Origin of the sequence: Billgrantia endophytica (genome assembly GCF_002879615.1) — a bacterium.
Taxonomy (GTDB): Bacteria; Pseudomonadota; Gammaproteobacteria; order Pseudomonadales; family Halomonadaceae; genus Halomonas; species Halomonas endophytica.
Genome location: NZ_PNRF01000032.1, coordinates 1 through 55,930 on the forward strand (window position 1 = coordinate 1; position 55,930 = coordinate 55,930).

Annotated in this window: 56 protein-coding genes and 1 tRNA gene (1 of these 57 cut by a window edge); 27 read left to right on the top strand and 30 right to left on the bottom strand. The window is 62.2% G+C overall.

The window, feature by feature from the left end; translation table 11 throughout:
- Both C1H69_RS15445 and C1H69_RS15450 read left to right on the top strand, forming a co-directional pair.
- Positions 1–705 (top strand): electron transfer flavoprotein subunit beta/FixA family protein (locus C1H69_RS15445; RefSeq protein ID WP_102654280.1); only part of this gene is annotated, 705 nt, incomplete at its 5' end.
- 14 nt (positions 706–719) lie between these two features.
- Entirely contained in the window at positions 720–1,658 is a 939-nt protein-coding gene (locus C1H69_RS15450; RefSeq protein WP_102654281.1) for an electron transfer flavoprotein subunit alpha/FixB family protein, read from the top strand.
- 4 nt (positions 1,659–1,662) lie between these two features.
- Here C1H69_RS15450 and C1H69_RS15455 read toward each other — a convergent pair whose 3' ends face one another.
- From C1H69_RS15455 to C1H69_RS23865, 7 genes are all read right to left on the bottom strand, one after another.
- Positions 1,663–2,532 carry a sulfurtransferase gene (locus tag C1H69_RS15455; RefSeq protein ID WP_240609967.1) on the bottom strand — a complete coding sequence of 290 codons (870 nt, stop codon included), beginning with the start codon at positions 2,530–2,532 and terminating at the stop codon, positions 1,663–1,665.
- Between the two features lie 2 nt (positions 2,533–2,534).
- Positions 2,535–3,056 carry a gamma carbonic anhydrase family protein gene (locus C1H69_RS15460; RefSeq protein WP_102654282.1) on the bottom strand — a complete coding sequence of 174 codons (522 nt, stop codon included), beginning with the start codon at positions 3,054–3,056 and terminating at the stop codon, positions 2,535–2,537.
- 54 nt (positions 3,057–3,110) lie between these two features.
- The gene (locus tag C1H69_RS15465) at positions 3,111–5,288 is read right to left on the bottom strand and encodes a TRAP transporter permease (protein WP_479688540.1); all 2,178 of its coding nucleotides are present in this window, start codon (positions 5,286–5,288) and stop codon (positions 3,111–3,113) included.
- An 83-nt stretch (positions 5,289–5,371) separates the two neighbouring features.
- Positions 5,372–6,346 (bottom strand): TAXI family TRAP transporter solute-binding subunit, encoded by a 975-nt coding sequence (locus tag C1H69_RS15470; protein ID WP_102654284.1) that lies wholly within the window; start codon positions 6,344–6,346, stop codon positions 5,372–5,374.
- A gap of 796 nt (positions 6,347–7,142) precedes the next feature.
- The gene (locus tag C1H69_RS15475) at positions 7,143–7,421 is read right to left on the bottom strand and encodes a hypothetical protein (RefSeq protein ID WP_133154990.1); all 279 of its coding nucleotides are present in this window, start codon (positions 7,419–7,421) and stop codon (positions 7,143–7,145) included.
- 44 nt (positions 7,422–7,465) lie between these two features.
- Positions 7,466–8,635: a zinc-dependent alcohol dehydrogenase gene (locus tag C1H69_RS15480; RefSeq protein ID WP_102654286.1), complete on the bottom strand. Its 1,170-nt coding sequence runs from the start codon at positions 8,633–8,635 to the stop codon at positions 7,466–7,468.
- Between the two features lie 514 nt (positions 8,636–9,149).
- The gene (locus tag C1H69_RS23865) at positions 9,150–9,425 is read right to left on the bottom strand and encodes a hypothetical protein (protein WP_205738506.1); all 276 of its coding nucleotides are present in this window, start codon (positions 9,423–9,425) and stop codon (positions 9,150–9,152) included.
- A gap of 494 nt (positions 9,426–9,919) precedes the next feature.
- Here C1H69_RS23865 and C1H69_RS15490 point away from each other — a divergent pair, with 494 nt between their 5' ends.
- On the top strand, positions 9,920–11,074 hold the full coding sequence (locus C1H69_RS15490) for a DUF4236 domain-containing protein (RefSeq protein ID WP_102654287.1): 1,155 nt from the start codon (positions 9,920–9,922) through the stop codon (positions 11,072–11,074).
- Positions 11,075–11,928: 854 nt separating this feature from the next.
- Complete coding sequence (locus C1H69_RS15495; protein ID WP_165789506.1) at positions 11,929–12,957, top strand: zinc-binding metallopeptidase family protein; 1,029 nt, start codon at positions 11,929–11,931, stop codon at positions 12,955–12,957.
- On the opposite strand, the gene C1H69_RS15500 is transcribed toward C1H69_RS15495, so the two are convergent.
- From C1H69_RS15500 to C1H69_RS15520, 5 genes are all read right to left on the bottom strand, one after another.
- A complete protein-coding gene (locus C1H69_RS15500) occupies positions 12,948–13,769 on the bottom strand; it encodes a FadR/GntR family transcriptional regulator (protein ID WP_102654289.1) in 822 nt (273 codons plus the stop codon). The two genes, C1H69_RS15495 and C1H69_RS15500, sit on opposite strands and share 10 nt — an antisense overlap.
- Positions 13,766–14,791, bottom strand: a complete 1,026-nt coding sequence (locus C1H69_RS15505) for an ABC transporter ATP-binding protein (RefSeq protein WP_102654290.1) — start codon at positions 14,789–14,791, stop codon at positions 13,766–13,768. Before C1H69_RS15505 ends, C1H69_RS15500 begins: the two co-directional genes overlap by 4 nt.
- On the bottom strand, positions 14,788–16,686 hold the full coding sequence (locus C1H69_RS15510; protein ID WP_102654291.1) for a dipeptide/oligopeptide/nickel ABC transporter permease/ATP-binding protein: 1,899 nt from the start codon (positions 16,684–16,686) through the stop codon (positions 14,788–14,790). Before C1H69_RS15510 ends, C1H69_RS15505 begins: the two co-directional genes overlap by 4 nt.
- Positions 16,683–17,630, bottom strand: coding sequence for an ABC transporter permease (locus tag C1H69_RS15515; protein ID WP_102654292.1), 948 nt, complete (start codon positions 17,628–17,630; stop codon positions 16,683–16,685). Before C1H69_RS15515 ends, C1H69_RS15510 begins: the two co-directional genes overlap by 4 nt.
- A 63-nt stretch (positions 17,631–17,693) precedes the next feature.
- Positions 17,694–19,268, bottom strand: a complete 1,575-nt coding sequence (locus C1H69_RS15520) for an ABC transporter substrate-binding protein (RefSeq protein ID WP_102654293.1) — start codon at positions 19,266–19,268, stop codon at positions 17,694–17,696.
- Between the two features lie 170 nt (positions 19,269–19,438).
- Here C1H69_RS15520 and C1H69_RS15525 point away from each other — a divergent pair, with 170 nt between their 5' ends.
- The 3 genes from C1H69_RS15525 to C1H69_RS15535 all read left to right on the top strand — a co-directional run bounded on the left by C1H69_RS15525 (position 19,439) and on the right by C1H69_RS15535 (position 22,681).
- The gene (locus tag C1H69_RS15525; RefSeq protein WP_165789507.1) at positions 19,439–20,107 is read left to right on the top strand and encodes a DUF1028 domain-containing protein; all 669 of its coding nucleotides are present in this window, start codon (positions 19,439–19,441) and stop codon (positions 20,105–20,107) included.
- Positions 20,108–20,148: 41 nt separating this feature from the next.
- Complete coding sequence (locus tag C1H69_RS15530; RefSeq protein WP_205738507.1) at positions 20,149–21,396, top strand: M20 family metallo-hydrolase; 1,248 nt, start codon at positions 20,149–20,151, stop codon at positions 21,394–21,396.
- A gap of 199 nt (positions 21,397–21,595) precedes the next feature.
- Positions 21,596–22,681 carry a methyl-accepting chemotaxis protein gene (locus C1H69_RS15535; protein WP_102654295.1) on the top strand — a complete coding sequence of 362 codons (1,086 nt, stop codon included), beginning with the start codon at positions 21,596–21,598 and terminating at the stop codon, positions 22,679–22,681.
- Between the two features lie 911 nt (positions 22,682–23,592).
- On the opposite strand, the gene C1H69_RS15540 is transcribed toward C1H69_RS15535, so the two are convergent.
- The 4 genes from C1H69_RS15540 to C1H69_RS15560 form a co-directional block, all read right to left on the bottom strand.
- Positions 23,593–23,937 carry a hypothetical protein gene (locus tag C1H69_RS15540; protein WP_102654296.1) on the bottom strand — a complete coding sequence of 115 codons (345 nt, stop codon included), beginning with the start codon at positions 23,935–23,937 and terminating at the stop codon, positions 23,593–23,595.
- A gap of 245 nt (positions 23,938–24,182) precedes the next feature.
- On the bottom strand, positions 24,183–24,611 hold the full coding sequence (locus C1H69_RS24440; RefSeq protein ID WP_102654297.1) for an N-acetylmuramoyl-L-alanine amidase: 429 nt from the start codon (positions 24,609–24,611) through the stop codon (positions 24,183–24,185).
- 513 nt (positions 24,612–25,124) lie between these two features.
- Entirely contained in the window at positions 25,125–25,289 is a 165-nt protein-coding gene (locus C1H69_RS23635) for a hypothetical protein (protein ID WP_165789509.1), read from the bottom strand.
- 440 nt (positions 25,290–25,729) lie between these two features.
- Positions 25,730–25,972, bottom strand: a complete 243-nt coding sequence (locus tag C1H69_RS15560; RefSeq protein WP_102654300.1) for a hypothetical protein — start codon at positions 25,970–25,972, stop codon at positions 25,730–25,732.
- Positions 25,973–26,336: 364 nt separating this feature from the next.
- Between C1H69_RS15560 and C1H69_RS15565 the strand changes: the two genes are divergently transcribed.
- Complete coding sequence (locus C1H69_RS15565; RefSeq protein ID WP_102654301.1) at positions 26,337–26,648, top strand: hypothetical protein; 312 nt, start codon at positions 26,337–26,339, stop codon at positions 26,646–26,648.
- 38 nt (positions 26,649–26,686) lie between these two features.
- On the opposite strand, the gene C1H69_RS15570 is transcribed toward C1H69_RS15565, so the two are convergent.
- On the bottom strand, positions 26,687–26,911 hold the full coding sequence (locus C1H69_RS15570) for a putative hemolysin (protein ID WP_102654302.1): 225 nt from the start codon (positions 26,909–26,911) through the stop codon (positions 26,687–26,689).
- A 669-nt stretch (positions 26,912–27,580) separates the two neighbouring features.
- Positions 27,581–27,657: transfer RNA gene (locus C1H69_RS15575), tRNA-Arg, on the bottom strand.
- Positions 27,658–27,790: 133 nt separating this feature from the next.
- On the opposite strand from C1H69_RS15575, the gene C1H69_RS15580 reads away from it, so the two are divergent.
- The 3 genes from C1H69_RS15580 (at position 27,791) to C1H69_RS15590 (ending at position 31,198) form a co-directional block, all read left to right on the top strand.
- Positions 27,791–29,290 (top strand): amidase, encoded by a 1,500-nt coding sequence (locus tag C1H69_RS15580; protein ID WP_102654303.1) that lies wholly within the window; start codon positions 27,791–27,793, stop codon positions 29,288–29,290.
- A gap of 96 nt (positions 29,291–29,386) precedes the next feature.
- Positions 29,387–30,181, top strand: a complete 795-nt coding sequence (locus C1H69_RS15585) for a methyltransferase domain-containing protein (RefSeq protein ID WP_102654304.1) — start codon at positions 29,387–29,389, stop codon at positions 30,179–30,181.
- Between the two features lie 15 nt (positions 30,182–30,196).
- A complete protein-coding gene (locus C1H69_RS15590; protein ID WP_102654305.1) occupies positions 30,197–31,198 on the top strand; it encodes a methyltransferase in 1,002 nt (333 codons plus the stop codon).
- On the opposite strand, the gene greB is transcribed toward C1H69_RS15590, so the two are convergent.
- The gene (gene greB / locus C1H69_RS15595; protein ID WP_102654471.1) at positions 31,168–31,716 is read right to left on the bottom strand and encodes a transcription elongation factor GreB; all 549 of its coding nucleotides are present in this window, start codon (positions 31,714–31,716) and stop codon (positions 31,168–31,170) included. The two genes, C1H69_RS15590 and greB, sit on opposite strands and share 31 nt — an antisense overlap.
- 174 nt (positions 31,717–31,890) lie before the next feature.
- On the opposite strand from greB, the gene C1H69_RS15600 reads away from it, so the two are divergent.
- The 7 genes from C1H69_RS15600 (at position 31,891) to C1H69_RS15630 (ending at position 38,579) form a co-directional block, all read left to right on the top strand.
- A complete protein-coding gene (locus C1H69_RS15600) occupies positions 31,891–32,526 on the top strand; it encodes a tetratricopeptide repeat protein (RefSeq protein WP_102654306.1) in 636 nt (211 codons plus the stop codon).
- 117 nt (positions 32,527–32,643) lie between these two features.
- Positions 32,644–33,288 carry an NUDIX domain-containing protein gene (locus C1H69_RS15605; protein ID WP_102654307.1) on the top strand — a complete coding sequence of 215 codons (645 nt, stop codon included), beginning with the start codon at positions 32,644–32,646 and terminating at the stop codon, positions 33,286–33,288.
- A gap of 1 nt (position 33,289) precedes the next feature.
- Positions 33,290–33,736, top strand: coding sequence for a DUF1249 domain-containing protein (locus C1H69_RS15610; protein WP_102654308.1), 447 nt, complete (start codon positions 33,290–33,292; stop codon positions 33,734–33,736).
- A complete protein-coding gene (locus tag C1H69_RS15615; protein ID WP_102654309.1) occupies positions 33,736–34,470 on the top strand; it encodes a metallophosphoesterase in 735 nt (244 codons plus the stop codon). The genes C1H69_RS15610 and C1H69_RS15615 overlap by 1 nt, the downstream gene beginning before the upstream one ends.
- A 124-nt stretch (positions 34,471–34,594) precedes the next feature.
- Positions 34,595–35,569, top strand: coding sequence for a sulfate adenylyltransferase subunit CysD (cysD, locus tag C1H69_RS15620; RefSeq protein ID WP_102654310.1), 975 nt, complete (start codon positions 34,595–34,597; stop codon positions 35,567–35,569).
- A 12-nt stretch (positions 35,570–35,581) separates the two neighbouring features.
- Positions 35,582–37,030, top strand: a complete 1,449-nt coding sequence (gene cysN, locus C1H69_RS15625) for a sulfate adenylyltransferase subunit CysN (protein WP_102654311.1) — start codon at positions 35,582–35,584, stop codon at positions 37,028–37,030.
- Positions 37,031–37,514: 484 nt separating this feature from the next.
- The gene (locus tag C1H69_RS15630; protein ID WP_102654472.1) at positions 37,515–38,579 is read left to right on the top strand and encodes an App1 family protein; all 1,065 of its coding nucleotides are present in this window, start codon (positions 37,515–37,517) and stop codon (positions 38,577–38,579) included.
- A gap of 54 nt (positions 38,580–38,633) precedes the next feature.
- Here the strand turns inward: C1H69_RS15630 and grxD are convergent, their stop codons facing one another.
- From grxD to modA, 9 genes are all read right to left on the bottom strand, one after another.
- Positions 38,634–38,960 carry a Grx4 family monothiol glutaredoxin gene (gene grxD / locus C1H69_RS15635; RefSeq protein WP_102654312.1) on the bottom strand — a complete coding sequence of 109 codons (327 nt, stop codon included), beginning with the start codon at positions 38,958–38,960 and terminating at the stop codon, positions 38,634–38,636.
- A 16-nt stretch (positions 38,961–38,976) separates the two neighbouring features.
- The gene (locus C1H69_RS15640; protein ID WP_102654313.1) at positions 38,977–39,348 is read right to left on the bottom strand and encodes a thiosulfate sulfurtransferase GlpE; all 372 of its coding nucleotides are present in this window, start codon (positions 39,346–39,348) and stop codon (positions 38,977–38,979) included.
- Positions 39,345–39,926, bottom strand: a complete 582-nt coding sequence (locus tag C1H69_RS15645; protein ID WP_102654314.1) for a nitrogen fixation protein NifQ — start codon at positions 39,924–39,926, stop codon at positions 39,345–39,347. Before C1H69_RS15645 ends, C1H69_RS15640 begins: the two co-directional genes overlap by 4 nt.
- Entirely contained in the window at positions 39,923–40,366 is a 444-nt protein-coding gene (locus C1H69_RS15650) for an ArsC/Spx/MgsR family protein (protein ID WP_102654315.1), read from the bottom strand. The genes C1H69_RS15645 and C1H69_RS15650 overlap by 4 nt, the downstream gene beginning before the upstream one ends.
- 11 nt (positions 40,367–40,377) lie before the next feature.
- Complete coding sequence (locus tag C1H69_RS15655) at positions 40,378–40,656, bottom strand: 4Fe-4S binding protein (RefSeq protein ID WP_102654316.1); 279 nt, start codon at positions 40,654–40,656, stop codon at positions 40,378–40,380.
- Between the two features lie 57 nt (positions 40,657–40,713).
- Positions 40,714–42,231 carry a nitrogenase cofactor biosynthesis protein NifB gene (nifB, locus tag C1H69_RS15660; RefSeq protein ID WP_102654317.1) on the bottom strand — a complete coding sequence of 506 codons (1,518 nt, stop codon included), beginning with the start codon at positions 42,229–42,231 and terminating at the stop codon, positions 40,714–40,716.
- 255 nt (positions 42,232–42,486) lie between these two features.
- Positions 42,487–43,554, bottom strand: coding sequence for a molybdenum ABC transporter ATP-binding protein (gene modC / locus C1H69_RS15665; protein WP_102654318.1), 1,068 nt, complete (start codon positions 43,552–43,554; stop codon positions 42,487–42,489).
- Between the two features lie 12 nt (positions 43,555–43,566).
- Complete coding sequence (gene modB / locus C1H69_RS15670; protein ID WP_102654319.1) at positions 43,567–44,256, bottom strand: molybdate ABC transporter permease subunit; 690 nt, start codon at positions 44,254–44,256, stop codon at positions 43,567–43,569.
- A gap of 82 nt (positions 44,257–44,338) precedes the next feature.
- Entirely contained in the window at positions 44,339–45,091 is a 753-nt protein-coding gene (modA, locus tag C1H69_RS15675) for a molybdate ABC transporter substrate-binding protein (RefSeq protein WP_102654320.1), read from the bottom strand.
- A 389-nt stretch (positions 45,092–45,480) separates the two neighbouring features.
- Between modA and C1H69_RS15680 the strand changes: the two genes are divergently transcribed.
- Positions 45,481–46,302, top strand: coding sequence for a TOBE domain-containing protein (locus C1H69_RS15680; RefSeq protein WP_102654321.1), 822 nt, complete (start codon positions 45,481–45,483; stop codon positions 46,300–46,302).
- A 30-nt stretch (positions 46,303–46,332) separates the two neighbouring features.
- On the opposite strand, the gene nifA is transcribed toward C1H69_RS15680, so the two are convergent.
- Together nifA and nifL are read right to left on the bottom strand one after the other, a co-directional pair.
- Positions 46,333–47,898 carry a nif-specific transcriptional activator NifA gene (nifA, locus tag C1H69_RS15685; protein WP_102654322.1) on the bottom strand — a complete coding sequence of 522 codons (1,566 nt, stop codon included), beginning with the start codon at positions 47,896–47,898 and terminating at the stop codon, positions 46,333–46,335.
- Positions 47,899–47,918: 20 nt separating this feature from the next.
- Positions 47,919–49,478 carry a nitrogen fixation negative regulator NifL gene (nifL, locus tag C1H69_RS15690; RefSeq protein WP_102654323.1) on the bottom strand — a complete coding sequence of 520 codons (1,560 nt, stop codon included), beginning with the start codon at positions 49,476–49,478 and terminating at the stop codon, positions 47,919–47,921.
- A 424-nt stretch (positions 49,479–49,902) separates the two neighbouring features.
- On the opposite strand from nifL, the gene rsxA reads away from it, so the two are divergent.
- The 8 genes in view from rsxA to C1H69_RS15730 are tightly spaced (at most 54 nt apart) and all read left to right on the top strand, a layout consistent with a single transcriptional unit that may run on beyond the window.
- Entirely contained in the window at positions 49,903–50,475 is a 573-nt protein-coding gene (gene rsxA, locus C1H69_RS15695) for an electron transport complex subunit RsxA (protein WP_102654324.1), read from the top strand.
- Positions 50,476–50,497: 22 nt separating this feature from the next.
- Positions 50,498–51,022, top strand: a complete 525-nt coding sequence (locus tag C1H69_RS15700) for an RnfABCDGE type electron transport complex subunit B (protein ID WP_102654325.1) — start codon at positions 50,498–50,500, stop codon at positions 51,020–51,022.
- 24 nt (positions 51,023–51,046) lie between these two features.
- Complete coding sequence (gene rsxC, locus C1H69_RS15705) at positions 51,047–52,531, top strand: electron transport complex subunit RsxC (RefSeq protein ID WP_102654326.1); 1,485 nt, start codon at positions 51,047–51,049, stop codon at positions 52,529–52,531.
- Positions 52,528–53,616 carry an RnfABCDGE type electron transport complex subunit D gene (locus tag C1H69_RS15710; protein ID WP_205738509.1) on the top strand — a complete coding sequence of 363 codons (1,089 nt, stop codon included), beginning with the start codon at positions 52,528–52,530 and terminating at the stop codon, positions 53,614–53,616. Before rsxC ends, C1H69_RS15710 begins: the two co-directional genes overlap by 4 nt.
- Positions 53,613–54,314 carry an electron transport complex subunit RsxG gene (gene rsxG / locus C1H69_RS15715; RefSeq protein WP_102654327.1) on the top strand — a complete coding sequence of 234 codons (702 nt, stop codon included), beginning with the start codon at positions 53,613–53,615 and terminating at the stop codon, positions 54,312–54,314. The genes C1H69_RS15710 and rsxG overlap by 4 nt, the downstream gene beginning before the upstream one ends.
- Positions 54,311–55,006: an electron transport complex subunit E gene (locus C1H69_RS15720; RefSeq protein WP_102654328.1), complete on the top strand. Its 696-nt coding sequence runs from the start codon at positions 54,311–54,313 to the stop codon at positions 55,004–55,006. Before rsxG ends, C1H69_RS15720 begins: the two co-directional genes overlap by 4 nt.
- Positions 55,007–55,038: 32 nt before the next feature.
- A complete protein-coding gene (locus C1H69_RS15725; RefSeq protein WP_102654329.1) occupies positions 55,039–55,305 on the top strand; it encodes an RnfH family protein in 267 nt (88 codons plus the stop codon).
- Between the two features lie 54 nt (positions 55,306–55,359).
- Positions 55,360–55,930, top strand: partial view of a dinitrogenase iron-molybdenum cofactor biosynthesis protein gene (locus C1H69_RS15730; RefSeq protein WP_102654474.1) — the 5' portion only. Its footprint extends 143 nt past the window's final position; 571 of the gene's 714 nt are visible here — the first part of the coding sequence; the start codon lies at positions 55,360–55,362; its stop codon lies beyond the right edge, outside the window.

The following is a 55,930-nucleotide window of genomic DNA, read 5'->3' on the forward strand; positions in this document are numbered from 1 at the left end:
TCCGACGTCGACCTCACCAACGTCAAGATGGCCATGAACCCCTTCTGCGAGATCGCCGTGGAAGAGGCCGTGCGTCTGAAGGAGCGCGGGGTGGCCACCGAAGTGGTCGCCGTGACCATCGGCCCCAAGGCCGCCCAGGAGCAACTGCGCACCGCGCTGGCGCTGGGCGCCGACCGTGCCGTGCATATCGATACGTCAGCCGAGACCGATGAGCGCGTCGAGTCGCTGGCGGTGGCCAAGCTGCTGGCCAAGGTGGTCGAGGAAGAACAGCCCGGCCTGGTGATCCTGGGCAAGCAGGCCATCGACACCGACAACAACCAGACCGGGCAGATGCTCGCCGCGCTGGCGGGCCTGTCCCAGGGCACCTTCGCCTCCGAGGTGAAACTCAGCGGTGACGAGGGTGACAAAACGCTGCAGGTGACCCGCGAGATCGACGGCGGCCTGCAGACCGTCGAGCTGACGCTGCCGGCCATCGTCACCACCGACCTGCGCCTCAACGAGCCGCGCTACGCCAAGCTGCCCGACATCATGAAAGCCAAGAAGAAGCCGTTGGTCGTCACGACCCCGGCGGAACTCGGCGTCGAGGTGGCGAGCAAGGTCACGCTGCTCAAGGTCGAGTCGCCGGCCGAGCGCCAGGGCGGCATCAAGGTGGGCTCCGTGGACGAGCTCGTGGACAAACTCAAGAACGAAGCCAAAGTGCTTTGAAGGGAGCGGATCGCATGAGCATCTTGATTCTGGCCGACCATCACGACGGCCAACTCGCCGGCGCCACCGCCCACGTGGTCGCGGCAGCCCGACAGATCGGTGGAGAGATCGACATCCTCGTGGCCGGCGAGAACGTCGGCGCCGTGGCCGAGGCCGCCGCGAAACTCGATGGCGTGACCAGGGTGCGCGTCGCCGACCACGCCGCCTACGCCCACCAGCTCGCCGAGCCCATGGGCGCACTGATCGCCGAACTCGCCGGCGACTACGGCCACGTACTGGCGGCCGCCTCCACCACTGGCAAGAATATCCTGCCGCGGGTGGCCGCGCTCAAGGACGTGTCGCAGATCTCCGAGATCGTCGCCGTGATCGACGCCGACACCTTCAAGCGCCCGATCTACGCCGGCAACGCCATCGCCACGGTCAAGAGCGCCGACACCCTCAAGGTCATCACCGTGCGCAGCACCGGCTTCGATGCCTGCCCTGATAGAGGGAGCGAGGGCGGCAGTGCCGCCATCGAAAGCGTGGACACGGTGGTCGACAACGGCCAGTCCACCTTCATCAAGCAGGAACTGGCCGCCAGCGACCGGCCCGAGCTGGGCGGTGCCCGGGTGGTGATCTCCGGCGGGCGCGGCATGGGCAACGGCGACAACTTCAAGCTGCTCGACGGCATCGCCGACAAGCTGGGGGCGGCGATCGGCGCCTCGCGCGCGGCGGTGGACGCGGGCTTCGTGCCCAACGACATGCAGGTGGGGCAGACCGGCAAGATCGTCGCGCCGGAGCTCTATATCGCCGTGGGCATCTCGGGAGCGATCCAGCACCTGGCGGGGATGAAGGACTCCAAGGTGATCGTGGCGATCAACAAGGACGAGGAAGCGCCGATCTTCCAGGTGGCGGATTATGGTCTCGCTGCTGATCTCTTCGAGGCGCTGCCGGAATTCGAGCAGAAGCTGTGAGCGCCTAGCCGACAGAGACGGGCCGCGTCGGGTCCTGGATCCAGTGGCTCCACGAACCGATATACAAGCGGGGCAGCGCCAGCCCCGCTACCCGATAGGCCAGGATAGTGTGACAGGCGGCCACGCCACCGCCGCAGTAGGCTACCACCTGCTTCTCTGCGGATATCAGTTCGGCTCTTAGCTGGTCTGGCGCCTTGAAGACTCCCTCGCGGGTCAGGTTCAGACGGCAGGGCCGGCAAACGGCACCGGGAATATGTCCCGCTCTGTCATCGAGCGGCTCATGGGCGCCGCTATAGCGCTCCCGGGAGCGACCATCCGTGAGCCGCAGGTGGGGGTTGGCGAGAATCTCCTCGGCACTAATCAGGTGGCCGTTGCGAAAATCGGGTGTCCAATCCGATGCTTCGAACGGCGTCGTTGATGCCGCACCTGATGCCAGTGCCCGACCACAGGCTATCCAGTGCGTAAGCCCACCGTCCAGCACCCGGACATCTGGATGTCCAGCCCAGCAGTGCAGCAGCCACCATGCCCTGGCGGCGGCCCGGGTACCGCCCGCATCATCCACGACCACCAGCGTCGCGCCTGGATGAATACCGAGTTGATGCAGCCGGCGTACGAACTCCCGCCGATTCGGCAGCGGAAAGCGCCCTGCGGCTCCGGGGGCACCGGCCATGTCGCGATGCAGGTCGAAGTGCACGCTACCGGGGATATGCGACGCCATCCAGGCTGCGATACCAGCGCCTGGGTCCGTCAGGCTGGCACGACAGTCCAGAATCGTCAGCGTCGCACCCTGAGCGATCTCTTGGCGCAGCGCCTCGGCGCTGATGAGCGGGCGGGGCAGGGACACTCGCATCATCTTCTTTTCACGTTCTGCCATTCTCAGCAGGCCCGCAGACCGGACAGACATCGCTTGGCCAATTCGATATAGCGCTGAGTCGCCTCGCGCTGTTTCATGATTTCCCCATCGCTGAGGATCTTGACCACGCGCGCGGGCGCGCCCAGCAGCAGCGAGGCGGGCTCACAGACGAATCCCGCCTTGACCAAGGCGCAGGAGCCGATGATGGACCGCTCGGCGATCATGCTGTCGTCCATCACCACGGCGTTCATGCCCACTAGAACTTCCTCACCGACCACACAGCCATGGATCACCGCACCATGACCGATGTGTCCTCGGCGTCGTATCACGGTGCTCGAACCCACGGTTCCGTGCACCACGCAGTTGTCCTGAAGATTGGACTCGGGCTCCATCACGATACGACCGAAGTCCCCTCGCAGGCAGGCTCCCGGGCCGACATAGCAGCCGTCCCCCACGCTCACATCGCCGATCAGCACCGCCATCGGATGCACGAAGGCGGAAGGTGAGATCGTCGGCTTGACGCCTTCGAACAGGTAGACAGCCACAGGCACCTCCTTGGACCCCGGGTTCCCAGAACCCGGGACGGTAATGAACGTCTGTCAACCAGAGTGCGCCGGCGCGCGGCTCTGCTGCACCTTGAACTGATAGCCAGCGAGGAGTACGGCAAGCACGATACCTATCAGGTCGGTGGCCACGCCGCCCGCCATCATGGCCAGCCCCGCCGTCAGCGCGATCCCTCTAGCCGCCAGGCCAAGAGCGCCGAACATCCAGGCCTGCACGGCAGTTGATACCAGGAAGACACCGATGGATGCAGTGATCAGCACCCGAGCGATCTCCATCCACTCCCCCTGCATGAGAATGGCAGGGCTATAGAAAAACATGAAAGGCACCACGAAGGCCGCCAAACCGAACTTGAATGATGTCAACGAGGTTTTCAGCGGGTCGGTATTGGCAATGGCTGCCGCGGCATAGGACGCCAGCGCCACGGGAGGTGTGATGGCGGAAATGACGGCGTAATAGAAGACAAAGAAATGTGCGATCAGCGGTGGAATCCCGATCTGCTGCAATCCGGGCACAATGACTGATGCGGCTACCGCGTAGGCCGCCGTGGTCGGCATGCCCATGCCCAGCAGAATGCTGATCATCATGGCAAACAGCAGTGCCAGAAACTGGCTGCTATCGGCGATTTCCAGAAGCAACGATGCAAAGCGGGCACCCACACCGGTCAGGGCGATGACCCCGACTACGATCCCCGCACAGGCACATACCGCGACCAGCGGCACGACCATTCTGGCCGATAGTGCCAAGGCCCCCAGGATCGCTTTCGGCCCCATCCAGTGCGGCGTCAGCCATGACACCACCGCGGCAGACACCAGCGCCAGCGTACCGGCACGAATCACCGAGTAGCCCATGAAAAGCGTGGCGATCAGGATGATGATGGGGAAGAACAGGTAGGCCTGCTTCAGCAGGGGACGCAGCTCGGGCAGTTCGGCGCCTCTCAGCCCACGCATGCCCTTGCGCTGGGCTTCCAGGTCCACCATGAAGTAGATGGAGAGGAAATATATCGTCGCAGGGATGATCGCCGCCGCGGCAATCTCGGTATAAGGGATGCCGGTGATCTCGGCCATGATGAAGGCACCCGCCCCCATGATGGGTGGCGCGATCTGCCCTCCCGTGGACGCAGCGGCCTCGATGGAGCCCGCGCTGCGGGCAGGGTAGCCGACTCGACGCATCAGCGGGATGGTCAGGCTTCCAGTGGCCACGACATTGCCTGCCGACGTGCCATTGATCATGCCCATCAGGCCCGAGGCGAATACCGCCACCTTGGCCGGTCCCCCTCGCGAGCGGCCTGCCACGGAAAAAGCGAAGTTGACGAAGTATTCGCCGACACGGGATTTCTGAAGGAAGGCGGCGAAGGTGATGAACAACACGATGTAAGTGGATGATACGGCAATCGTGGTTCCCAGCACGCCGTTGTCGGTATATAGATAGGTGAAGAACCGGCTGGCGCTGTAGCCGCGGTGTTCGAAGATGCCCGGCAGCCAGGGACCAAGGAAAGCATATAGAATGAAGACGCCAGTGATGACCACCAGCGCCATGCCCGCCACACGTCGCGTCATCTCCAGAATCAGGGCGATCCCGACTGCCGACATGTAGAAATCCACCCCGCCTGCCAACGAGGTGCCTGCCATCAGCCGCCAGCGTGTCAGGGAGAGAATGATGTAGGCACCAACAGCCAGAGACAGAATACCCAGTGACACATCGGGCAGATTGAGCCTGTTTCTGTCGCTCCTGAAAAGATAACTGGCTGCCAAGGCAACGAGAAGAGCCACGAAGGCAAACAGGCTCAGTTGGTTCTGAACCAGACTCTCATGATCGGTCAACCATCCATGATGGCGCTGCAGCCATAGCGTGGCGACCATGGCCATCACATACAGGGAAAGCAGCAGTGCCGTATAGCCCATTACCTTCGCCATGCTACTCTGATGGTTCGTCTCATCGAATCGGCTGGACGCGCCCAGCAAAAGGAAACCGACGAGAAGTCCGGCAGCGACGTGAATGATCCGGTAGGTCCATGTCTCGACAGGTTGAATGTTCAGGGCATAGAGATGGAAGCCGATGTAGGTGACACAGACGATAAAAATGACTAACGCCGGCACACCGCTCAGAATGCGCTCGTTACCGGCAGGATTTATCTCGTCCACACTGGCGGCATCAATGGAACCGGATGCGCCATTTTCATGTTCAGGTAATGCGGCCTTGTTTTCTTTGCTCATCATGGCACCCCATGTGGCGACTAATGACGCGATGGAAATTGCTTGCTGCCATGTGAAAGCAGCAAGCAACAACCAGGGCTTGATTAACCTCTCAGGTCTTCCGGGATGTCATAGCCGTTCTCTTCAAACCACTTGACGGCACCGGGGTGGAAGGGAATGAAGGTATTGTGGGAGTAGTTCTCGGGAAGCGTTTCCACCGCTGCACCATGAATCTGGAGCATCTGCTCATTGTTGTTCATGATGGTGTCAATGATTTCATAAACCAGTGATTCCGGCGCGTCCTTGTGGGTAATGGCGAAGTTCCACAGCGAAACCGTCGGGATATCCCCTTCCACGGAGTTGTAGGTGCCGTCGGGCACCATGGACGCCGACAGCTCGGGGAGCTCTTCCAGGATCGTCTCGATCTCCTCCTCACTGTAACTGAAGATGTTCACGTCGGCCTGCGCTTCAAGCTGACTGAAAGAAGCGATCGGCATCCCGGCACCGAAGGCAAAGGCATCGATCAGGTTGTCCTGAAGCTGACCGGCTTGGTCCGAGGCACCACCCTGAAGCGTGGTGACATTGTATCCCAAGGTCTCGAAGAGTTTTGGATGGTAGGCATCATTGGTACCTCCAGCCGGGCCCACGCCGACGCGCTTGCCGTCCAGGTCCGCCACCGAGTCGATACCGGATCTCTTGAGCGACACGATGTGTAGCGCGGTCTGATACATTGGGAACATGGCTCGAACGTCGTCATGCTCGACACCGGGAAGCAATTCGCTGTTGCCATGAATGGCATCGAAAGCCGGCCCCATGGTCACCATGCCGAAGTCATGCTCACCAGTCTGCACCATGGTGATGTTCTGAACGGGGCCGCCGGTGATTTCGGCTGCAATGCGCGTGCCCAGCTTCTGGTTGACCAGGTTGGCCCAGCCTGAGCCATAGATATAATAAGTACCTCCTTGGCTGGCAGTACCCATGGTCATGCTGTTAGGCCAGTCGGAACGATCGTCGGCCATACTGCTCATGGAGATCATGGTCAGTGCCATGGCACTGGAAGCAAGCGTGATCTTCTTCATACTCAACCCTTCCTGTCTTGTTTTCGTTTGACTTGTATGAGCCTATTATTCTTGTGGCCCAATCTTCTCTCGGGTTCTTGAACCGGTATCGGGCAGCTTGCAACAGCGCCACCGAGTGGTGAAGTCGGATTTCTGAACCCCCCCTTTCGGCTACGCTTAATAGACTTTGGTCGAAATTCACCACCAACTGTCAGCGGTACGACGGCGCTTCCTATTGCTCCGGCGGTGTGGTCAGTGGCGGATTCCATACGGAAATACACAAGGATGCACCGACACGCTTGCTGGATCAGATTCGGCAGACATTACCGCCGAGCGAGATATTGCCTTTTACCCGGATCGTGGTGAGGTCAGGTCATGGAAAATGATGGATATAGGTGGCGCTTAGGCAGTGTCGCTCAGTTCGGGCGACAGGGCATCGGAGAGGCTGGAGAAGTCGTAGGGTGCCACCTTGGCGATGGCATCAATGATGTCGCTGACGTGCATGGATCTTCCCTGTCAGTGCATCTGACACGGGAAGATCTCATCAGCTTTTTCGCTCCACGTTGAGCAAAATGGAGAGAATGACAATCAGGCTTTCCTTGAGCAGAGATATGAGGATTACGGAAAAGTCTGAATAAACCAGACCCAAGATAAGTGCTGCAATACCTTCAAAAAAGCCAAAAGCAAATGCGGTGCCAACGAAGGCAACCAAGCTGAACAAGGCGCCGATGAACCATGATGAAAAGATAAGGCCGTCCCACGCTGCCCGGAACCAGTCAAAGACAGGAAACTCCGACCTGCTGGAAATATTCCTTGCTCATTTTTCGTCTTCGTAGCGCGGAATGGGAAGTGCATCACGCATGTCCGTCGGTGTTTCGAAGTCGCTCGCCGCGCCGCGCATGGCCACTGCCGGTTGCGAAAAACCGCTGCGACCACTGTAATCCGGCGTGGGCCCTGGCAAGCGCTTGCGGAGTCTGCCCTGCGCCTGGGCGTAATAGATACCTACGAAAGCGGCCCCCAGCACGATTCCCACCGCAAGCAAGACATTAGCCCACTTCGGGTTGCTTTCCTTGAGCGCCGGCGTGGGACGGCTCATTTTCGAGGACCTGTTTGCGTGGCCCATAATCCCCCCTGCTGCCTTCATGGTTTGAGAATGACCTTGACGCAACCATCCTGCTTGTTGCGAAATGTCTTGTACATTTCAGGGCCCTGATCGAGACCCATGCTATGGGTAATCACGAATGATGGATCGATCTGGCCTCCTTCAATGCGACGCAACAAGTCGTCTGTCCAACGCTTAACGTGTGTTTGACCGCTACGCACCGTCAGGCCCTTGTTCATCAACGCGCCGATGGGAATCTTGTCGGCCAACCCGGCATATACACCGGGAATCGACAGCACGCCCCCAGGACGGCAAACGTAGATCATCTCGCGGAGCACGTGCGCCCGATCGGTCTCGAGCATCATTGCCTGTTTGACCCGGTCATACATGGAGTCGAGCGAGCGGGTTGCATGCGCTTCCATACCGACCGCATCGATGCACTTTTCCGGCCCTTTGCCGTCGGTAAGATCGTTCAGCCTTTCGAGAACGCTCTCATTGTCGAAATCGATGGTAATCGCGCCGCCGGCCCGAGCCATGGAAAGACGCTCCGGCACGTTATCGATCATGATGATCTGCTGCGCCCCAAGCAGCACGGCACTGCGCACGCAGAACTGGCCGACCGGCCCCGCTCCCCAGATCACCACCGTATCGGTCGGCTGAATGTCGCATTGCACGACACCCTGCCAACCGGTCGGGAAAATATCGCCGAGAAACAGCACTTGCTCGTCGGTCAGGTTGTCCGGCACCTTGACGTGCGTCGAATCGGCAAACGGCACGCGCGCGTATTCGGCCTGGCCGCCCGCGTAGCCGCCGGTTAAATGCGAGTAGCCAAAAAGCCCCGCGCCGGAGTGACCGAAAGCCTTGTCAGCGAGTGACTTATTGCGGTTGGATCGCTCGCAAGCCGAGAAATTGCCGCGCCGGCACTGATCGCATTCACCACAGGTAATCGTGAACGGCACGACGATACGATCACCGACTTTCAGCGACTTGTTTTCAGCACCGACCTCAACCACTTCGCCCATGAATTCATGACCGAGGATGTCGCCGGCTTCCATGGTGGGAATGACATGATCGTAAAGGTGTAGATCGGAGCCGCAGATCGCGCAGCTACTGACCTTGACGATTGCATCGCGTGGATGCTCGATGGTGGGATCGGGAACCGTGTCGTAGCGAACATCCGTCTTGCCGTGCCAACAGAGCGCTTTCATACCTACCTCCCTGTAACCGATTCGATTCGATGCCAGGCAGACAAGTCATCCCTCTCCGCTTCTCATCTCGATGCTATAAACCGACAGGTTCATGACATCGAGGATGAAGCAGGTACCGTCCCTGGCCCGCGTGCGCACCGCTTTTCCAGCTGGAGCGGCAACGTTGCTTCTATCACCATAGCTCAGGGGCACTGCGCCGTCAGGCCGGCTGAGCAGCAAGCAAAAATTCGTTACGTTGTAGCCGCAGGCAAGCAGTGCCCGGCACTGACGACTCTCGACGGACTGGCCGATGAAAGCGCTGCGATTGGTTCTGATGGGGCAGTATGGAGGTCCGTCTCGGGAGGAGAACCCAAGCGAGAAGCTGGGCGATAAGGTAAGAATTTGTGCAGGCGACTGTCGGAGACGACCCTGGCTGCCGCGATTGCATCGGTGTCCGCCAATACGGGACATCAGGCGATGAAAAGCCGCCCATCAGCAGTACCTGGTGGGCGGCAATCATGATCAGGAAGGGGTATTAGAAGCCGTCGTCATCGCCTTCCTCTTCCCACTCTTCCTCTTCATTTTCCTCTTCTTCATCCCACTCTTCTTCCTCTTCCTCTTCCCATTCCTCTTCCTCGTTCTCGTACTCAATGTCTACACCGCTGCCGGTATAGTCATCAGAGAACTGCTCCTGCACGGGATCTGTCGTCTCTTCCTCCTCTTCGAAATCGCCGAAGGCCAGCGGGCTGGCGATCAGGCCGAAAGAGATACCGAGAATACCGAGTTTTTTGAGAAATTCCTTGGACATCATGCTTGCACCTCATTGAATTGAAAGGGCTTGCGATCATTCCTGGGTAGAGGCCATAGGCCCCGCTCTCTACATCTGTTATGAGCCACGAAGAGATTGGGAGGCTCGTAACGGATGTCCTAGTTGGCCATCAACATAGTGCATAGCCCAGGCCAATTATTAAAAAATACATTATAATTATGTAGTTACGAAAATAATGCTGTCTAGGCATCCCTCATCCAAGTTACGTTAGTCGCTTGTCGGGTGGGGACATGTGGCACATGTGTCGTGGAGACACGCTTTTCTCGTTGGCCACCCAAGCGATGGCCTTTCGTGATTCAACAGGTTGCAGCCAGCGGTAGCGCAACTTGGAAAAGCATCCGCTCAGGGTCCTCGCAAAACTGTATCAGGTGCTGCGGGTCACGTTTGGGCTTGTAGACAAGCAGCTCGAGGTGCTACTCAACACCTCGACTTCGGCCCTGGAGCGCCAACGGCGTGAACGCAAAATGGAGGAAGGAATGGTTTTTCGATTTCAACGCCGCATTACCCTTGCGCCTGGGCTGCGGCTGAACTTGAGCAAGCGCGGCCTTGGCCTGTCGGTGGGGCCGCGCGGGGCCAGCATCAGTGTTGGTCCCCGGGGAGTCCACGGGCATGTCGGTCTTCCTGGCACTCGTACTGGGCCCGACCTGGAGTCCTTGCTTGCCCAAGGCGCTACTCTGGAGATTCAACTGGAGGTGGGAGAGAGAGGGCAGATCAGCTACCTGCACGGCGACGGCTCCCCGATGAGCGATAACGAGGTTCGTATACTGCGCCGTCATGCGACAGATTCTCTGCGGAAGCAATTGGAAGCCTACGCCCAGCGGCTCAACGAAGATTTGGAGCGGCTTGGCAAACTGCATGAACAAACGCCTCACCCCGAGGCCACTGGCTACGTGACAAAAGACTTCCGGGAAGCCCCACCTTCCCAACCGGCACAGGTTCCTCTTGGCTGGTGGCATCGGCTCTGGCCACCGGCCCAGCAGCGTGTCACGCAGGAGAACCAGCGTCGCCAAACTGCATTCGAAGATGACTATCGTCAATGGGAGTGGCGCAAGGCTGAGCATGATGCCGCCGAGTTTGCTCGCCATCAGCGCGAGAGCGAAGGGGTTTGGCATGATCCGGATGCCATGGAGCACACCTTGCGCGAGCGGTTAGAGGAGGTCGACTGGCCGAGAGAGACCGCCATCGATTTCGACCTTGGTCAGGACGAGCGTTCTATTGCCGTGGATATCGACCTACCCGATGAGGAGGAGATGCCCACTCATACCTGGACAATGCCAGCCAAGCAGCTTCGTCTGACGCCGCGCAAGCTCAGCGCCACTCGACGGCGCAAGCTGTACCGTGATCACGTGCATGGAGTCGCCTTCCGCGTGCTGGGAGTCGTCTTCGCCCGTTTACCCGCTATCCAGGAGGCCCGTGTCTCCGGCTACCGCCAGGTCACCGACCCTGCCACGGGAGGCGAGCGCGATCAATATCTCTATAGTGTCAAGGTTTCCCGTACTCAGTGGGAGAAGATCCACTTCGCCAGGCTGGAACACCTCGACCCGGTGGCTGCCATGGAGGCCTTCACGCTACGCCGCGACATGACCAAGACAGGTATCTTCCACGACATCGAGCCGTTCAAGCTGGTCTGATGGTAAAAGAAAGCGCAGGAGCGAGCCCACCCATGGTGACAACAGCTTGAGCTCCTGCGAGGAATAACTACAGGCATTTCCAGTTTCGGCACCTAGCCGGCCTTCCATTCGTCTGACGAGAAATCATATCTCGTGCCTGAATTATCCCGGATAACCCCTTTACCGCCCTCTTTACTATAGTGCAGCACCGATCCTTCCATCACTCTTCTCCTTGTTGTTTATTGGCTATGAGTAGTTTGACTTCATTGCTTTATCTGTTTTAAAAAAATGCTTTGCATACTTTCTGATGAAAATCATTGTAGTTTTTATCCATGGCTAAATGGAGTGAGATTTTTCCACCGCCATGAGTTTGCGCCTAATGACCCAATGGGTATGAGATGAAGCTCAAGGAGACAGCAATAACCATATCAATTCTAGTAACTCTACCGAGCTGTTGCTATAGTGAATGATGTGACCAACCCACGCAGCGGCTTCCTGTTCCGTCATGGCGGTAATAGCTGGAAACTTGGCTTCTGAAATCTTCCAATCACCTAAGATACCATTGGCTATCCTCTGGAAAAGCAGGAAAAGTGGCCAGGAGGAAAATTAAATTACGTATACGGTCTCCATATAGTGCTGGTTAATGTTGAAAACCATGCTGTTTCGGCATGATCGGGGCTCCTGTGCCTCGGGCTCTGGAATCGAGTTTAACTCACTGAGCCGTATATGGAGTCGGGTTGGCACACCGGGGGAGCCGCAAGATGCCCAAGGGGGTCATCGTACATAGCGACCCAGTATTGCTCGACCCTGTACCAGTCGCTGCTGACCCCATATGTTAAGGACTGTAGGGTCGTATCATCAGCCCGAGGATGTTTATGTCGTCAATTGATACCGATGCCCTGGTCGCCGACCTGCTCGCTATGCTGGCGATTCCCTCTCCCTCCCTCCATGCTCAGCCGATGGTGGAGTGGTTGGCCCCCAGGCTGGAAGCGGCTGGCCTGGAGGTGACCACGACAGCGCGTGGTGACCTCCATGCGCAGCGTAAGGGAGATGCTCCGCGACGTGCCATCACCGCGCACCTCGATACCCTGGGCGCCATGGTGGTGCGCCGGCGCGAGGATGGTCGCCTGGCGATACGCCCCATCGGCCACTGGAACGCCCGCTTCGCAGCAGGTGCCCGGGTGAGGGTCCACGATCATGACGGCGGGGTAGCTACGAGCGGCACCCTGCTGCCCGAGAAGGCTTCGGGACACGTGTTCAACGAGGCGGTGGACGCGCAACCCAGCGACTGGGATCACATTGCCCTGCGCCTCGACGTGGTGGATACCTCCTCTTATGCCCTGATAGAGCTAGGAATTGGCGTTGGCAGCCTGGTCAGCGTGGAAAGCCAGCCGGAGGTAACCGAGACCGGCTTTATCAACTCGCGCCATCTGGACAACAAGGCGGCCATCGCCTGCGTGCTCGCGGCGCTGCGGGCTGGCGCCGAGGTCACCGGCACCCGACTGGTTTTCTCCTGTGCCGAAGAACTGGGCGTGGGCATGAGCGCGCCGCTGCTGGCTGGAATAGAAGAGGTGCTCAACCTTGATATCGCCGCCCAGGGCGAAGGCCAGCAGGTGTGTTCCGACGGGGTGACCATCGCGTTTATGGATAGCCAGGGGCCCCTGCATCCGGTGGCGAGCCGTCGGCTGGTGACGCTCTGCCAACAGCACGCGATTCCCTTCACCCGCGACTGTTTCCCGTTCTACTACTGCGACGGGGACTCAGCCAGCAAGGCGGGCATGGACCTGCGCAATGCCCTGGCATGCTTCGGTGCGGATGCCTCTCATGGCTGGGAGCGGGTGCACTGCGACTCCCTGGTGGCTCTGACGCAGTTGGTGATGGCCTGGCTTGACGATCAGGAGTGATCGCGGCTTGTCAGATGCTCGTTAAGCGCCAGGTAGTCACGACTCGGACCCTGGCCGTCGGTGGCCCCGGCCCTGAAGAAGGTCCGCTCAAGCATGGCTTCTCTCTCCTCCATCAGTGCCTGGGCGGCGCGCATGTGCTCGGCCATGATGGTGCTCGCCTCTTCGGTTCGCTGGTGACGCAGTGCCTCGATCAACCGCCGCTGGTAGTCGTGGCCGCGGCGGCGCAGTTCGGGATAGGGTCGTGAGTAGATGCGCTGGCAGATGGTCATGCTCATCAGCAGGCGGATCGGGAAGCGACACATCAGGGCGAGCAGGGGGTTGGGACAGTGGTCCACCAGCAGAAGATGAAACTCCAGCTCCTTGATTCGCTGCTCTCGTTCCTCTTCCAGAGACGTCGGCGGATGGTCATAGTAGGCCATCACCGCCTCCAGCTCGGCCATGTCGTCTGCCGTCAGCCTGCCGGCCAGGCTCGCCACCAGGGCGGGCTCGAGCTGTTTCCTGACTTCGTAGATGTCGTGGATGGTCGGCGGTCGGAAAAAGAAGTAGTTGCCGAGCAGCTCCATGGCACGATCATCGCTGACCTCCGATAAAAAGGCGCCGCCGCCGGGGCCGGTGCGCGTATGGATCAGACCCTGGAACTCCAGGCCGCGCATCGCCTCGCGGATCGTGCCCTTGGCGGCATCCAGGGCCTTGATCAGGTGCTCCTCTCGGGGTAGACGATCGCCTGGGCGCAGCCTCTGGGTAGCCACGTACTCCTTGATGGCCTCTCCAATCGCTTCGGGGCGCTTGCGGCGCGGGGTGGATGACGTCATTCGCTGGTTGTCTCGTTGACTTCTTGGGTGTCCAGGCGTCGCCAGGGCCCTTCGACGGGGTAGCGACAGGCGACTCGATGGTCACCGCTTTGTCCCAGCGTGTCCAGCAGTGGAACTGCTTGGCGGCAATGCGGTGCGGCCCGCGGACAGCGGGGAGCGAAGGCGCAGCCCGGTGGCGGGGCAAGCGGGTCGGGCAGCTCGGCCTCGCCGGATTCGGCACGGATCGGCGGCCCGCCGGGAACCGGGGCGCTGTCCAGCAACAGCCGAGTATAAGGGTGCGCCGGCGAGTGGAACAGACGACGGCACGGTGCCTGCTCGATGATGCGCCCGAAGTACATCACCGCGATTCGGTCGCTGATGGTTTCCACCACCGAGAGATCGTGACTGATGAATAGGTAGGTGAGGTCGAACTCGCCCTTCAGTCGGCGCAGCAGCTTGAGCACCTGGGCCTGAATGGAAACGTCCAGCGCTGAGACCGGCTCGTCGAGCACCAGCAGCTTTGGTTCGGCGGCCAGCGCTCTGGCGATACCGATGCGTTGAGCCTGGCCGCCGGAGAATTCATGGGGGTAGCGGAAAATGAATTCGGGACGCAGATTGACCACTTCCATCAGCTCGCCGAGGCGGTGTTCCAGGGCTTTTCCCTCCAGACCCCGCAGATGCCGTAGCGGGGCCGCTAGGATGTCGCGGATCCGCTTGCGTGGGTTGAGTGAGCTCAGCGGATCCTGAAACACGTACTGCAGGCGCCGGGAGAGGGCATGACGATCCTTTTGCCGCAGCGCCTGGAGGTCTTCCCCGGCGAATCGGATTTGGCCGGTTGTCGGGGTGTCGAGCCCGACCAGCAGTCGAGCCAGGCTAGACTTGCCACAGCCGGATTCGCCGACGATGCCCAAGGTTTCGCCCTGGGCCACGTCCAGGTCGATGCCCTGAACGGCATGCACCCCGGGGATGTCGGGGCCGAACCAGCGTCGACCACCGCCGAAGGTCCGGGTAAGGCCGCGGATATCAAGGAGAGGCTCGCTCATTGCATGGCTCCCTGGCAGGTTTCAAGGCCCAGCGGCTTGATGCAGCGCACCTGGCGGTCGCCATCCGTGGCGCTCAGCGCGATCTCACCGCGGCGGCAGGCATCCTCCGCCAGGTCACAGCGATCAGCAAAGGCGCAGCCTTCCGGCAAGGCGTCGGCGGCGGGTGGCAGACCGGGAATCGCCGCCGGATCGTGGCCGGGCTCCCCCAGGCGGGGCACGCAGTCGATCAGCCGTCGGGTATAGGGGTGGCGGGGATTGTCGAGGATGTCGGCGGTCGGGCCGATCTCGACGATGCGGCCGGCGTACATCACGGCTACGCGGTCGCAGACCTGGGAGACCACACCGAAGTCATGGGTGATGAACAACACCGCGGTGCCCTTGGACTCGCGCAGGCTCTGAATCAGCGCCAGGATCTGCGCCTGGACGGTGACGTCCAGCGCCGTGGTGGGTTCGTCGGCGACGATCAGCTGCGGGTCATTGGCCAGCGCCATGGCGATGCCGACGCGTTGGCGCATGCCGCCGGAGAGCTCATGGGGGTACTGATCGGCGCGCCGCTCGGCGTTGGGGATGCGTACCTGGCCCAGCAGCGAGACAGCGAGTTCCCGAGCCGCCTGCCGTGACATCGGTTGGTGCTGTCGGATTGCCTCGATCAACTGCTCGCCGATCCGTAACAGAGGGTGCAGGGTGGAGAGCGGGTCCTGGAAGACATAGGCCACGTCTCGTCCCCGGATCCGGCGGATTGCGTGATGCGGCAAGTCGAGCAAGTCCCGCCCCTCAAGGGCGATGCGCCTGCCGGTGATCACGCCCGGTGGTGATGCGACAAGACCCAGCAGTGAGAGGGCGGTGACTGACTTGCCGGAGCCCGATTCACCGACCAAGCCCAGGCATTCGTTAGGACTGATGGTGAAGCTGACGCCGTTGACGGCGCGGTACGTGCGACGGCCCACTTCGAAGTGGGTGTGCAGATCCTCCACGTCCAGCAGGGCTTGAGCGCTGGAGCCGTTCTGGGGCGGCAACCGGCGGCGGCGAATACGCGTGAAGGGGGCTGGGCGCGACAGGGCCCCCGACCTGAGGCGCGGGTCCAGGGCGTCGCGAATGCCATCTCCCAGCAGGTTGATGCTCATCACCAGCAGGAATATCACGAGGCCGGGCAGGATGGCCACATGGGGGGCATTGAGCATCATCCTGCGCCCCTCGCCGAGCATCGAGCCCAAGTCGGCCTGGGGCGGCTGGGCCCCGAGGCCCAGGAAGCTGAGGCCGGCAGTCTCGAGGATCATCCAGCCCACGGTGGTGGACATGGTGATGACGATTACCGGCAGTACATTGGGCAGGATCTCGCTGGTGAGGATTCGCAGGTGTCCCTTGCCGGAGAGGCGAGCGGCATCGATGAACTCGCGATGGGCGATGCTGACGGTGACGCCGCGGATATTACGGGCGAAGAAAGGGATATTGACGATGGCGATGGCGTAGAGCGCGTTCATCAATCCCGGGCCGAGTACCGCAACGATGGCCAGGGCAAGCAGGATATAGGGGAAAGCCATCAGCATGTCGATGCCACGCATCAGGGTATTGTCGGTACGGCCACCGAAATAGCCGGCCACGATGCCGATCAGCGAGCCGAAGAAGGCCGCCACCAGTGAAGCGGCAATGCCCACCGCCAGGCTGATGCGTGTTCCCCACAGCAGGCGCGAGAGGATGTCGCGCCCCAGGGCGTCAGTGCCCAGCAGGTGGCCTTCCGTAAAAGGTGGCTGCAGTCGATTCGCTGGACTGGTTGAATCTGGGTCGACCAGCGGTAGCCAGGGGGCGATCAGACACAGCAGCACGAGCAGCACGAGCAACACTCCGCCGAAAGCGGCCAGGCGGTTGCGGGCGATCAACCGGATGAAGTCCGTCATGCCTGGATCCTCGGGTCGAGCCAGTGCTGGAGCAGGTCGGCCAGCAGGTTGAACAGCACATAGGCAGCGGCCACTACCAGCACGCCGCCCTGGACCAGCAGCAGGTCCCGAGTGGAGATGGCATTGACCAGCATGCGGCCGATGCCGGGCCACTGGAATACCGTCTCGATGTAGACAGCACCGCCGATGACGAAGCCCGCTTGCACGCCAATTACCGGGATCAGGTTGACCAGGGCCACCTTGAAGGCGTGGCGAAGCACCACGCGGTTCTCGCCCAGCCCCTTGGCGCGGGCGGTGCGGATATAGTCCTGGCGCAGGACCTCCAGCATGTTGGAACGGGTCAGCCTGGCGATGACACCGGCGGCTACCACGGCCAGGGCGATGGCCGGCAGCGCCAGGTGATGCAGTATGTCGAGCACTCCGCCGCCACCGTAGGCCGCCGTCATGCCACTGGCCGGAAACCAGCGCAGGCCCACCGAAAAGAACATGATCATCAGCATGCCGAGCCAGAAGGCCGGCACCGAAATACCCACCAGAACCAGCAGGGTGATGATCCGGTCTCCCCAGCCGTACTGGCGAACGGCCGAAACGATACCGGCAGCGACACCGACGACCGTGCAGAGCACCAGCGATGTGCCGGCGAGGATCAGGGTGGCGCTGAAGCGCTCGAGTACCTCATCGAGCACAGGTCGATTGAGCGCGTAGGAGCGGCCCAGGTCGCCCTGCAGGATATTACCCAGCCACACCAGGTACTGTTGCGGCAGTGGCAGGTCCAGGCCGAGGTCGGCGCGCAGTCGCTCGAGATTCTCGGGCGTCGCGTAGGAACCCAGAATGGCCTGGGCCGGATCGCCCGGGATCAGCGACATGATCGAGAAGACGATCACGGAGAGCCCGAGCAGCACCGGCAGAGTCAGCAGCAGGCGGCGCAATGCGTAGCGGATCATGATGGCGGTGTCCGAATCGGGTATGTAGGCGGCACGGCCAGGACCGTGCCGCCAGCGGTCGGGTTACTGCTTTTCGACGTCGTGCAGCAGCAGGAAGAAGGACGGCTGCAGCCGGAAGTTCTCGACGTTGGCGCCAGCCACCGCGTTCTGCTTCCAGTTGGCGATAAAGGCCCAGGGTGCATCTTCGTGGACAATGGCCTGCATCTCGCGATAGAGGGCGGCGCGCTGCTCCTGGTCCACGCTGCGGCGGGCCTGCTCGAGCAGTTCATCGACCTCGGGGTTGCTGTAATAGCCGGAATTGAAGCCGCCGCTTTCCGGCATGGCATCGCTACGCAAGGCCAGGAAGGGGAGGGTGTCGGGGTCGTTGGTCATCCAGGCCATCTGTGCCATGTCGGCCTTGCCTTCCAGGCCTGGATTGACGCGGTCCAGAAAGGTATTCCACTCGTAGGTCTCGATCCTGACCTCGAGCCCCACCTCGGCCAGGTCGGCTTGAATGGCGGTTCCCATGGGGACGGGGTCGAGCATGCCCGAACCGCCCTCGGTGACGTAGAAGGTCAGCTCGGCGCCTTCGTGGCCGGCCTCTGCGATCAGTTCACGAGCCTTGTCCGGATCATAAGGGTACGGGTCGAGTTCCTCATTGTAGGCCCACTCGAAGGCCGGAGGGATGGGGCCCGCGGCGACAGCGGCGGTGCCTTGAAGAACGTCCTCGACGAGCGACTGCTTGTCGATGGCGAAGTTGATGGCCTGACGCATGGCCTGATCCTGGAAAGGTCCCTCACGGGTATTGAGGATCAGGAACCAGAGGTGTGGTCCGGCCTGCTCATAGACCTCGAATGCCTCGTCCGACGCCATGGCGGCGACGTTGTCAGGCGGCACTTCCACCATCAGGTCGATGCCGCCGGAGAGCATTTCGGCGACCCTGGTGTTGGCATCGGTGATGGGTCGGAAGACGACCGCCTCGAGCGAAGGCGCGCCGTCCCAGTATTCCTCATTGCGCGTTACCACCACCCGGCTGTTGCTCTGCCACTCCTCGAACTGGAAGGGGCCGGTGCCCGAGGGGTTACGCGCGACCTCTTCCCCGTGCTCCTCTATCGCCGCCGGAGAGACGATGAGGCCAGTCGGGTAGGCCAGGTTGGAGAGGAAAGGCGCATAGGGCTCTTCCAACTGAAAGGTGACTTCATGCTCGCTCGTGGCCTCAACCGACTCGATGGCGTCGAAGAAGAAAGCCAGCGGGAAGGGACCGGTATCGTGGTAGGGGTGTTCCTCGTCGAGCATGCGCTCGAAGTTGAACACCACGGCTTCGGCGTTGAATTCGCTGCCGTCATGGAAGGTGACGTCGTCGCGCAGGGTGAAGGTGTAGACGGTGCCGTCGTCGCTGATCGTCCACTCGCTGGCCAGGGAGGGTTCGACCTCCAGAGTGCCATCGGCGTAACGCACCAGGCCGTCGTAGAGGTTCATCATGATGCGAAAATCATTGACCGCGGTGACCTGCGCCGGGTCGAGCGCCTTGGGCTCGGCGATCTGCCCCACGATCAGCACATTGGGGGGCGTCTGGGCCACTGCGCTTCCGGCGGCGAGCGCGGTTGTGGCCAGGGCGGGAAGCAGCCAGCGGCGTGCCCCTGAATGTTTGGGTGTCATGTCTTGCCTCTCCGAATGAGTGTTTTGTTGGTCACTGGCGAGTTGCCATCGGTGAGCGAGAGCGGCTACGCTGAATCTAGTTTGTATTTATCATGATAAATTATTCCCCATAATGTATGGCACAGGGACGCCTGCCATGCAAGCCAGCCTGGGGATGCACGGAGAGTCCCATGACCTTCAGCGTGATAGCCCTGGATCCTTACGATGGCTGCCTGGGGGTGGCTTGCGCTACCGGAAGCCCCGGGGTAGGTGGTTTCGTGCCCCACTTGCTGCCCGGCGTGGGGGCCGCCATTACCCAGGGGTACAGCACCCATGTGCTGGCCGCCGAACAGGGGCTGGCGCACCTGGCCGAGAGGGAGCCGGTGACCACGGTGGTGGCGGCTTTGCACCAGGCCGACCGGGGCGCTGCCTGGCGGCAGCTGGCACTGATGGATATCCAAGGGCGCGTTGCCGGCTGGACTGGTGAGCGCAACGTGCCGTTCATGGATATGCATCTCGCTGCGGGGCTGGTAGTGGCCGGCAACATGCTGGCCAGCGAGCGGGTGGTGCCCGCCATGGTCGCCGCCTTCCAGAAAGCCAGGTCCCGGGGCGACCCTCTGGCCGAGGCGCTGCTGGCCACGCTGGCTGCCGGCCGGGCCGAAGGGGGTGACCAGCGAGGTACCGTCTCGGCCGCCTTGAAAGTCAGGTCCCCCGGCGGTGTGCCCTATGACCTGCGCATCGATGACGATGCGGACGCCGTGCTGGCGCTGTCGCGTCTTCACCAGCGCATTCGCGAGGACCGGGATTTTCAGGCCTTTCTCGGACGCTTACCGGATGCCACCGACCCCCATCGTCATTAGCGCTGACACGTTCAGGTTCGATTACCTAGAGGAGAATTGCCATGACCCTTTCCCGTTCTGTCGATGACCTGGGGCAACGCCTGATGGAACGGCTCGATGAGGCGGCAGCCTATTCATTGCCGGGACCGGGCGTTACGCGGCTATATGCTAGTGAGGAGCACCGTCGTTTGCTTCCTCTCCTGTCGTCTTGGATGCGTTGCGCCGGGCTCGAACCGGAGCTGGATGCCGTGGGCAATCTGGTGGGGCGCTGTCCCCGGGCACTGGCCGGAGAACCTGCGCTTATCCTTGGTTCTCATCAAGACTCGGTAATCGAGGGAGGCAAATATGACGGCATGCTGGGCGTTGCCATGCCCTTGCTGGCGCTCGAGGCACTGCGCGAAGAGGGGCGCGAACCCAACTGCGCGGTGGAGGTCGTGGCCTTTGGTGACGAGGAGGGCGTGCGCTTCCCTTTCACCCTGGTGGGCAGCCGGGCACTCGCCGGCACGCTGGATCCGAAGGTGCTGGGAGGTGAAGACGAGGAGGGCGTGACGCTTCGCGAGGCACTGGCGCGTCTCGGGGCCGATACTTCACGACTGGCAGAGGTTACTCGCGATCCCGAGCGAGTGCTGGGCTATGTCGAGGTGCATATTGAGCAGGGCCCGGTGCTCGAGAATGAGGGATTGGCGCTGGGAGTGGTGACGGCATTGACGGGCATCGAGCGGCACCGCGTGAGGGTATCCGGCAAGGCGGATCATGCCGGCACGACACCCATGGAAGATCGCCGTGATGCGCTGGTGGGAGCCTCGGCGATGGTGTTGGAAGCCGACAGCCTGCTTCGCCGCCTGGGCAGCCTGGTCGGTGTGATCGGGCAGCTTTCCGTGAGGCCCGGTGCCGTTAACGTCATACCGTCCGAGGTCGAGTTCACCCTGGAGCTGCGTTCACCGGAACCTGAGAAGCGACTGGCCGGTCGTCGCGAGATCCTTGCTGCCCTGGCCGACATCGCCAAGGAGCGGGGGCTGGAAATGACCACCGGCCTGAATTACGAGGCTGAGGGAGTCGCTTGCGCTGAGTGGTTGATCCAGGCCCTGGAGCAGGCATGCAGGCAAGAGGGGCAGCCGACCCGCCGCCTGTTCAGCGGGGCCGGGCATGACGGCCTGGCAATGCATGACCTGACCGATATTGGCATGCTGTTTCTCCGCTGCAGGGATGGGCTGAGCCATCATCCTGACGAAGCCATCACGGCAGACGATGCTGAGGCAGGAACGCGTGTGATCATGCGTCTGCTTGACAATATGGCCGGAACTCCATGACAAGGTTGCGGGTACACCAACACACGAAAGTCACGAGTGACTGAGGGGGCCGCGTTCAGCGCTCGCTGGCGCCCAGGCATCAGCGAACCGTATCCCACCTGGGCGTAAGGAGATCACCCTGACATTCAACTATTGAGGAGATGTGCCGATAAGAAAATATGCCGAAAAAGGCATGTCGAAACCAGTGGTGAATCTTCCTATGAATATCACCGATTCCTCGTCCGCCCGAGACGATGTCGAGCGGGGCTCCGCCGTCGAGCAGCACATCGCCGACATCTCCTCCTTGTCCGATGCCATGCTCCGCGGTGTTGACGCCGCGCTTGAGCAGATCACCGAGGTCAACCGGGCAACCCATCTGCTGTCGGTCAACGCTCGCATCGAAGCGGCGCTGGCCAACGAAGCCGGAGTAGGGTTCGCCGTGGTGGCCACGGAGATGAAACGGTTGTCCTCCGAAGTCGAAAGCATCACGCAGCAGTTGCGCACGCAGGCTCAACGAACCGGCTCGCAGATGCGCGACGCCGTGAGTGGGTACGTGACGCAGGTGCGCGATGCCCGATTGTGCGAACTGGCATTGGTCAACATCGACTTGATCGATCGCAATCTGTACGAGCGCAGTTGCGACGTGCGCTGGTGGGCGACCGATGCGGCCGCCGTCGCCTGTACGCTCGATCCCAGTTCGAGCGCCTGCGCCCATGCCTCGAAGCGGCTGGGGCAGATCCTGGACTCCTACACGGTGTACATGGATCTGGTGCTGGTCGACTGCGAAGGCCGTGTGCTGGCCAACGGTCGGCCGGCGCAATTCACGAGCGAGGGCATGGATGTATCCGACTCCCCCTGGTTCCAGCAAGCCATGGCCACGCACGATGGCAGCGAATTCGGTTTTTTCACCGTGCACGAGTCGGAACTGGTCTGCGGCAAGCGTGTGCTGGCCTATTCATGTGCCGTGCGTGAAGGTGGCAAGATCCTCGGCGTACTGGGAATCCTCTTCGATTGGGACGCCCTGGCGCTGACCATCGTGCGTTGCACGCCCCTGACGGCCGCCGAGTGGACGCGCACACGCGTGTGTATCGTCGACGATCAGGGCCTTGTGCTGGCGGACTCGCAATCCGACGGAAACAGCCGTCTGGAGGTCGGCGGCTGGAAATCGCTGTTCGAACAGCCGCGAGGCTCCCTGGTCACGAAGATGGGCGGGCGGGACGTATGCGTGGCCCATGCGGCATCGCCGGGCTATGAGACCTACCGCACGGGCTGGCATTCGCTGATCCTGCAGTCCATCGATGGCTGACCTCGCCCACGCCGAGGCACTTTACCGCCTCGCTTGCGGGACCCAGTGGTTCGGACTTGAGTATCAAGCCTGAACGACCGGAGCTACGAATCGATGACAGTTGCCCAGCTGAAAGCGCTTGTTTTGCAAGAGGTGAAGCGCCTCTCGCCGCGATAGCCGCAACGGCCTGGAGGCACCATCCTCCAGGCTTTTTCCCTTTCACTCAATTATTTCCTGCCCCATGCGGATCACGCTGGTATTGGATGGCTCGACCCCTATATAGGAGGGTGCGGGGTTTGGTGGAAATATAAAATTATCAGCGGCTTACGTACGTGGCCCCGTGATAAGTCGACTGGGAACGACCGGAAGAGTAGCGCTGCCGTCTGGCATGCGCCACGATTCGGTCACGTGAGTATCACGCGCTATGCTGGCATAGCAGGTGGTATTCGGAGGCTTCACCAAAACAAAAAAGCCCGCCCCTTGCGGGCCGGGCTGATCATTGCTTCCATGTCTCGCTCTCCACGAACGTCCTGTTCGTGCATCCCTGGCTCATCGAGCCGCCCGGGCCCGGCAGGCTTCCTTGCGTTACCCATACACAGTGACAGCTATCGCACGAGGTTGACCTAACCTGGGTTATGAACTCGTGTAAGTGATTGCCGGCACGCCACGTAGGCAATCTCCTACAAAACCAGCCGCGATATGGCTGCATCGCCTGGCCGCCCCGGCAGGTTACAGTCGCGGCAGGAGAAGATTGCCAAGGACGGCACACATCGCGTGAAAGGGGCCGGCCGCTCGGCTGGACCCTTGTCCCGTTACCCGGCACCACATCTCTGCTCACGGCGCCACCGCATCATCATTCTCATACACTCGCGCATCGTAGTTGACCGCCTCGACGCTGACGCTCACCATTCCCTGGGGCTGTATCGAGCGTATCAGCACCGGATAGCTCCAACGTTCAACCGTTCCGAATAGCAGGTGCGGCGGCTCGTGGTATCGGTTACCTCCGGTATCTCGCTCATCAGCGCAATGACGTAGTGGTCGTTGTCCCCAGGCTGCGCTGGCCACGGCCCCGAGGTCGTGCCATCCGGGCGGCGCCAGGCGATGACAAAGCCCTGCCCAGGCCGGGCCAGCTCGTCCCACTGCAGCGGCTCCGACACCATCAAATGCACATTATTGCCGTCGACATTCACGTCATCGATCAGCATCGACTGGGCATAGCCCGGCACGTCGTCAGCCACCGCGCAGTAGCTGAGGTAGCGAGAGTTGAGCGCGTCCATCTCTGTCGACCACTGATACTGCCAGCGCACATAGCGAACCGCCGTCGCTCTCGCATGCCCAGCCGCCAGGCCCGGGTGCGGTTGGTCACCCCCTCGATGCGCATCTGTTCGTTGTGGAATCCCTGATCGCCAGGCAGCCGACACTCGACGGTCTCCCACGTCCAGGTCTGTGAGTCGAAATACTCGACATCAACACCGTCGATATCGTCATCGGTATAGCCGACGGATCTCGCCACGTGCCGTACTCATGCCGCGATGGAGCGCGTCGGCTGCAGCGTATCGTCAGCGGGGGAAGCCGCGTCAGTGTGAAACCCGATGGCGATATCGCATTTGGCAGCCACGTTCACCGCATCCCTCAGAGGCAGGTTTTCTCCCGGGTCACCATCCAGTAGGTGGCGGATACCCAATGCTGCCAACTCGCCGCTGAGCAGATCGCGGAATTCGAGCACGATATCTGACTCTCGGCGGCCATTGGCCACAATGCCAGGATCCGTGTCGCTATGCCCGGCAGAACAGTGCGCGCCTGAGGCGGCGCAGCAGGAATGGTCGCCACCTCGGTAATCCAGCGAATCATGATGACCCCAGAAAGAAGAAAGCCCGTCTGGAGGCGGGCAAAGCGTCGAGAGAACACGGGGGAAACAAAACAGCAGGGCCGCTTGACCAATATGCGGCAGCGATCCATACCTAAACGAGACCCATGACGAGGAGCTTCAAATGCTACGTTTACTCGTGCTAGCAGCCGGCGCCTACTGGTTGCGGAAACCTGAAAACCGTGAGCTTGCCACCCGGAAAGTGAAAGAGGGTTGGGATAACGTGGTACACGGCAGCGACAGGCGTCAGCGTGACGTTAGCAAGCGCAACTCACCAGGGCACACGTACGACGAGAAGGATCTGTAGCGATCAGCCGACACTTGCGGAGGTCACAATGCGGAAATGGATTTTGCTGGCCATCTTCAATTGGCTGCGGAAGCCGGCGAACCGCCAGAAAGTGAAGCGCGCGGTCAACCGGGCAATGAAAGGTGGGCAAGACAGGCGACCGCCAGACCCTCCACCAGGTCGTCGACCCGGGTCATAGTCGAGTTGCAAGCAAAAGGCCCAGCCGATGAGGGCAGGGCCAGGAAGTCAGTGCTGATGAGAGTGCAGCTCGGCACAGCTTGGCAATGAGCTATCTACAGACCTTCAATTAGTCAAGCCGCATTTTTCAGGTCATTCCGCATGGCCCGATTCACCTTCCTGGCGACCTTGGCCACCGGTGTCATGGCCTCGTCCTCGAGCTCGGAAATGATTCTGCCTAGCCGGGCCCATACTTGCTCCCATCCGTCGCGCTGCCAGTTGTAGCTGACGATCTTCACGCCCAGCCAGTCGTTTGCCCGTCGGTTTCCCGCTGAGATGAAGCGGGTTGCTGAGTGGGAGCGGATCGTGAGCCAGGCAGCCAAGAGAGACTGTGCGATGTTCTGGGCGGCTCGCGGGGAAACGGATGTCAGTTTAGAGCGCCACGGCATCCATACCGTCGTCGAGTGGAGCCGCACAAGTCGCGGTGGTCGGCAGTACGACCTGATCGCTGCAACCGGAGCGCAGGACGAAACGCCGATGTGCTCGTCGATATACGGATTATGTGAATAACCCGCCGCCTCAAGTACGGCACAGCACCGAGCCCGACGTCGGACGAGGCGCCTCAATCACTACTGACAGGGACGGTTTGAGCAAGAGGTGATGAAGTATCTTCCTGAGAAATGAAAAGCCGCCCATCAGAAACTGTCTGATGGGCGGCGGTCCAGACTAGGAAGGAGAGTTAGAAGTCTTCTTCTTCAGGCTCCTCTGCTTCACTCTCTTCTTCCCATTCTGCCTCTTCTTCATCTGCACCGTGGACATCTTGGTCGTCAAAAGTATCCTCTTGGCTAGGCTCAAAAGTCTCCTCTTGACCGGGTGCTGTAGTTGCTTCTTCTTCGGCTTCACCGAAGGCCAGCGGGCTGGCGATCAGGCCGAAAGAGATACCGAGAATACCGAGTTTTTTGAGAAATTCCTTGGGCATCATGTTTTCATCTCCTTGAAATATTGGGGATTTATTTCACTCCCCAGCAGAGGCTTTATGGCCTCATCTTCACCTCCATGCTGAGCCAGAGAGACTCAACACAGCTTGTGATCTGATAGTTTGTTTGAGTTCAAAACTTATACATGGTTCAGATATTCTCCACGTAATATATAGCTGTTTCTTTTCAATGCGCTATAAATATTCATGCTTCCGTTCTGATCTGTATTCCCGATAATTCAGTGAAGGTATATGATGAATGTATAAAAGAAATACACCTTTCTCAACCACCAGAATTTGGATGCTCCCCTAATTGAACCAATCAACCCGCCGCCCCCATTGAGGCGGTTTTTTCGTTCCTGGAGAGATCATGACCACCACCGCCCCGGCCCGAGAGGCCGACCACATCCAAGACCAGCTCTGCGCCCGGATCGATGATCTGGAGCGAGAGAAGCAAGCGTTGCTGGACAAAAACGACCGGATGCGCCTGGAGGCACAGAGCCACGCCCAGGAAACCCGGACTCATCGCGCCACAGTCCACGATATCTACCAGATCGTCACCGGAGCAACCGGTGAGCCGGGCAACTGGAATGGAGCCGAGCCAGTGCGGAAAGCCTTCGGCCAGCTGCTCAAGGACAACGCCGAGATCCGGCGGCAACTGGCAATGATGAAGTGCGCCTAGAGCATAGTGGTGTTGGAGCCGCTCTGTCAGGCTGACCCTCAATCCTCAGGCTGCGCTGACCTGAACAGCTCCCACTCGTCGATCATGCGGCCATCGGGCAGCCGGCAGTAGCCGGTCACACCGCCATCTACCTGCCGCATTTCTGAATCACCACCGATGCTCTCGCAGTACTCCGATGCCGGGTTTGCCGTCCCTACGCTCGGGCTGTCCTGCGTAGCGCACGCGGCGAGAGGCAGCACGGCAACAATCATCAACTTTTTCATCACGTCCACGTCCTGGCTGTGTTTGCTCGTTTGAGTATGCGCGGGAAGAGGGCTTGGCGCGAATACAGATAGCCGCCGAGGGCGGTTTTTTATTGCCTGGAGGATGCATGAACAAGGCGCTTTACACCTACGCCGAAGCTGCCCACCTCTTGTCGTTCCGATGCAAAAGGACAATCGAGCGCCTGGTGGAGAGCGGTGAGCTTAATGTCGTCTATCCGCGCCCCAGGAGCCCGCGCATCTCGGCGGCAGAGATCGATCGCTATGTGCAGTCATTGAGCGGCCCCTATACTGGTGCGGTCACGGGGTCGCATACGTCCATCCGGGAGAAAGGCGTATGCAAAACATTCGATGAGGTGGTGCTGGCCTACCTGACTCAGCATAAGACCAGGACTCCCATGGCCAAGCGCAAATCGATGGCTCGGCCGCTTTATCGGGCGTTCGCTGGGCGGGACATGGCTGGCATCACTGACGTCGATGTACGGCAGTATGTGATGGATCGGCTGGAGTCGGTCAAGGAAGCGACGGTCAATAAGGAGATTGGACTGTTCGCCGCGGCGTGCAACGGGTGCCGTGAGCATAAAGGATGGAATATCCCGAACCCGGTTGCCGGGAAGAGTTGCTTTCGTACCGCTGGGGATAAGCCAGGAAAGTTCGAAAAATTCACTAGGGTGGCGCCCCCACCAGGATTCGAACCTGGGGCCTTCCCCTTAGGAGGGGGACGCTCTATCCAGCTGAGCTATGGGGGCGCAACGGCTGCGCATTATAAGGGCTTGGGGCGGCAAGATAAACCACCCTGGCGTGTGCTTGCCTGACCGACATCACCCGAGAGCGGTGGGCATGGTGCAATATCCGGGCAATCACGACATACGAGGAGTCCACATGGAAGTCGATGAGTACCGGCGCTACGACGCTCTAGGGCTGGCGGAACTGATCCGTACCGGTGAGGTAAGCCGTGAGGACGTTCTGGGGGCTGCCTGCAGCGCCATCGAGGCTGACAACCCGCGGCTGGCGGCCGTGGTGCGCACCCGCTTCGAGCGGGCACGTGCCGAGGCCCTTCGGCTCGTGCCCGATTCTCCCTTCGCCGGGGTGCCGACCCTGACCAAGGACCTGCTGATGGCAATCGGCGACGAGCCCCTGGCCTTCGGCAGTGCGTCCCTGGCCAACTGGACGGCGCCGGTGGACTCGACCCTGGTGACGCGCCTGCGCGAGGCGGGATTGACGATCCTGGGCCAGACCGCCACGCCTGAGCTGGGGCTGATGGGTATCACCGAGCCGCGTGCCTTTCCTCATCCGGTCAACCCCTGGAATCCCGTGCATTCGCCCGGTGGCTCCAGCGGTGGCGCGGCGGCCGCCGTGGCGGGAGGTCTGGTGCCGCTGGCCATGGCGGGGGATGGCGGTGGGTCGATCCGCATTCCCGCCAGCTACTGCGGGCTGTTCGGCCTCAAGCCTTCACGGGGCAGGGTGCCGCTGGGGCCGATGCATGCCGAGGTGTGGCAGGGGGCGGTGGTGGAGCATGCCGTGACCCGCAGTGTGCGCGACAGCGCGGCGCTGCTCGACGCCACCAACGGCATGGACGAAGGCAGCCCCTGGCCTCTGCTCCGCGAGCAGGGTTTCCTGGCCGCCCTGGAACGACCTCCCGAGCCGCTGCGGATAGCCGTGTCGCTGGGGGACTCGCTGGGAGCCCCACTCGGCACCCGTCTCGACCCCGACGTGCGCAAGGCCGTGGAGCAGGCCGCCAGCCAGTTGGAGTCGCTGGGTCATCAGGTCGAGTGGGCCGAGCCTCCGGTCGATGGCGAACGCCTGGCCGACAGCTACCTCACCCTCTACCTGGGCCATCTTACCGCCGACCTCGCCTGGATCTGCCAGCAGACCGGGGTGCCGGTCTCCCGGCTCGATATCGAGCCTTCCACCCGGGCGATCGCCCGTCTCGGGAGCAGCCTGCCGGTATGCGATTACGAACTGGCCAAGCGCTACTGGAACGAGGTGGCCCGTACGATGGGTGCGTTCCATCGACGTTTCGACGTGCTGCTGATGCCAGTGGCCGCGGCTCCGGCCCCGCGCCTGGGCGAGCTTTACCCGACGCCGGTCCGCGAGCGGTTGATGTCGCTGTTGGTGCTTCCCGGGCTGCCACGGTTGGCACTGAAGGCGGGCATGCTCAAGCATCTGGCGAAAGATGCGCTGGCCCGCACCCCCTTCACCCAACTGGCCAACCTCACCGGCCAGCCGGCCATGTCGCTGCCGCTGCATATCACTCCTGATGGTCTGCCGGTGGGTGTTCAGGTAATCGGCGCGATGGGGGATGAGCGACGGCTGCTGGCGCTGGCGGCCCAGGTGGAAGCCGACACACCCTGGGCCCAGCACCTGCCCAGGCTGGGGTAGGGTGCGCGGGTCGGTCGGGTTCGGGCCCGATCATCGGCGTTTCGTGCATGACCCGGGCCGGGTAGAATGCCGTCTCACTCTGTTCCCGAGCCCCCTATGCCTCTCTCCGTTTCGCCTTTCTCGCCAGCCGGCGATCGACATTTCGATGGCCTGGCCGACAAGTTCGCCGGCAGCCTCTATGGCGGTCCCCGTGGTGCGCTGCGCCTGGCGCTGCTCGATCGCCTGTTGCCGGAAATGCTCCGTCTCGAAGGCCAGCGGGTGCTGGACGTGGGTGGCGGCCTGGGTCAGTTGAGCGGCTGGTTTGCCCAGCGGGGCCATGCGGTCACCCTGGTCGAGCCTGCCCGGGACATGCTTGCCCACGCCCGGCAGGCCCTTGCCGGACAACCGGTGGCCTTCGTCGATGCCACGCTTCAGCAACTGCCGGAGCGTACGCCGGGCCCCTGGTCCTTGATCGCCTGCCATGCCGTGCTGGAATGGTTGAGCGACCCGCGCGGGGCCATGGCGATCCTGGCGGGACAGCTGGCGCCGGGTGGGCAGCTCTCGCTGATGGTGTTCAACCGCGATGCGCTGCGGATGTCCAACGTGGTGAAAGGCAACCTGGAGAAGGCGCTGGCCGATCGCCTCGAGGGGACCGGCAAGCGTCAGCGGCTGACCCCCATTTCCCCGCTGACCCACTCCCAGATCGAGGCCTGGGCCGCGGACAGTGGCCTGGTGGTACAGGAGGTGGCGGGCATTCGTGTCTTCCACGACTACCTGCGCCATCCACCGGGCACGGAGGCCGACTGGTGCCGGCTGGTGGCGCTAGAGCAGCACTACTGCCGGGCCGAGCCCCACTGGCGGCTGGGGCGCTACCTGCTCTACACCCTGGTGCGTCCCGCGACGACAACCTGAACGGAGAACCCTGCGATGAGTGCCGAAGCGCCGGTGTGTCAGCTGCTCGAACGGCAGGATGCCGACTATCGTGGCTGGCTATGGGTGGCGCCGCCCCGCGATGCCTGGCTGGAAGGCGGTGAAGGGAGCGTGCTCAGCGCCGATCACGCCGTTCTCGACGCCTGGCGGGAGCACGGCCGCTCGGCGATGTCTCCCTTTGAGCCGCCCTTCGCCTCCGAACCGCCCGGGGCGGTGCTGTTCTGGCCCAAGGCCCACGCCCTGGGCGAGTGGTGGCTGCTGTGGCTATGCGCCAACTTGCCGGAAGGCACTCGGCTACAGCTGGCGGGGGAGAACCAGGGGGGCATCAAGCGCGTGCTGAAGGTGCTGGCGGCATTGGGGCTGGGCTGCCGCAAGCTTGACAGTGCCCGGCGCTGTTCGCTGTTCGAGACGCGCCTGGGCCGGGTCGACCTCGACCCCGAAGCGGCCTGGACATCGTTCGAAGCCGAAGGACTGGTCCTGGCCAGCCACCCGGGGGTGTTCGGTCACGGTAAGCTCGACGAGGGAACCCGGCTATTGCTCGGGCACCTGCCTGCCACGCTGCCGGAGGCGGGCGATGTTCTCGATATGGGCTGTGGCGACGGTATCCTGGCCGCCTGGCTGGCGCGGCGCGGTCATGAAGTCACGGCGGTGGATGTGAACGGCTTTGCGGTGGAGGCGACCCGGCGCACCCTGGCAGCCAACGGGCTGAGAGGTGACACGCTGTCCGGCGATGTCTACTCGACCCTGGGCAAGCAGCGCTTCGCCGCCATCGTCAGCAATCCGCCGTTCCATCAGGAGCGCGCCATCGACTACGGCCCCGCGGCCCGGCTGATCGGGGAAGCGCCCGATCACCTGCTGCCGGGCGGCCAGCTCATCCTGGTGGCCAACGCCTTTCTGCCGTATCCGGACCTGCTGGCGCGCACCTTCGGCGACTTCGAGATTCTCGCCGACGATCGCCGTTTCCGAGTCTATCGGGCCCGGGCGGCCGAATCACGATAAGCGATGTCGGTGATCACGTAGGTGGTCTCGCCGGCCGGGGCCGCCACCGTCGCCTCATCGTCCAATGACTTGCCCAGCAGTGCCTTGGCCAGGGGGGCATCGATGCTGATCCAGCGCTTCGCGGTATCGGTCTCGTCGTGGCCGACGAGGCGGATACGCATCTCCTCGCCATCCTGGTCTTCCAGGGTAACGAAGGCGCCGAAGTAGACCTTGTCGGTATTCGCCGGCAACCGGTCTACCACCTGGAGTTCGTCGAGGCGCTTGGTCAGGTAGCGGATGCGGGCAATGACCCGGTTGAGCTCCTTCTTGTTGTAGGTGTAGTCGGCGTTCTCGCTGCGGTCGCCCAGCGCCGCGGCTTCACCCACCTTGGCGGAGAGTGCCGGGCGCTTGATTCGTGAGAGATGGTCGAGGATACCGCGCAGACGTTCGGCCCCCTCGAGGGTGATCAGGTTGCTCTTGGGTTCCTGGCGCGGGTCCTTGGCCGGGTCACGCCAACGGGTCATGTTGCGGCCCTTCATGCCGATGCGCTCCTTGTTGGTCGAGAGTTCGATCGAGAGACGCAACATACGCCATTCACGCCGGCCGGGCCAATGGGCAAGAGGGCTGACGCTGGTGAATCATTCAAACGTTCGTTACATTGTTGGGGCGACGCTCCGTCGTGCGGTACAAGAATAACCTCGAGGAGACTGGACATGATTCGACACCGCCTACTCGCTGTTGCACTGGGCATCGGTATTTCCCTGGCCCCGCTGAGCGGCGCGGTGGCCTGGGAAGGTGACGTGGAGGTTCTCAAGCAGCGCTGGGAGCAGATCACGACACGGCAAGCCGAGGGCGAGCGCCGCCGCGCGCTGCAGTCTCTCGCCGATGAGGCCGAGTCCCTGGTCGAGGCGAACGCCGGAGAGGCTCAGCCGCTGATCTGGTATGGCATCATCGAGGCCTCCCACGCCCGCGAACGCAGTGGCCTGGGTGCCCTGGGCAGTGCGCGCAACGCCCGCGGTGCGCTGGAAAGGGCGATCGAGCTGGACCCCGAAGGCGGCAACGGTTCGGCCTATGTGACGCTGGGAGCGCTCTATGACCGCGCGCCGGGACGCCCGGTTGGTTTCGGCAACAGCGCCACCGCCGAGCAGATGTTCCAGCGTGCACTGGAGATTCGCCCGGACGGCATCGACGTCAATTTCTACTTCGCTTCCTTCCTCGAGGATGAAGGCCGCCAGGATGAGGCCCGCGACCATGCCCGGCGTGCCGTGGACGGTACGGCTCGCCCGGACCGCGAGATCTCCGACGAGGCGCTGCGTGAAGAAGCCCGGGCCCTGTTGTCGCAGCTCTGATATTGCGGTGTTGATGCCTTTCGCTCGCTGCCGTGCCGGTTACCGTGACCGCACGGCAGTTGGCATTCCGGACCCCGGTCGTGATAATGGTCGGCATTCATCGTCCGGGAGATCGATATGGCCGTTACCCGCGGACAGGGCACGGACACCACTCTTCTGCGGCCTTTTACGGTCGCCGATGTCGAGATCGTCGAGCGCCGCTGCCTGCATCAGGGCTTCTTCCGTCTGGAAGAGGTTCACCTGCGCCATCGGCTGTTCGAGGGTGGCTGGAGCGGCGAGATGGTGCGGGAGGTGCATCGGCGCCATGATGCGGTTGGCGTATTGATCTACGATGTGGAACGTGATGCCGTGGTGCTGGTGGAACAGATACGTGCCGGCGCCATGGACGACCCCGAGTCTCCCTGGAAGCTCGAGGTGGTGGCCGGCCTGGTGGAGCCTGGCGAGAGCCTTGCCGACGTGGCACGCCGGGAGGCTCGGGAAGAGGCCGGGTGCGCCGTTGGCGAACTGATCGAATTGCATACCTACTATCCCAGCCCCGGCGCCTGCGACGAGCGGGTTACCCTGTTCTGCGCCCTGGTGGATAGCGAGGGTCTGGGCGGCATACACGGCCTCGACGAAGAGCACGAGGATATTCGCGTGCACGTGTTACCGTTTAACCAGGCCTGGGAACTCCTGCGGGGCGGTAGACTCGACAATGCCATGTGTCTGATCGCCTTCTATTGGCTGGCGAGCGAGCGAGCATCTTTGAGAGCAAGGAGGTAGCGTGGCAAGAGCCGCCTATGTGACCGACCTGAAAGGTCTGCAGGGAGAGTGCAGCGCCAACTACCTGCGCCTGACTCGGCTGCTGGGTGATCTGGCGGCAGGCGAAACCCGTGAGCTGGACCTGACCGGCAAGCGTGGCCGTTTCGGTACCCTGTTGCTCACGGTGCTCGAGCGTGCCCCCTATACCACCATCATGCGGGTCGCCCAGAGCGGCCTCATGGACAAGCTCATCGATCCGCCACGCATGCGCGTTCATCTCTATCACGATGTCCGCATGGCCGAGGTCACCGATTTCCAGCGCGAGCGCCACTTCGACGGACGCTACCGCTATCCCAATCTGCGCATGTTCCAGCCCGACGAGAAGCTGCAGCTCAATCGCTTCCTGGGCGAGTGGTTGGCCCACGGGCTGGCTCACGGGCATTCGACCGACATGCCGGAGCTGCCTTGATGCGTCTCGTCCAGATAACGGACTGCCATCTCCATGCCGAACCCTGTGCCCGCTCACGGGCCGGCTTTCCCTTGCACCAGCTCGAGGCGGTGGTAGCGGCGGTCGTTACCGAGCGCCCCGACCTGGTCCTGGTGACCGGCGACGTCAGCCAGGACGAAACCGCGGCTTCCTATCGGCTTGCCCATCAGGCGCTGTCGCGGCTGGACTGCCCCTGGTTCTGGATGGCCGGCAATCACGACCAGCCAGGGCTGATGGAAGAGATACGCGCCTTTCACTACGATATCGACCTGAACGGCTGGCGGCTATTGGCCGTGGATACCAGGGTCAGCGGTCAGGCTCATGGCGAGATCGGTCAGGTACGACTCGCAGGATTGGTCGAGCGGCTCGAGGAGGACGAGCGGCCCACGCTGCTGGCCATGCATCATCCACCTCTTGCGGTGGGGTCGGAGTGGCTCGATGCGATAGGCCTCAAGGATCGTGAAGCCTTCTGGCAGACGCTGGCGGCCTACCCCCAGGTCAAGGCCGTGCTGTGCGGCCATATCCATCAGGCCTTCGCCAGTCATCAGCGCCGGGTGCAGGGGGAGGTGGCGGTCTACGGCACTCCTTCCACCACCGATCAGTTCCTGCCCGGCTCGGTCGGTTTCGCCATCGATGAAGCATCGCGCCCGGGCTACCGGGTCATGGACCTGGGGGCCGATGACTGGTTGACCTGGGTGGAGCGAGTCGACCTCTGACATGCAGTGTTATTCTTATAACGACTAAAAAGATAGGTAATCATTCTTTTACGTTATTATGACCTGGCGTTACCCTGTATCGCATGATCCTTCTTGCCCATTGTCATGCGAGGTACCCGGGCCGATGACCAGTTTCCCTGCACCCACGCGCGAGTCGGCCTCTCAGGTTGCCGAAACGACGCCGGCCGCTCCAACGATCCAACGGCTCACCCACCTTCAGCAACTGGAAGCCGAGTCCATCCATATCATCCGCGAAGTGGCCGCGGAATTTTCCAAACCGGTAATGCTTTACTCCATCGGCAAGGACTCCGCGGTGATGCTGCACCTGGCACGCAAGGCCTTCTTTCCCGGGCCGCCGCCATTCCCGCTGCTGCATGTGGACACCACCTGGAAATTCCGCGAGATGATCGCCTTCCGCGACCGCATGGCGAGCGAGGCGGGCATGGAGCTGCTGGTGCATACCAACGAAGAGGGGCGTGCCGCTGGCATCAACCCCTTCGACCATGGCAGCAGCGGCTATACCGATGTGATGAAGACGGCCGCCCTCAAGCAGGCGCTGGACAAGTATGGTTTCGATGCCGCCTTTGGCGGTGCCCGTCGTGACGAAGAAGCCAGCCGGGCCAAGGAGAGGGTATTTTCCTTCCGTGACAAGTACCACCGCTGGGACCCCAAGAACCAGCGGCCGGAACTGTGGAATCTCTATAACGCCCGTGTCCACAAGGGCGAGTCGATTCGCGCCTTTCCACTCTCCAACTGGACCGAGCTGGATATCTGGCAATACATCCACCTCGAACAGATTCCCATCGTGCCGCTCTACTTCAGTGCGCCACGCCCGGTGGTCGAGCGTGACGGCATGCTGGTGATGGTCGATGACGACCGCCTGCCGCTGGCCGAGGGCGAGGTGCCCGAGGAGAAGTGGGTGAGATTCCGTACCCTGGGCTGCTATCCGCTCACCGGCGCCGTGGAGTCGAAGGCCGCAACGCTGCCCGAAATCATCCAGGAGATGCTGCTGACTCGCACCAGCGAGCGCAGCGGCCGTGCCATCGACCATGATCAAGCGGGTTCGATGGAGAAGAAGAAGCGCGAAGGTTACTTTTAAAGGGACGGGCGGATGGCACACCAATCGACACTCATTGCCGATAACATCGACCAGTATCTGCATGAGCATGAACGGAAGGACCTGCTGCGTTTCATCACCTGCGGCAGTGTGGACGATGGCAAGTCGACTCTGATCGGCCGCCTGTTGCACGATTCGAAGATGATCTTCGATGACCATCTGGCAGCGATTACCCGGGACTCGAAGAAGAGCGGAACCACCGGCGAGGCCGTGGACCTGGCGCTGCTGGTCGATGGCCTGCAGTCCGAGCGGGAGCAGGGCATCACCATCGACGTGGCCTATCGCTTCTTCTCCACCGACAAGCGCAAGTTCATCATTGCCGATACGCCGGGGCATGAGCAGTACACCCGCAACATGGCGACCGGTGCGTCGAATGCCAGCCTGGCGATCATCCTGATCGATGCCCGCTACGGGGTACAGACCCAGACCCGCCGGCACAGCTTCATCGCCGACCTGCTGGGCATCAAGCACCTGGTGATCGCCATCAACAAGATGGACCTGGTCGGCTTCGACGAGGCGCGCTTCAACGAGATCGTGGCCGATTATCGTCGCTTCGCCGAGCAGCTGTCGGCCAGCGATATCCACTTCGTGCCGATCTCGGCGCTGGAAGGCGACAACGTGGTCAATCGCAGTGAGCGTTCGCCCTGGTACGTCGTCGACGGCAAACCGGGGCCGGCCCTGCTGGAGCTGTTGGAAACCGTGGAGATTGCGCGGGACCGCAACGTTGTGGATCTGCGGCTGCCGGTCCAGTACGTGAACCGCCCCAACCTCGACTTTCGCGGCTATGCCGGCACCCTGGAGGCGGGTGTGCTGCGCCCCGGCCTTCCGATCAAGGTGCTCCCTTCGGGCAAGACCAGCCGGGTCGAGCGGATCGTCACCTTCGACGGCGACCTGGAGGCGGCATGGCCGGGCCAGGCCATCACCGTGACCCTGGAGGACGAACTCGACATTTCCCGTGGCGACTGGATCGTCGCCGAGGATGCGGACGTCGCCCTGTCGAATACCTTCGATGCCGATATCGTCTGGATGCACGAACAGCCCCTGGTGCCAGGGAGACAGGTCGACATACGTCTGGCAGGGCGGGCGGTCTCCGGTCAGGTCAGCACCATTCACCATCAGGTGGACGTCAACAGTCTCGAGCGTCACGGCGCCGATCGGCTCGAGCTCAATGCCATCGCCCGTTGCCGGGTCGAGCTGACCGCCGAGGTGCCTCTGGACCCCTATGAACAGAGCCCCGGCACGGGCAGCTTCATCGTCATCGACCGGCTGACCAACGTCACCGTGGGGGCGGGGATGATCCGTTCCATCGTGGAGGACGAGGGCGATGCGGGGTCGAGCGTCGAGGTCGACTGGGCGGCCTTCGAAGCGGATCTCAATGCGCTGGTGCGCAAGCACTTTCCCCACTGGGAAGCCAAGGATGTGCGCGAATTGCTGAAGCGTTGATGGCGAGACTGTCACATCATGATGTCAACGGAGCCCTGCTACGATAGCAGGGCTCCGTCGTATGCCGCCGTGCTGACCACCTGGGTGACCTTCGTACCCTGTTTCAGTGCGCCGGGGCGACTGGCTATCTTTTGCTTCATGCTGGGTATGACCAAGGTGCCGGGCGCCTGTGCATGTCGGGGATGCTGTTTCCCCCGGCGGGCTGTCGCTTCGGTTCCGACGGCGGTGACGCCGGAATAATGGTTTGACTTGATCTTGGGGCGTAATCCTCCACACTGGCCAGTACGCCTGCCGGTTGGGCATGGGGCAAGACAGTGGGAAACGGTTGGACGGGACAAGGTTGGACAGGGAGAGCCGCCATGCATGTCGAACAGGACAGACCGAAACCGTGCCGCGACATCGTATCCGGGTATCCCGTCTGATGGTTTCCCGGCATCGATCACCGCGACTCCTCCGCCGTCTGCTGCGGGCCATCGCCAGGCCGATGAAGAGCGATCATGGCCATGGCGGCCCCGTGGTGCATCCCTACCGGGGCTATGGCACCACCCGGGAGGCGTTCCTGATGGGGCGAGTGTTTCGCCAGGCCGGGCTGGGCCGCGTCATCCCGCCCTATGGGATACTGCGCGACATCGCCGATGTGGTGCGTCGTGTCATCAGGCGGGGGCTTCCCGATGTCGAGGTCCACGTCACCCTTGGCAACAATGACATCATGGTGACGACGGATCGCGACGGCTATTTCAACGCGACGCTCAGGCTGCATGAACCGCTGCCGTTGGATACCTCCTGGCATCGCGCCGACCTTCACGTCGTGACGCATGACGGTGCGACGCCCATCCACAGCTTCGCCGATGTCTATATTCCCCCGGCGGACACCGACTTGCTGGTGATAAGCGACATCGACGATACGGTGATGTATACCGGTGTAACCGACAAGCTGCGCATGCTCTATCGCCTGTTCGTCAGACAGGCGCATCAGCGTGCGGCTTTCCCCGGTGTTGCCGCTTTCTACCAGGCGCTGTATGTGGGCAAGAGCGGCGAGGCTCGCCGCCCGATCCTGTATGTCTCGCGAGGCCCCTGGAGCATTTACGAAATGCTCGAGGAATTCTTCCAGATGAACGACATCCCGGTGGGGCCGATCCTGTTCCTTCGCGAGTGGGGCATTTCCTGGCGCAAGCCCTGGCCGCGCCGTGCCGAAGACCACAAGCACGCCTTGATCACCCGGATGCTGGACCTGTTTGACGACCTGCCCTGCGTACTGATCGGAGACAGCGGCCAGCACGACCCCGAAGTCTATGCCCGTATCGTCAAGGAGTATCCCGGTCGGGTGAAAGCGATCTATATTCGCCGTGTCGATAGTCGGGTCGATCGTAAGCGCGCCATTCATCAGTTGCATGACGAGATTCGCCATACCGACTGTGAGTTACAGCTCTCCGCCGACAGCAAGGCCATGGCCATGCATGCCCGCGACCGGGGGTTTATCTCCGAGAGCGGTTTGCAGGCGGTCTATCGAGACATGCACCACGACATGGAAGAAGGAGGCGTGAATTGATGTGCCGATGTCACTCGACGACGCCTACTCGAGGCACCGGCCACGATGACGGACTCATCTCTCGCGCCTTGGTTGCACCGTGTCCCCTAGGGAACCATCGGCTTCCATGCCGAGGATGATGTCACAGCCGCCGACCAGCTCACCATTGACGAACAGCTGGGGGTAGGTGGGCCACTGCGAGATGCGCGGCAGTTTCTCGCGGATATGCGGCGCGGCCAACACATTGACGAAGGCAAAGGGATGGCCGGTCTTCTTCAACGCTGTCACCGCAGCCTGGGAGAAACCGCACTCCGGGGCTTCGGGAACGCCTTTCATGTACAGGATCACCGGATTGTCGGCGATCTGCTGGCGGATACGAGCTTCGGTATCGAGAACCTGCATGCTGGTCTCCTAGGGATTACGCGACGGCGTTGGCGCGTTGCGCGAGGCTATGGTGAGGCTTCTGGCCGGTGCTGGCTGGGCCGGAGTCACGGTTTTTCCAGGCTTGGTAGCCGCCGTCCAGGCTATAGCAGTTGCTGAAACCGCAGTCGCTGAACTGACGCACCATGTCCTGGCTGGCATCGCCCTGATGGCAGTTGATGATCACGTGCACGTGCCTGGGCGTGTATTTCAACAAGCTACGCAGGATGAAGTCGCTGAGATGGATGGCGCGCGGGTCGTGCCCCTGGCAATAAGCCTGAGCGTCGCGCATGTCCAGCAGCATGACGTTCTCTTTGCGGTCAAGCAGGGCTTCCGCGTCCTCGACACTGATACGTTTGACGTCGTTCATTGTTCTTCTCCAAAGCAGTCATGGTAGGTGGGGCAGATGTCGCAACTGGGTGCACGGCAGACGTAACCGCCTTCCCGTTCGCACAGTTGCTTGTAGAAAAACTTCTTCCAGCGCATGTCTTGCACGTTGAGCTCGACCAGGCGTGGAAAGTTGTGCTCCAGCAACTCGCTCAGTTGCTGGCGAGAGTCCAGGCCCAGATCGCGCCACAGGTGATCGCCACCCAGGCAACCCGCGGCGACGATGCCGGCCATCCAGGTTCCATCGGGGCCATTGCCGTGTCGGTGGGAGAGCAGCAGATCGTGTAGTTCCCACCACTCATCGCGCCGCATCTCGAGCAGTTCCGCACGCAGCTCCCCACACTCCTGGGCCCGCTTGTCCGTGGTGCCGATCTGCCGGGCAAGCTCGGGAAGGTGCGTCTGTATCAGCGCGGCATAGGCCGGTTCGTCCAGCCCCAGGTGGAAAGGCAGGCAACCCAGTCCGTCGCGCTGCGCCTGGTGGATCTGCCGTAGCCAGGTGTGGTTGGGCTCGGGGCGGTGACGGATGTCCGGCGTCAGCCGGAGCGCTTGGGCGCCGCTCATCGTGAACCCCCCGGTGGTTGGCAGTGGCCGTTGCCACCGGCCTCGTGGGAACAGCCTTCCATTGGAGCCCGAAGGAGTTCGGTGGCGATGTCGCCGGGTAGCAGTGCGCCGAGCGCCACGGGGTCGAAACCGACCATGAAGCGCGCTCCACAACTCAGCAGCGGACGGCGGATCAGCAGCGGTTGCTCCAGCATCAGCGCCAACGCCTCCTCGTCGCCCAGCGCGTGTGGGTCCAGCTCGCCATGCTTGATCGCCGGCGCCGAGGGGTTGAACCACTCGGCCACCGGCCGAGCACCGAAGAACGGCCGCAGGCGCTCGCGGGTCCAGGGTTCGTCGAGCAGATTGCGCTCTTCGAGCTCCAGGCCGGCCGAGCGCAACAGGCGCTTTTGCCGCTTGTTGGTGGTACAGCCGGGTTTTTCGTAGAAGACGATGCAAGACATGGCCGTCTCCTTCAGCGTGCCTGGATGTCACGCATGGCCTCGGCCATACGCTCCGGGGGAATCCCGGTCAGCGAACCCAACGGGTTGGCCGGGGCTCCATCGGCCAGCAGGATGGCGCCTTCGATGGGACAGATGCTCGCGCACTGCTGCTCGGCATAGTCGCCATCGCATTCGGTGCACTTGCGGGCGTCGATCTTGAAATGCGTGTCGCTCGCATGGATCGCATCGCTTGGGCAGACATCCACGCAGGCCCAGCAGTTGACGCAGGATTCCACTATCTTCAATGCCATGTCACACCTCCAGAATTGCACGCATCCCCATCAGGCACCTCGGTCCTCGGTCAGGCACTAGGCGCTGACCTGCTGCAATGTCCTGTCCCGTTCCAGGCGGCCTTCGCGAACCATCTCCTCGTAGACCGCCATCACCGCTTCCTCGATGGGCTCCATGGCGTGTTCGCCATTCGGCTGGATACCGGCGGCCTCGAGGTCGTTCCATGGTTCGAAGCCGATCTTCGAGCACAGCACCGCTTCGCAACCCTTCAGGGCGCGGATGCTGCCGGCCAGCGCGCTCTCCTTCTCTCCGCAGCTGTCGCCGCCGATACAGTACTGATCCACCTTGCGGTGGCCGATGAAGCGCACGCCGCCGGGCGAGGCCTCGTAGACGAGGAATTCGCTGGCATGGCCGAAGTGCTGGTTGATCACGCCGCCGCCGCTGGTGGCCACGGCCATCAACACGGGACGATGCTGCCCACCGAGCCCGCTGTCGGGGGCAGTGGGTACCGACATCGTGGCCAGGCGGGCCTTCTTCGCGGCCTTCTCGTCGAGTTCCTGCTTGATCGCCGCGTGAATGGCGGCGCGCTTGACCATGGCCGCGTCGTAGTCGATCTCCATCGTCTCGATCTTGTCGAGGGTGAACTCGTCGCCGCGGTCCTCGCCGAGCAGGCCGACCGCATCGGCGCGGCACTGGCGGCAGTGGCGCATCATGTTCATGTCCCCGGCACAGGCGTCCTGCAGGTCTTGAAGCTCCTCCGGGTCGGGGCTGCGCTGACCCATCACGCCGTAAAAGGTGCCGTGCTCGGCTTCGGCGATCAGCGGCATGACGTTGTGCAGGAAGGCGCCCTTGGCCTTGACGACCTTGCTCACTTCCTTGAGGTGTTCGTCGTTGACGCCAGGGATCAGTACCGAGTTGACCTTCACCAGGATGCCGCGCTCGACCAGCATCTCCAGCCCTTTCTGCTGTTGCTGGATGAGGATCTTGGCCGCCTTGCGACCGTGGATGCGCCGGTTGTTCCAGTAGATCCACGGATAGATGTTGGCACCGACTTCCGGGTCCACGCAGTTGATGGTGATGGTCACGTGGTCGATGTTGTGCTTGGCCAGTTCCTCGACGGCATCCGGTAACGCCAGGCCGTTGGTGGAAACGCACAGCTTGATGTCCGGCGCTTGTTCGGAAAGCTGACGAAAGGTGTCGAAGGTGCGCTCGGGGTTGGCCAGTGGATCGCCGGGACCGGCGATGCCGAGCACGGTCATTTGCGGGATGTTGGCGGCTACCGCCTTGACTTTCTTCACCGCCTGATCAGGAGTGAGCAACTCGGAGACGACACCCGGGCGCGATTCGTTGGCACAGTCGTACTTGCGGTTGCAGTAGTGGCACTGGATGTTGCAGGCCGGTGCCACCGCCACGTGCATGCGAGCGAAATAGTGGTGGGCTTCCTCGGAGTAGCACGGATGGTTATGCACCTTCTCGCGGATGTCATCCGGCAGGTGGGACAGCTGATCATCCGTGCCGCCGCAGGAGCCGGACGAACAGCCTCCGGCGCCGAGAGCGGGGGAATCGTTGTCTTGCCCCAGTACGCTAAGTTCCATGGTTGGTCTCCGTTGCAGGGGTCATCGTTATGGAGACACTAAAGCAAGGACCGTGCCTTTTTTTATAGCTGATTGTTTTTATGGTTATTTTGATGATTTTCGACGAAGGGGTTTGTACGTCATCCGACACGATGGGACGATCGAGGAGGGAGCGCTGTAGTACAACCGACAAGAACGGCTTGGGGCATCCCGGGCGAGGAGTGCGCGGTGCGGCATGAACGGGCAAGCGTAGTGGTTCGATGGATCGACCCGCTCTCAGCTCAAGGCCGCGCCCTTGATCAGGGCATAGAGGGTCTGGCCCGGTTGCAGCCGCATGGTGTTGGCGGAGCGTCGGGATATTCTCGACAGCATGATCTGCTCACCCAGCTTCAGCCGTACCAGCAACTGGCTGGGAGTGATCCCCGGCTGGCTGTCCAGCAGCGTCACCCGCAGGCAGTTCAGGAAGCTGATGCCCTCGGGTGGCGCCAATGCCAGGCCCACGTCACGGGCCATGATCCTTACCCGGACCGAGAGCCCGGCCGGCACGGCGTGCCGGGTGATCAGCAACGGCTGGCCGCCGACGTCCAGCTCGGTCAAGCCATCCTCCGACTCCGGGTCCACCACCCTGGCGTCGAGTACCGTCGAGGAGGTCTCCGTCTGCACGAAGGGCAGCTCCCTGGCGGTCAGCAAGGCTTGCAGGTTGCCCTGGGCGACGACCTTGCCGTCGTCCAGCAGCACCAGATGGTCGGCCAGGCGGATGACTTCTTCCAGCGAATGGCTGACATAGAGGATGGGTAGCGCCAACTCGTCGCGCAGGCGCTCCAGGAATGGCAGTATCTCGTCCTTGCTGGCGGCATCCAGGGAGGCCAGCGGCTCGTCCATCAACAGCAGGCGCGGGCTGGTCAGCAGCGCCCGCCCCAGGGAAACCCGCTGGCGCTGACCGCCGGAAATCTCGTCCGGGTAGCGAGTCAACAAAGGCTCCAGCCCCAGCAACTGGATGACTTCATCCCACTGGATTCTGCGCTGTCCCCGTGGAATGCGCTTGAAACCATACTCCAGGTTCTGCGCCACCCTCAGGTGGGGAAAGAGACTGGCTTCCTGGAACACGTAGCCCAGCGGACGCTTGTGGGTAGGCACGAACGCCCCCGGGCCGCTCTGCCAGATGTCACCCTGGAAGCTCAGGTGGCCGGGATAGCGCTCCAGCCCGGCGATGCAACGCAGCAGGGTGGTCTTGCCGGAACCGGAACGACCGAACAGGGCGGTCACGCCGGAACTGGGCAGGCTCAGCTTCGCATCCAGGGCAAAGTCGCCACGATCGACGTTGAATTCGAGTTGCAGGGTCATTCCGTATTTCCTTCAAGCCACGCTGACCACCTTGAAACGCCGGTTGAGCGCGAAAATCGCCATCAACAGCGTGAAGGAGGAGAGTACCAGCACCAGCGACAGGGAGTGGGCGGCGCTGTAATTCATGGTTTCCACGTGATTGTAAATGGAGATGGAAGCCACCTGGGTACGCCCGGGGATATTGCCGCCGATCATCAGGATCATGCCGAATTCCCCAAGGCTGTGTGCGAAAGAGAGGACTCCCGCGGTCAGGAAACCGCGACGCGACAGCGGCAGAATGACCGTGAAGAAGCGGTCCATGGGAGAGGCCCGCAGGGTGGCGGCCACCTCCAGTACCCGCCCCCCCGCACTGGTGAACGCATTCTGTAACGGCTGCACCACGAAGGGCACCGAGAAGAGCATGGAGCCGATCACGATGCCAGTGAAGGAGAAGGCCAGATGGCCCACGCCAATGGATTCCAGAAAACCGCCGATCCAGCCCCTGGGGCCGAGCAACACCAGCAAGTAGAAGCCGATGACCGTCGGTGGCATCACCAGGGGCATGGCGACCAGCGCTTCGATCATTACCTTGCCTCGCCAGCGGGTACGCGCCAGCCACCATGCCAATGGTGTGGCGAGAATCACCAGCATCACGGTGCTGACGCTCGCCAGCTTTACCGTGATCCACAGGGCGGTGATATCGGCGTCGCTGAGTCCGAACATGAATGCCTCGTCGAGCCGCCGGGCCGTTCCCGGCGGCGAATTCGTTTACCTGGACTTGCTATCTCTATCAGGGCTGACGCTATCAGGGCACACTATAGCCAGCGGCCTCGATGACCTCGGTGGCACGCGGACCCTGGATCCAGGCCATGAACTCTTCGGCGAGTTCCTGATCCTGAGCGGTGTTCAGAATGACCGCCTGCTGCACGATGGGGTCATGGTATTCGGCGGGCGGAATCCAGTGTGAACCGGGAATGTCGCCGTCCTCCTGGATGACCTGCGCCAGGGCGACGAACCCCAGTTCTGCCGCGCCCGAGGCGATCTGGCTGTGGGCCTGACCGATGGTCTGAGCCTGGACGACACGCTGCTGGGACGTCAGTTCATCCCACAGGCCCAGTTCGGTCAGGACCTGCTGCGCGGCCAGGCCATAGGGGGCGTTCTGCGGGTCGGCCACGGACAGGTAGCGATAGTCGCCATTGGAAAGCACCTCGCCCTGGGCATCCACCAGGTCCTCGTGCGTCGACCACAACACTGGAACGCCGATGGCATAGGTGAAGCGGGATTCGTCCACTGCCAGGCCCTCGTTCACCAGTGCTTCCGGGCGTTGGGTATCGGCGGAGAAGAACACGTCGAAAGGCGCATCGTTGACGATCTGGGCATAGAAGGCTCCGGAAGAGCCGGAGCTGATGATGACGTCATGCCCCGTCTGCTCCTCGAATTCGGCGGCAAGTTGCTCCATGCTGCCCAGGAAGTTGGCGGCAACCGCGACACGCAACTCCCCGGCCTGGGCCACGACGGGCAAAACGAGTGTGATCAGCAGAAATGCGAGTTTTTTCATGATTCGGTTTCCTTGGGTGATGGCTGGCGATCCAGAGTGCCTTGACGCCGATCGCCGGCCGACATCGGTCGTTGTTGCCACGGGGGCGGCTTGCCATTGGATCGAAGCAAGTAGAGTGCCAGAATGAGGCATCGCTATGTATTTATATATATAACCTGGGTATTGCGCAATGGGGGAAGGGGACGACGCCTGAGTGATACCTGGCCAGCCTTGTCGTAAAAGCGACAAATGGCCCCCTGTGTTGTCCTGTTTGAGACACCCCGTCAGTCATTGGTCTTTCTGGAAGCGCTATCGTCCGCGTAAGAGTTTCACCTCTGGAGTGAGGACGCTATAGCATATAATATTCAACGATGGCACCTTGATGTGATGCCATTCTGGAGTCGCTTGACATGAGCCATGATCTTGCCGCGCGTTTCGTCAGCCGCCTGTCACTGGAAAACGATGCCGGTGCTTCCCTGTCGGATACGCGCATCCGCCTGCTGGAACAGATCGACCGGTTGGGGTCCATCTCCCGGGCATCCAAGGCGGTGCCTCTTTCCTACAAGGCTGCCTGGGACGCCATCGACGTACTGAACAACACGGCGCCCGAGCCGCTGGTGGTGCGCTCGACCGGCGGACGCCAGGGGGGCGGTACACAATTGACCGAATACGGGCGGCGCATGGTCGCGATGTACCGGGCACTGGAAATGGAATACCAGGCCACCCTCGACCGGGTGACATCGAACATGGATGAGCTGCACCATGCCGACATCCGTGAATTCCAGCGGCTGATGCAGCGCATGGCCATGAAAAGCAGCGCGCGCAACCAGTTCAGCGGCACCGTCAGTGGGCTGCGCGACGCCGGCATGAACCATCTGGTTCACGTTCGCCTGGACGACGACCTGGAACTGATCGCGTTGATCACCAAGGCCAGTGCGGAAAACCTAGGGCTGCACATAGGCGGTGAAGTGTTCGCCCTGTTCAAGGCGACCAACGTGAGCTTGACGGTCGACGAGACGCAGGCCGGAAAGTTCGCCAATCGTTTCTGGGGCGAGGTGATGTCCATCGGCCTCGGCCGCGGTTCCGTCGAGGTCGTGCTGGCCCTGTCGTCCGGGCGCAGCGTGGTGACCGTCGTCACGGACGCCCATTTTGCAACGCTGGAGCTGAAACCGGGCATGCGAGCCTGCGCCTGTATCGATCCGGAAACGGTGATTCTGGCGGTCTACGATTGAGTTCCTTTGCCTGGTACGGATTGGCGACTCTCAGATCTTGCGCATATGGATATTGAGGGTCTGTATGCGGTAGGCGATCTGCCGTGGCGTCATGCCCAGCAGGCGGGCGGCCTTGGCCTGGACCCAGCCGGCCTGCTCCAGGGCGGCGATGACCCGTTCGCGCTCGTCCAGCGTCTCGTCGGTCAGGTCGACTTCCGGTAGCGGAGCCAGCGGTACCGAGTCGTTATCCAGGCCGATCAGCGAGACCACGTCGCGGGTGATGGTGCCGTCCTCGCTCATGATCGCCGAGCGTTCCAGGCAATTCTCCAATTCACGTACGTTGCCCGACCAGCGATGGCTCATCAGCAGGCGGATGGCGCTGTCGGTGATGGTCAGCTTGCGGCCCTGCTGGCGGGCGATCTTGTCGATGAGGAACTCGGCGAGTTCGGGAATATCGGCACTGCGCTCGCGCAATGGTGGCATGCGGATGGCCATGACGTTGAGGCGATAGTAGAGATCCTCGCGAAAATTGCCTTGTTCCACTTCGCTTTCCAGATCGCGATTGGTGGCGGCGACGATGCGCACGTCGACCTTGATCGTCTGGTTGCCGCCGACCCGCTCGAATTCGCCTTCCTGCAGCACGCGCAGCAACTTGGCCTGGAACATTGGCGATATCTCGCCGATTTCATCGAGGAACAGGGTGCCGCCGTTGGCCTGTTCGAAGTGTCCCTTGCGTTGTTTCACCGCGCCGGTGAAGGCGCCCTTCTCGTGGCCGAAGAGTTCCGACTCCAACAGGCTTTCGGCCATCGCGGCACAGTTGAGCCGTACCAGGGGTTGATGTGCGCGTGGCGAGTTGTAATGGATGGCGCTGGCAATCAACTCCTTGCCGGTACCGGATTCGCCGAGAATCAGTACCGTGCTGTTCCACTTGGCGACCCGCCTGACCTGATCGAAGATCTGGCGCATGATGGTGGTATGGCCTACCACCATGTTGGAGAAGCCGTACTTGGCGCGCACTTCGCGACGCAGCTCGTCGCGTTCGTCCTTGATCTCGCGACCGTCCTCGACACTTACCAGCAAGCGTACGGTCTGGGCCAGCAGGTTGGCGACGATCTCCATGAAGCGCGTGCGATCGGGCATCAACTCATCGGCTTGACTGTCCGGCTGCGCGGCCAGCACGCCGATGATGTCGCCTTCCAGTGCCTTGATCGGCACGGCAATGAAGGGGAGTTCGAGATCGTACAGGGCCAGGCGGTCGAGAAAGCGCGGCTCCGAGGAGATGCGCCCGAGCACGACGCTGTTGCCATGCTTGAAGATATTGCCGAACACCCCTTCACCGGTACGGTAGCGCACACTCTTGCAGGCCCGGGCCACCGATTCGGAATCGGTGTGGATGGCACCGATCTGCAAGGCACCGTTCTTGGGATCGGAGATCGAGACCAGACCGTGCAGCAGGTCGAGGTCGTTGTGCAGAATGGCCAGTACCTGGCCCAGGATCTCCTCGATCTGCTGGGCTCGGCTCAGGGTGCGAGCGATTTGCGCCAAGGCATGCAACTGCTTCTCGTATAGCTCGACCCGAGTCGGCATGGGGGAGCGCTGAGCGGTCGACACAGTCATCCGGATGCCCTCATGTGGAATTAACCAACCGCCGAGAAAGGCAGCTCGACGACCACCCGGCAACCTTCATGGCAGCCAGTGTCGATATGCACCATGCCGGCATGTTCGGTGACGATTTCCTGAACCATGGCCAACCCCATGCCGCGTCCCGCCTTGTGTCGCGGTTTGGTGCTGAAGAACGGTTCGAACACCTTCAACGCCAGCTCCGGCGCTATCCCCGGGCCGCTGTCGCGGATTTCCATATGCACGACCTGCTGGTTCTCCACTCGAGTGCTGATCAGCAGTTCGCGTCGGCTGATATGACTCTGGCCGACGGCATCGATGGCATTGTCGACCAGGTGCTTGATCATGCTGCGCAGGCGCGACTCGGCACCCATTACCCAGGGCAGGCGCAGCGCCGGCTTCCAGTCGACGACGATGTTCTGTGCCAGCAGCCGGTCGGTGCACAGGGTGATGACTTCACGAATCAACTGGTTGACATTGATGGGCATCTTGGACTCGGTCGTACGCATCGGAATAGAGCAACTGAGGCTCTCCAGCGCCTCCATGCCGGCCGCGCTGGCCTCGCGCATGGCCGCCAGCACGGGGTCGCTGCCGGCCTGGTCGCCGAGACGTCGTTCCAGCATGTGCAGGGCGGCGCTGATCAGGTTGACCGGTCCCTGCAGGCGGTAGATGGCGCCATTGAACGTCTCGCGCATGCCATCGAGGAGCTCCTCCTCGGCCATCAGGGCCTTGAGCGCGTTGAGCTGCGAGTCCTGCTGCTTCTGGCGCAGCTCGGAGATGTCATTGAGTGTCAACAACAGACAGCGCTCTTCGCCGGGGGTGAAGAATACGTGCACGCGCTCGTCCTCGACCTGGATGGCTCTGCCGTGGCACGAGAGCCAGCGCGGCGAACGGCCGCCGAGGTCGAAGGATATCTCCATGCCGGTAAAGGTGGTGCCGTGGCTTTCCAGCGCCTCGATGGGTGTGGCGAGGTTGTCGCGCAGCAGCGCCACCAGGCTTTCGGCGCTGCCGTCGGCGGTCAGCTCCTTGGCCAATTTGCAGAAGCTCGGGTTGGACATCATCACTCGTTGATCGCGGCTGATCACCACCATGGCGGCGGGGGAAGAGTTGACCACTGCCTCGATCATCAGTCGCTGGTTGCTGACCCGCTGCCCCAGCTCGTGCAGGTCGCTGGTATCACGGTGCATGCCCAGGTAGTAGATGGTGCGGTCGTTCTCGTCGAGCACGGGCGCCACGGTCAGTTCCGCCAGGTACAGGGCCTGATCCTTGCGTCGATTGACCAGCACCCCGGACCACGGTTTTTTCTGTGCCAGCCGACTCCACAGGGCCTTGTAGACCTGGCGTGGCGTGGTGCCGTTGGACAGCACCGACTCGTTCTTGCCGATCACTTCCTCGCTGCTGTAGCCGGTGGTTCTGCTGAAGGCTCGGTTGGCGTAGAGGATGTTGGCCTTGAGATCGGTGATGGAAATGGCGAAGGGCGCATGTTCCACCGTCTGCCGAAACACCTCGGGCAGCAATTCCTCGCTGTCCGCGGGTGGGGGGGTATCACTGTCTGGCGTGGTGCTGGCCTGGGTCATGTGTCTTGCCTCATTGATCCGGAGAAGAATCCACGAACGGAGAAACACACCTGCCATGTAGTCGGGACATGCTGGCCTGAAGTGTTCTGCAAACTCCGTGCCGTGGAAATGAATGGCCTCCAACGGGGGAAATGCCATGAAAATGGCACCGATCGCCGGTTTTTCCCGCTTTCCCTGTCTTGAATCCGACAGTCGTACTTCGATGACCCGCTCCCTCTGTCATAAACCCGACAAAACGTCACGCAGGCCCGCCGTCGGTCCGTGGACTTATTTGCACGTGGATTGATCCAGGTCAGGATTTTCCGGGCCTTGGGGGGTGGATCGTCGGCTTGAGCGGGCGTGGCATGCTTGATGCATAGCCTGCGTATCGCCCACTGCGCTCGATAAGGGTGCAGCTCAGAGATCCACTCGGTGGGGAGTGCCAATGGACTACTTGCTGTTTCTGGTCGGCGTGGTGCTGGTCAACAACATGGTGCTGGTCTATTTCCTGGGCCTGTGCCCTCTCATGGGTGTCTCCAGCAAGCTGGATGCCTCGATCAGCATGGGGGGAGCCACCGCCCTGGTGATGACGCTCGGCACCGTCGCCAGCTGGTTGATCGAGCACTACGTATTGCAGCCCCTGGGCATCGGCTTCGTGCGCATTCTGGCCTATATCGTGGTGATTGCCGGCATGGTGCAGTTCCTGGAGATAGTCATCCGCAAGAGCAGCCCGATGCTGCATCGCTCGCTGGGTATCTATCTGCCGTTGATCACCTCCAACTGCGCGGTGATCGGTGTACCGCTGATCAGCGTGCGCGAGGACCACACGCTGCTGGAGGCCGGTCTGTACGGTTTCGGCGCGGCGATGGGCTTCGCCCTGATCATGGTGATCTTTTCCGGTCTGCGCGAGCGTCTGGCGCTGGCCACGGTGCCGGCGGCATTCGCCGGCGTGCCCATCGCTTTCGTCACCGCCGGTTTGCTGGCGATGACGTTCATGGGCTTCGGTGGGTTGATCTGATGCATCCGGCAAGGGGGACGACATGATAGTGGCGGCACTTGCACTGGCGGCGATGGGGCTGGTTCTGGGTCTAGGCCTGGGCTTCGCGGCAAAGCGGCTCGCTGTCGGCGACGAGAATCCCCTGCTCAAGGAGATCGAGCAGTTGATGCCGGGCAGCCAATGCGGGCAGTGCGGTCTGCCGGGTTGTAGCGCGGCGGCGGAGGCATTGGTCGAGGGGCGAGCCTCGGTCACCTGCTGCCCACCGGGTGGCATGGCGCTGGCGAAGCAGCTGTCGGATCTGCTCGGCGTGCCACTCGACGCCGGTCAGATGGGGACTCCGCTGCTGGCGCGCATCGACGATGCGCAGTGCACGGGCTGTACCCGGTGCTACCGGGCTTGCCCCACCGACGCCATCGTCGGCGCCACCGGTCAGATCCACTGTGTCCTGCAACACGCCTGCACCGGTTGCGCCAAATGCCTGGAGGCTTGTCCGGAAGACTGTGTCTCCCTGGCGCCCCAGGATCCGAGCCTGGATACCTGGCGCTGGGCCAAACCCCAGACCGTCTGAGCCGAATCATACGGAGTGCCTTGAATGTTCAATTTCGCCCATCCCCGCGGTGGCATTCACCCGGCGGCTCACAAGGAGCGGTCGGCGGCCCTGCCGATCGGTGACCTGCCACTGCCGCCGCGCCTCTATCTGCCACTGCGCCAGCACGCCGGCGCCGAGGCCCTGCCGTTGGTCAGGAGCGGTGACACGGTGCTCAAGGGGCAGTTGCTGGCCAGTTCCCCCACGGAGCTGTCGGCACCGCTACATGCCCCCAGCTCCGGGCGGATCGCCGAGATCGGCCGGATCCATGCGCCACACCCTTCCGGGCTGATGGTCAACGGTATCGTGCTGGAGTGCGACGGCGAAGAGCGCTGGACCGATCTGATCGTGCCCGAGGATCCCTTCGAGGAGGCTCCGGAGGTACTCGCCGAGCGAGTGGCGCAGGCCGGGGTCGTCGGCCTTGGCGGGGCGATCTTTCCGGCGGCGGTGAAGCTCAAGCAGGGTGCCAAGCATGAGATCAGGACGCTGCTGGTCAACGGCAGCGAGTGCGAGCCTTACTTGACCACCGACGACCGCCTGATGTGCGAGCGCTCGGAGGCCATCGTCGATGGCGCCCGGTTGATCCAGCACATTCTGCGCGCCTATCGCATCGTCATCGCCATCGAGGACAACAAGCCGGAGGCGCTGGCCGCCATGCGCGTCGCCAGCAAACCCTATGGCGCCATCGAGGTGGCGGCGGTCCCGGCGCGTTATCCGATGGGATCGGCCAAGCAACTGATCCACGAGATCACCGGTCGCGAAGTCCCGGCCCAGGGGCGTAGCACCTCGGTCGGCGTACTGGTGCACAACGTCGGTACGGTATACGCCATTCATCAGGCGTTGCGCTTCGGCCGGCCGCTGATCTCGCGGGTGGTCACCGTGGCGGGCGGGTGCGTGCGCACGCCACGCAACCTGGACGTACCGATCGGGGCGCCGCTGCAGGCGCTGTTCGACGCCTGTGGCGGATTGACCCGTGAGCCCGCGCAGCTGCTGCTGGGGGGGCCGATGATGGGAATGGTGCTGCCATCCATCGATGTCCCGGTGATCAAGGGGGCGACGGGGGCGCTGGCCCTGGCTCGAAACGAGATGCCACGCCGTGAGGCGGCGCCCTGCATTCGATGCGCGCGCTGCGTGGACGCCTGTCCGATGGGGTTGATGCCGCTGGACATGGTTGCCCATGCGCGGGTCGCCGATTTCGACGGTGCCAGCGACTATGGTCTGCGCGACTGCATCCTGTGTGGCTGCTGTTCTTATGTCTGCCCCGCGCACATCCCTCTGGTGCAGTACTTCCAGTATGCACTGGGGCAGCAGGACGAGCAGCGCCAGGCGGCGCGCAAGAGCGACTACATCAAGCAGGCCACCGAGGCGCGTGCCGCGCGTCTGGCGGAAGAGGAGGCCGCACGCAAGGCGGCGAAGGCGGCAAAAGCCGCCAAGGCACGACAACGTCGCAAGCCGGCCGAGCATGCCAGCAGCAAGGGGGTGGAATCATGAGCGTCGACATCGCCGCCGGGCCATTCGCCCACGACCGTTCCTCGGTCAGTCGCATCATGCTGCATGTCTGCCTGGCACTGACGCCATGCACCCTGTTCGGCCTTTACGTGTTCGGCTGGCCGGCGATCAACCTGTGGCTGCTCACCTGCGGTTCCGCGTTGGCCACCGAGGCGGTCTGCCTGCGCCTGCTTGGCCAGCCCATGCGCCGTCTGCTTGACGGCTCGGCCTTGCTGACCGGCTGGTTGCTGGCATTGACGCTGCCGCCCTGGGCACCCTGGTGGATCGCTGTCGGGGGTAGCGTTTTCGCCATCGGCATCGGCAAGCAGCTGTATGGCGGCATCGGTCAGAACCTGTTCAACCCGGCCATGCTGGCACGCGCCGCGCTGCTGATCGCCTTCCCCCTGCAGATGACCACCTGGGTACTGCCGGTTCCGCTTGGCTCGGTCGATGCGCCAGATTTCATCGAAGGCTTGCGCATCACCTTCGGTGGCATGCCACTGCTCGACGGCGTGACCGGCGCCACGCCGCTGGGCGATCTCAAGACCCAACTGACCCTGGGGCACAATGCGGAAGAGATACTGGCGAGCGACTTCTCGCTGATGTCGGCGTTGGTGGGCTCCATCCCGGGCAGTATGGGTGAGACATCGGCGCTGCTGATCCTGCTGGGAGGCGCATGGTTGCTGGCGCTGCGTATCATCCATTGGGAGATCCCCCTGAGTATGCTGCTGGTCGTGGCGCTGCTGGCGGGCACCGCTCAGCTGTACAACCCGGAGCAGCATCTCGGCATGCTCTATCACCTGAGTACCGGCGGTCTGCTGCTGGGTGCCCTGTTCATCGCCACCGACCCCGTCACGTCCCCGGCCAGCCGCCTGGGCCGCCTGATCTTCGGGGCGGGCTGTGGTCTGTTGATCTTCATCATCCGTACCTGGGGCGGTTTTCCCGAGGCCCTGGCCTTCGCCGTACTGTTCATGAATGCCCTGACACCGCTGATCGATCGCTACTGGCGGCCCCGCGTCTACGGGCGTAATGCACGGGGCAAGCCATTGGCGGCGACGAACCGGATCAACGAGGTGAAAAGGCCATGAGTTCGACATCCCGGACCACGCATGGTCCCGACGACTCCACCGACGAGCGTTCTTGGCTGGAACGCTGGCGTACGCGGGTGGCATATCAGGGCCTTTTCCTGGGCCTGACCTGTGCCCTGGTGACCCTGCTGCTGCTGGTCGGTGACCGCCTCACCGCGGAGACGATCGCCATCAAGCGGCACGCCGACCAGGTGGCCATGTTGCGTCAGGTATTGCCCACCGAACTGTACGACAACGACCCACTGGGGGAGGCCTTCATCGTCGAGGATGTCGAGTTGGGTGAGGTGGAGGTCTACCCGGCCATGCTTGATGGCGGGCTGTCCGCCGTCGTCCTGCAACTCAGTCCCGGCGGCTATGCCGGGCCGATCGATCTGTTGATCTCTGTGGATAGCGGGGGACACGTACTGGGTGTGCGAGTGCTTGCTCATAAGGAAACCCCAGGGTTGGCGGACGACATCGAGGTAGCGCGCAGCGATTGGATCAAGAGCTTCGATGGCCTGTCGCTGGGTAACCCGCCGCTCGCGGGCTGGGCCGTCACCAAGGATGGCGGGCAGTTCGAGTATTTCACCGGTGCCACCATCACACCGCGAGCCATCGTCAAGGCGGTGCTCCACGCCTTGCAGTTCCAGATTCGCAATGCCGACCAACTCGCTCAACGGGAGGTGCAATCCTCCGAGCAACGGGAGATACAGCCATGAGCCAGACAACGCAGACGACCTCGGCGTGGCAGTACTTCGTCTCGCCGCTATGGAGCAACAACGTCATTCTGTTGCAGATCCTCGCCCTGTGTCCGGCCCTGGCGGTCACCACCAGTGCCACCAACGGGCTGGGGTTGGGGCTGGCCACCACCTTGGTGTTGATCATCACCAACACGCTCATTTCCGCACTGCGTCACACCATCACGCCGGAGATCCGCACTCCGGTGGTCATCGGCATCATCGCTGGCGCGGTGACGCTGCTCGACATGGCCATCAATGCCTGGATGCATGAATTGTACAAGGTGCTGGGCCTGTTCATCGCCTTGATCGTCACCAACTGCGCGGTATACGGCCGAGCCGAGGCTTTCTGTCTGAAGAACCGGGTCGTCCCCTCGATGATCGATGGTATCGGCATCGGTATCGGCTTCACCTGGGTACTGGTGCTGATCGGCGGCATTCGTGAGCTTCTCGGTAGCGGTACCCTGTTCGCCCAGGCGTCGTTGCTGCTCGGAGAACGCTTTCGCTGGCTCGAAATCACCGTGATACCCGACTTCCAGGGCATCCTGCTGGCGATTCTGCCACCTGGTGCATTCATCGTGCTGGGCTTCCTGCTGGCTGGCAAGCGAGTGCTCGACCGTCACCAGGCCGAACGCCGGCTCAAGGAGCAGGGCGAACTGGTGGTCTTGCAGTGAATCCCGTTGATCAATGACTCAGGAGCACGCCGATGAACGTTGCCGTGGTGTATGCCGCTCCCTCTCGGCCGCTGTTGCTGACCTGTCAGGTGGCAGATGGCAGCACCGTGAAACAGGCCGTCGAGCAGTCCGGGCTGCTGCGCTATTGCCCGGAGATCGATCTGAGCAAGCAGAAAATCGGTGTCTATGGAAAGTTCGTGAAGCTCGACAGTCCTTTGAAGGAAGGCGACCGCGTGGAGATCTACCAGCGCATCACGCGGGTGCTCGATGAAGACGATGACGACGATGATGATGACTAAAAACCACCCGACAGTCCGACCGAGGCAGCTCTACCGAGGAGAGTTCTGGTGAACATGAACCGTGAAACCGCATTACGCATCGCCCTGGCCGCGCGGGCCATGCCCGGCATCAGCGTCGGACAGTTGCTGGATATCCTGCACCAGCGAATCGAAGGCGAGTTGACCGAGGAGGCTTTGCAAACCGTGACCGTGACCGACCTAAAGACCGGCTTCGCCAGTGCCGATGGCGAGGAGGATGGCGAGGATATCGGTATCGGTCTGCCGGCACTGAAGAACGCCGTGCGCATCCTGTGGGGGGAGAGCGTCACCGAGGATCTGCCGCAGCCGGTGGCGCTGGAGCAACTGCCGGAAGGCTCGATCCGCGTGGCCATCGCTTCCAACAGTGGCGAACAGCTGGACGGTCACTTCGGTTCCTGCCTGCGCTTCCTGATCTATCAGGTGGGAGCCGATAGCAGGACACTGGTCGATATCCGCTCCGCCCATGGGGCGGACACCGCCGAAGACAAGAATGCCTTCCGTGCCGAACTGATCGCGGATTGTCAGGTGCTCTATATCGTTTCCATCGGTGGGCCCGCGGCGGCCAAGGTGGTCAAGACCGGGATCTACCCGATCAAGAGAGTCGACG

Bases quoted from the DNA above. Each gene is read 5' to 3' on its own strand.
- C1H69_RS15450 (WP_102654281.1), top strand. From the start codon at position 720: ATGAGCATCTTGATTCTGGCCGACCATCACGACGGCCAACTCGCCGGC.
- C1H69_RS15455 (WP_240609967.1), bottom strand. From the start codon at position 2,532: ATGGCAGAACGTGAAAAGAAGATGATGCGAGTGTCCCTGCCCCGCCCG.
- C1H69_RS15465 (WP_479688540.1), bottom strand. From the start codon at position 5,288: ATGAGCAAAGAAAACAAGGCCGCATTACCTGAACATGAAAATGGCGCA.
- C1H69_RS15470 (WP_102654284.1), bottom strand. From the start codon at position 6,346: ATGAAGAAGATCACGCTTGCTTCCAGTGCCATGGCACTGACCATGATC.
- C1H69_RS15475 (WP_133154990.1), bottom strand. From the start codon at position 7,421: ATGAGCCGTCCCACGCCGGCGCTCAAGGAAAGCAACCCGAAGTGGGCT.
- C1H69_RS15480 (WP_102654286.1), bottom strand. From the start codon at position 8,635: ATGAAAGCGCTCTGTTGGCACGGCAAGACGGATGTTCGCTACGACACG.
- C1H69_RS23865 (WP_205738506.1), bottom strand. From the start codon at position 9,425: ATGATGTCCAAGGAATTTCTCAAAAAACTCGGTATTCTCGGTATCTCT.
- C1H69_RS15490 (WP_102654287.1), top strand. From the start codon at position 9,920: ATGGTTTTTCGATTTCAACGCCGCATTACCCTTGCGCCTGGGCTGCGG.
- C1H69_RS15495 (WP_165789506.1), top strand. From the start codon at position 11,929: ATGTCGTCAATTGATACCGATGCCCTGGTCGCCGACCTGCTCGCTATG.
- C1H69_RS15500 (WP_102654289.1), bottom strand. From the start codon at position 13,769: ATGACGTCATCCACCCCGCGCCGCAAGCGCCCCGAAGCGATTGGAGAG.
- C1H69_RS15505 (WP_102654290.1), bottom strand. From the start codon at position 14,791: ATGAGCGAGCCTCTCCTTGATATCCGCGGCCTTACCCGGACCTTCGGC.
- C1H69_RS15510 (WP_102654291.1), bottom strand. From the start codon at position 16,686: ATGACGGACTTCATCCGGTTGATCGCCCGCAACCGCCTGGCCGCTTTC.
- C1H69_RS15515 (WP_102654292.1), bottom strand. From the start codon at position 17,630: ATGATCCGCTACGCATTGCGCCGCCTGCTGCTGACTCTGCCGGTGCTG.
- C1H69_RS15520 (WP_102654293.1), bottom strand. From the start codon at position 19,268: ATGACACCCAAACATTCAGGGGCACGCCGCTGGCTGCTTCCCGCCCTG.
- C1H69_RS15525 (WP_165789507.1), top strand. From the start codon at position 19,439: ATGACCTTCAGCGTGATAGCCCTGGATCCTTACGATGGCTGCCTGGGG.
- C1H69_RS15530 (WP_205738507.1), top strand. From the start codon at position 20,149: ATGACCCTTTCCCGTTCTGTCGATGACCTGGGGCAACGCCTGATGGAA.
- C1H69_RS15535 (WP_102654295.1), top strand. From the start codon at position 21,596: ATGAATATCACCGATTCCTCGTCCGCCCGAGACGATGTCGAGCGGGGC.
- C1H69_RS15540 (WP_102654296.1), bottom strand. From the start codon at position 23,937: ATGGACGCGCTCAACTCTCGCTACCTCAGCTACTGCGCGGTGGCTGAC.
- C1H69_RS15560 (WP_102654300.1), bottom strand. From the start codon at position 25,972: ATGATGCCCAAGGAATTTCTCAAAAAACTCGGTATTCTCGGTATCTCT.
- C1H69_RS15565 (WP_102654301.1), top strand. From the start codon at position 26,337: ATGACCACCACCGCCCCGGCCCGAGAGGCCGACCACATCCAAGACCAG.
- C1H69_RS15570 (WP_102654302.1), bottom strand. From the start codon at position 26,911: ATGAAAAAGTTGATGATTGTTGCCGTGCTGCCTCTCGCCGCGTGCGCT.
- C1H69_RS15580 (WP_102654303.1), top strand. From the start codon at position 27,791: ATGGAAGTCGATGAGTACCGGCGCTACGACGCTCTAGGGCTGGCGGAA.
- C1H69_RS15585 (WP_102654304.1), top strand. From the start codon at position 29,387: ATGCCTCTCTCCGTTTCGCCTTTCTCGCCAGCCGGCGATCGACATTTC.
- C1H69_RS15590 (WP_102654305.1), top strand. From the start codon at position 30,197: ATGAGTGCCGAAGCGCCGGTGTGTCAGCTGCTCGAACGGCAGGATGCC.
- greB (WP_102654471.1), bottom strand. From the start codon at position 31,716: ATGAAGGGCCGCAACATGACCCGTTGGCGTGACCCGGCCAAGGACCCG.
- C1H69_RS15600 (WP_102654306.1), top strand. From the start codon at position 31,891: ATGATTCGACACCGCCTACTCGCTGTTGCACTGGGCATCGGTATTTCC.
- C1H69_RS15605 (WP_102654307.1), top strand. From the start codon at position 32,644: ATGGCCGTTACCCGCGGACAGGGCACGGACACCACTCTTCTGCGGCCT.
- C1H69_RS15615 (WP_102654309.1), top strand. From the start codon at position 33,736: ATGCGTCTCGTCCAGATAACGGACTGCCATCTCCATGCCGAACCCTGT.
- cysD (WP_102654310.1), top strand. From the start codon at position 34,595: ATGACCAGTTTCCCTGCACCCACGCGCGAGTCGGCCTCTCAGGTTGCC.
- cysN (WP_102654311.1), top strand. From the start codon at position 35,582: ATGGCACACCAATCGACACTCATTGCCGATAACATCGACCAGTATCTG.
- C1H69_RS15630 (WP_102654472.1), top strand. From the start codon at position 37,515: ATGAAGAGCGATCATGGCCATGGCGGCCCCGTGGTGCATCCCTACCGG.
- grxD (WP_102654312.1), bottom strand. From the start codon at position 38,960: ATGCAGGTTCTCGATACCGAAGCTCGTATCCGCCAGCAGATCGCCGAC.
- C1H69_RS15640 (WP_102654313.1), bottom strand. From the start codon at position 39,348: ATGAACGACGTCAAACGTATCAGTGTCGAGGACGCGGAAGCCCTGCTT.
- C1H69_RS15645 (WP_102654314.1), bottom strand. From the start codon at position 39,926: ATGAGCGGCGCCCAAGCGCTCCGGCTGACGCCGGACATCCGTCACCGC.
- C1H69_RS15650 (WP_102654315.1), bottom strand. From the start codon at position 40,366: ATGTCTTGCATCGTCTTCTACGAAAAACCCGGCTGTACCACCAACAAG.
- C1H69_RS15655 (WP_102654316.1), bottom strand. From the start codon at position 40,656: ATGGCATTGAAGATAGTGGAATCCTGCGTCAACTGCTGGGCCTGCGTG.
- nifB (WP_102654317.1), bottom strand. From the start codon at position 42,231: ATGGAACTTAGCGTACTGGGGCAAGACAACGATTCCCCCGCTCTCGGC.
- modC (WP_102654318.1), bottom strand. From the start codon at position 43,554: ATGACCCTGCAACTCGAATTCAACGTCGATCGTGGCGACTTTGCCCTG.
- modB (WP_102654319.1), bottom strand. From the start codon at position 44,256: ATGTTCGGACTCAGCGACGCCGATATCACCGCCCTGTGGATCACGGTA.
- modA (WP_102654320.1), bottom strand. From the start codon at position 45,091: ATGAAAAAACTCGCATTTCTGCTGATCACACTCGTTTTGCCCGTCGTG.
- C1H69_RS15680 (WP_102654321.1), top strand. From the start codon at position 45,481: ATGAGCCATGATCTTGCCGCGCGTTTCGTCAGCCGCCTGTCACTGGAA.
- nifA (WP_102654322.1), bottom strand. From the start codon at position 47,898: ATGACTGTGTCGACCGCTCAGCGCTCCCCCATGCCGACTCGGGTCGAG.
- nifL (WP_102654323.1), bottom strand. From the start codon at position 49,478: ATGACCCAGGCCAGCACCACGCCAGACAGTGATACCCCCCCACCCGCG.
- rsxA (WP_102654324.1), top strand. From the start codon at position 49,903: ATGGACTACTTGCTGTTTCTGGTCGGCGTGGTGCTGGTCAACAACATG.
- C1H69_RS15700 (WP_102654325.1), top strand. From the start codon at position 50,498: ATGATAGTGGCGGCACTTGCACTGGCGGCGATGGGGCTGGTTCTGGGT.
- rsxC (WP_102654326.1), top strand. From the start codon at position 51,047: ATGTTCAATTTCGCCCATCCCCGCGGTGGCATTCACCCGGCGGCTCAC.
- C1H69_RS15710 (WP_205738509.1), top strand. From the start codon at position 52,528: ATGAGCGTCGACATCGCCGCCGGGCCATTCGCCCACGACCGTTCCTCG.
- rsxG (WP_102654327.1), top strand. From the start codon at position 53,613: ATGAGTTCGACATCCCGGACCACGCATGGTCCCGACGACTCCACCGAC.
- C1H69_RS15720 (WP_102654328.1), top strand. From the start codon at position 54,311: ATGAGCCAGACAACGCAGACGACCTCGGCGTGGCAGTACTTCGTCTCG.
- C1H69_RS15725 (WP_102654329.1), top strand. From the start codon at position 55,039: ATGAACGTTGCCGTGGTGTATGCCGCTCCCTCTCGGCCGCTGTTGCTG.